We start from the raw sequence: 57,671 nt of genomic DNA, 5'->3' as shown, positions 1-57,671 counted from the left end.
AAATAATTCTCAATTACCTGTTAGGCGCGGTCCTTTTTAGCTGGTTAGCCTATTCCATCTACTCCCAGGTAAAACATCAACCCGATCTGGCCCTTTCTTTACAGCACATGTGGTTTACCCTCCGGCAAAAGGGAGGGGTGGCACTAACGTTAGTGTTTATACTAATGCTTTTTAACTGGGGCCTGGAGGCGCGCAAGTGGCAGCTGCTGGTACGCTCCCTGGAGGAGGTATCGTTCCTGCGGGCCTTTAGCGCAGTGCTGTCGGGGGTATCACTGTCTATCAACACCCCAAACCGTATAGGCGAATACGGTGGCCGTATGCTGTATATGAGTAACCAGAACAAGCTGAAATCTATTGCCGCCACCATGATCGGCGGCCTCAGTCAGCTCATTGTTACTATTATCTTTGGGTTAACAGGGCTCATCTACTATATCAATAACTTCCCGCTGATCAAGGCTAACGCCTATTTTTCCCCTAACTTCTGGGAAAAAATTTTGCTGGGGGTGCTTATGCTTATTGGAGCCTTGACCATTATATTATATTTTCGGTTACAGATTGTAATAGCGATCTTTGAAAAGATACCGGTACTAAGAAAGGCCAAAGTATTTATACAGATCATCACCCGCTATACCAGTGGGGATCTGCAATACCTGCTGCTGCTTTCTGCCTGCCGGTACGTGATCTTCTCGGCACAGTATTTGATTTTGCTGGATACCTTTGGCGTGGAAATGCTGTGGTGGCAAGGGTTTCTGCTGAATGCAGTGATCTACCTGGTAATGGCTTTAGTGCCCACCATTGCCGTAGTTGAGCTGGGGCTGAGAGGTAAGGTAAGCATCTATTTCCTGGGCCTGTTAAGCAATAATACCGCGGCCATCATCGCTGCTACTGTGGGCATTTGGCTGGTGAACCTGCTTTTGCCTGCTGTTCTGGGAAGTATCCTGTTATTAGGAGTAAAGATTTTTAAGGATAAATAGCATCCATCCATGAGGTATTTTATACTCATATTCTTACTTACAGGTCTGTTCCATAGTTATCCCGTTAAAGCCCAGAGTGAATTTTGTGGTATTACCAATGGCAGTTTTAAACCCGGAGAAAATATAACCCTGAAAGTATATTACCGCCTGAGCGGCGTGTATGTAGGCGCCGGAGAGGCCACCTTTAGCTGCCTGCTGGAAAAGCTGGGCGGTAAAGATGTATACCATATTATAGGCGAAGGCAAAACCTACCGTGCCTACGACTGGTTCTTTAAAGTGCGCGATAAATACGAAAGTTATATTGATACCGCCAGCATGCGGCCCCTGAAGTTTGTACGGAATGTAAATGAAGGCGGCTATAAGATCTATAATAACGTAACCTTTGATCAAACCCAGCACATAGCCACCAGCACCAATGGTACCTTTAAAGTGCCGGAGTGCGTGCAGGACGTGGTTAGCGCCGTATTTTATGCCCGTAACATTAACTTTGACAAGTACAAGGTGAATGATAAGATACCTTTCAATATGTTCCTGGACGACCAGGTGTACAATATCTATATCCGTTACCTGGGTAAGGAAGTAATAGATACCCGCTATGGCAAGTTCAGGGCCATCCGTTTTAAGCCACTGCTGATCAAAGGCACCATGTTCCAGGGTGGAGAGCAGATGGATGTTTGGGTGAGCGATGATCCTAATAAAGTACCTCTGCGCATTCAAAGCGCCATTTCCGTAGGCAGCATTGTAGTGGACATGATCGATTATAAGAACCTGCGGTATCCCTTTACTTCGTTGGTAGGTAAACGTTAGTGCACCGTTGTAGGCGGTACGGTCCATGGACCATAGCCGATAGTCCATAGCCTTTTTCGCCAACACCGGTTTTTCCCGGTATGTAGCAGGATGGATTATAGTGAATAGTTACAGCCATCTCCTACTTGCACAATATTTATTATATGAAATATGCAATGGACTATGGACCATCGACCATGGACTATTTTAACAATTTAGCAAGACCTCTTGCTGTATAAAATTCTATATTTGTTCAAACTAATAACCCATAAGTATTATGGAAGAGCGTAAACCAAACATATTGCTGGCAGAAGATGATACCAACCTGGGTATGGTACTCAAGAACTACCTGGAATTAAATGACTATGAAGTGGAATTGTGCCGGGACGGCATACTGGCCCTGGCGGCCTTTCGCCGGGAAAAATTTGACCTGTGCCTGCTGGATATTATGATGCCCAATATGGATGGCTTTAAGCTGGCGGAAGAGATCCGCGACGTAGACCCCGACATTCCCCTGTTCTTCCTTTCCGCTAAAACAATGAAGGAAGACATTATCCAGGGCTACAAGCTGGGCGCCGACGATTACATTGTAAAACCATTTGACAGCGAGCTGCTGCTGCTGAAGATAAAGGCTATCCTGAAACGTAACCAGGAGCTGAGCAATAAGGAAGAAGAGCAGCACGAATTTACCATTGGCCGCTACCAGTTCAACGCCCGCCTGCGTACACTTGTGCACGACGGTGAATCACATACGCTTTCCCCGAAAGAAAATGAGCTGCTGCGCATGCTGTGTGAGCATAAGAACGACCTGTTGCCGCGTGAGCTGGCGCTGAAGAAGATCTGGGGCAGCGACACTTATTTTAATGGCCGCAGTATGGATGTATACATTGCCAAGCTGCGCAAATACCTGAAAGACGATCCGGATATTGAGATCGTGAATATTCACGGGAACGGCTTCAGGCTGGTGGTGAAGGAGTAGTTACGAATTATTTAATTACGAATTACGAATTGGGTAGTATGTAAAGCTAATAACTATAAGTCATAAAAGCCCTGCATGTTAATCATGCAGGGCTTTTCTTATAAAAATGATTTAAAGTTCTGATTAAAATGGCTGCTACACCATTCAGCTATTTCATTCGTAATTATTCATATCATAATTACTTTCAATGGCATTCCCCGCTTGGCAGGGCAGGCTATGCACCGCTTTGGGCGGGGTCGTAATTAAATAATTCGTAATTAAAACAGCAGGCTTCCTCCTCCTTTGTTCGGTATCTTACCCAAATGCGTGTAGGCTTTTTCCGTTACTTCGCGGCCGCGGGGCGTGCGTTTAATAAAGCCTTCCTGTATCAGGAAGGGCTCATATACTTCTTCCAGGGTGCCGGGTTCTTCCCCCACTGCGGTGGCAATAGTGGTAATACCTACCGGTCCGCCTTTAAAGTTTTCAATGATCACGTTCAGGATGCGGTTATCCATATCATCCAGGCCATATTCATCCACATTCAGCGCTTTTAAACTAAACTCGGAAATGGCCAGGTCAATAGTGCCGTTACCCATTACCTGCGCAAAATCACGCACACGGCGCAGCAGCCCATTGGCAATACGCGGGGTGCCGCGGGAGCGCCGGGCTATTTCCATGGCCGCATCGGAAGTGATCTTGGTTTGCAGCAGGCCGGCAGCCCGCCAGATGATCTTTTGCAGGGTAGCGGCATTGTAGTATTCCAGCCGTGATTTAATACCAAAGCGGGAAAGCAGGGGCGCCGTAAGCAAACCACTGCGGGTGGTAGCCCCTATCAGCGTAAAAGGATGCAGGTTTATTTGTATGGAGCGGGCGCTGGGACCGCTGTCTATCATAATATCTATGCGGTAATCTTCCATGGCGGAGTACAGGTATTCCTCCACCACGGTGCTTAAGCGGTGTATTTCATCAATGAACAGCACATCTCGTTCTTCTAAATTCGTGAGCAGGCCGGCCAGGTCGCCAGGCTTTTCTATTACCGGGCCGGAAGTTTCCCTGATATTTACCCCCATTTCATTGGACACAATACGCGAGAGCGTAGTTTTTCCCAGTCCCGGAGGGCCATGGAACAGGATGTGGTCCAACGCTTCCCCCCGCATTTTAGCGGCTTTAATAAACACTTTCAGGTTGTCAATGATCTGGTCCTGCCCGGAGAAATCAACGATATCCCTGGGCCGTATACTATTCTCAAACTCTTTTTCCGCTGCACTGAGGCGGTTTTCTTCTGGTCTTAAATGCGGATTAGACATAATGTACTGAAAGTGTTCAAAAATACGTAATTATGGCGTATGGGTTTGCTTGTTTATGCAGATATTAGTTTATTTGTGTTATAATAAGCATTTCTATGTACAGAATCTGGTTAACCACCACCGTCATATTAGCAGCCTTTAGCCTAAATGCCCGTTCACAGGATAGTATCAGCAGCTCAGAAGTTAAACGTATCATCAGCACACTGGCGGCGGATGATATGCAGGGACGCAAAACATTCTCACCCGGTATAGATAAAGCTGCTACATTTATTGAGCAGGAGTTTCAAAAGGCCGGCCTGCAGCCCTGGCAGAATGCCAAAGGCTACCGCCAGACCTTTTACATGTACCGCGTAAAACCGGTAAGCGTGAACCTGACCATCAATGGCGAAAAGCGTGTATCCGAAAACGTTATTGTAAAAAGTACAGCCGGCCAGCTGAACTGGAACCAGGAAGGCCAGGTGGCAGAACAGCATATTAAATCCGGCGATAACTTTTTTGACCGGGTACGGGCCCTACGTTCGCAGAAAGGCAATACCATTGTATGGGTAGATGCCGCGCAAAGCGAAAGCTTCCGCCAGTACGGCGAGTACCTGCAGCAGAACTACCAGATGGCTGACAGCGGCAACCTGGTGCTGGTATTGCAGGAACCCACTGATACGGCTATACGCAGTGTGAACCTGGATGTGCGCCAGCAGGTAACACCCCTGCCATTGTTTAACGTGGTAGGTATGATACCCGGCAGCAGCCGTCCGGATGAATACGTGATCTTCTCCGCCCATTACGATCATATTGGGATCTTAAAACCCGTGGAGCAGGATAGTATTGCCAACGGGGCCGATGATGATGCCAGCGGCTCTACCGCGGTAATGATGCTGGCCAATTATTACAAGAACCACAAACCTGCCCGCACCCTGATCTTTGCCACCTTTACCGGCGAAGAGATGGGCAGCTATGGCGCCCGGTTCTTTTCCCAGCTTATGCAGCCGGAGAAAGTAGTGGCTATGTTTAATATTGAAATGATCGGTAAGGAATCCAAGTTTGGCAAGAACAGCGCTTTTATTACCGGCTTTGAAAGATCAGACTTCGGGCAGATCCTGCAGCGTAACCTGGAAGGCTCCATCTTCCATTTTTACCCGGATCCTTATCCGGACCAACAGCTGTTTTACCGCTCGGATAACGCTACCCTGGCCCGTTTAGGCGTACCGGCACATACTATATCTACCGACCAGATAGATACCGATAGTTTGTACCACTCCGTAAATGATGAAGTAGAAACCTTAGATATACAGAACATTACCAGCACCATACAGGCTATTGCCGTTAGCGCCGTTTCTATTGTAGATGGGAAGGATACGCCTTCGCGGGTAGCTACAGAAGGCTTAAAACCTTAAGATTGGGATTTTAGATTTACGATTTTAGATTTGGTCAACGTATTTTACCAATCAATCTAAAATCGTAGATCTAAATCTAAAATTGCATCCGGTTAACATTTTATCTCGCCATTAAAGGTTATATTCACTGCGGTTTCACAATTCCCCAACTTTAAACCATATCGAACAATGCAACCTAAATTCCACCATGTCTGCGGAGGGCTGGCCCTGGCGTCAGTACTTTTCTTTTCCGCATGCTCGAAACAAGAATCTTCAAAGCCACAGAATGCAAATGCCGACGGACAGATCAGTTATGAAATGTCTGCAGAGAATGCGGCCACTACCATTGGCGGGGATGCAGCCGGTATAGAAAAGCTGGCCGCTATCACCAACAAGCCATCCATGGCTAAAACCAGCGGTCTGTTTGATTTTACCTGGACAGAAATTATGCTACGGGTACGGGAAGTTAAATTCAGCGCCAAGAAAGGCAACGATGAAGTTAACTTCAGCGTCAAAGGCGACCGGCAGGTGGATGTATTAAAAGCCATCGGTTTCCTGGGGGTGATAGACATTCCCAAAGGCACTTACAAGTACGTAAAAGTATATGTAAAGGCTGAAGGTGATGAACCTAAACCCGCTGCCGTGCTTGCAGGTAAAATTACCTGGCAGGGAGACGACATACCGTTCACCATTCGCCTGTCCGGCTCCATGACCCTGAAGGCAGATGCCCGGGATGTAGTGGTAGGGGACAGCACCCTTTCTATGAAAGGTAAGCTGAAGCTGGATCTGAAGATCATTGCAGCCAAGCTGCAGATCGGGGATTTCACCGGCTCATTCAGCGGCGGTCACCTGGTGATCAATGTGAATATGGATACAGGTACCGGTAAGAAATGCCGTAGCGGCTTTGAAAGCTGTATGCATGCCGACCACGGGCATGATTGATTGATCAGTGAAGTAAGAAATTAAAACAGGAACAGGAAAGAACAACCGCTTGCCAGGTTACTTTCCGTTCCTGTTTTTTTATGTGTGCAATTTAAAATGGGGCTGACTAAGTTTGTACCTGGAATTGTGGCATTCTACTTTACTCCACAATCAATTTACAGAACACAGCAAAGTGATCAGAAGAAAATCTTCCCTGCCAGGTGGGCGACAGCGTAGCATGCTGCAGCACCTTGAATTTACCTTTCAGGAAAATATGATCAATGGGTTTGTCTGATAGCTCTGCTTTCTTAAACCCGTTGAAAGTGCCGGTGGGCCCATAATGCGGCGTTTGGCTAATGGCCTTGCTGTCGGTTAAATGCAATGGGTCCTGGTTATTTACAATTACCTGTATAGGTTCATCATCCGGGGTGGCATTAAAGTCGCCGGTAATAATAGCCGGTGTGGCGCCAGCAATGTCATGCACCTGCTTTAACAGCAGGTGAGCGCTTTCCCGGCGCGCAACCTCACCTTTATGATCAAAGTGGGTATTGAAATGGAAGAATACTTTCTTCGTCTTTTTATCACGGAACTTGCCCCAGGTTACAATGCGGGTAATGGCCGCATCCCAGCCCTTGCTGCCCGGTACTGTTGGTGTGGTGGATAGCCAGAAGGTTTCGCCCTGCAGCAGCTGCAGCCGCGTGGTATCATAGAAAATAGCGGAGAACTCGTCTGCTGTTTTGCCATCGCCCCGGCCTACGCCAATGTATTTATATTGGGGCAGGCGCTGCTGCAGATCGGTCATTTGCACATACAAAGCTTCCTGAACACCTAACAGATCTGCTTCATGAAAAAGCACTTCACTGGCTACTTTGTCCTTGCGGTAAGGCCATGCATTCAGGCTGTCGGCCGGCGTATTCATGCGGATGTTGAAGGTGATCACCTTTAACGGTGTTTGCGCCATTGCGCTGCTGCCGGTAAGCAAAAGCAGCAACCATAATAATCTTTTACTCATAAGGATGGTATTAAGCCCATAAAAGTATTACGGGTTTTTTTAAGAAAGGTAAAGGGCATATTAATTTTTTGTAAGCACCGGTAACGGGTAAGCTTGTAAAAGGTTACAGGCATTTAAGTTTTAAATCAGCCATGCATAGCTTAAATTTATAAGGTACAACTCCGTTACCTATGCAACATTCCCCTGTTAAAACCCGCGTCCGTTTTGCCTTTTGGGTAATGATAGCCTTAATAGCCTTTGTGGTGCTGCAGGTGTTTACCTTTTGTTCACGTACCATCAGCTGCCCGGCCTTTAGCGACGCAGCCTTTGACGCCTGGCTCCCTTACCGGCAGGACCAGCGGCTGTTTTTTATGAACAGCCGGCAGCAGAAAGACAGTATCCTGATCGAAGTGGTAGAGCGTTCAGCGGCAGCGGAGATTAAAACAGGGTTTAATGGACCCCGGTGCCATATTTATGCGTATGTACGCGGTAAGGGTAATTTATTATTGAACATAGATAACCAGGAGGCAAAGGCTGTAAGCCTGGCCCTGAATGATTTTCATTTTTTCGGCGGCGCCATGGGCGATTCAGGCATACGGTATGTACCGGAAGCGGGTCAGTACAAAACGGTTTATTATAACAGCCATCTACTGGAAGGACAAACTTTTAATAATGTGGAGCTGCTGGAAAAAGATACCACCGGCGTGAAAGGGGGAGATGAACATATTTACCGCGTGTATCTGAGCCGGGAAAATGGTATTATTGCCTATGAAAGATACCCTTCACATGATCTGTGGATAAAACAATAAAGCGTGCACTTTCCGGTTTACGTATCACTTTTTTCCCTGAAGCTGCCATTACATGCTGTAATGGAAACCCTGGGCATGTTCCTGGGCTTTCGCTATTTTTTGTACCTGCGCAAAAAGCAGGGCGATGGCCTGCCGGACAGTAACCGCCTGTGGGTGATTGCGGGCGCTATATTCGGGGCTGTGCTGGGCAGCCGTTTGCTGGGCGCCCTGGAAAACCCGCCGGCACTGTTGCACAGTGAAAACCCGCTGTTATACATTTACCAGAATAAAACGATCGTAGGAGGCTTGCTGGGCGGCCTTATCGGGGTGGAAAGCATTAAAAAGGTAATAGGGGAGCGCCAGTCATCCGGCGACCTTTTCGTATACCCGTTAATACTGGCCATGATCATTGGGCGCATAGGCTGTTTCAGCATGGGTGTGTATGAGGAAACCTATGGAGTGGCCACCAGCCTGCCCTGGGGCATGGAGCTGGGTGATGGTGTTATCCGCCATCCTGTAAGCCTGTACGAAATTATTTACCTGCTGTTGCTGGCCGGTATGCTGTATTGGATCCAAAAGAAATATACATTGGTAAGCGGTGCCCGGTTTAAGCTGTTCATGATTGGTTACCTGCTGTTCCGTTTTATGCTTGATCTTATTAAACCAGGCTACCGGTATGCCTTTGGCCTGGGCAGCATACAGCTGGCCTGCCTGGCCGGCTTATTATATTACGCACCGTCAATCATTTTTCCATCCCGTTTAATCGAGAAGCAATATGCCTGAAAAAGATTATACCTATTATGACTTTACCATAAGTCTTTGCAGTACCTGTTTACGCCGTATAGACGCCAAGGTTATTTTCGAGAATGATAAGGTGTTTATGGTCAAACACTGCCCTGAACATGGGCGGGAGAAAGTGCTGATAGCTACGGATATTGCCTATTATAAGAACACACGTAATTATAATAAACCATCGGAAGCGCCGCTAAAAACCAATACCCATACCCATTACGGCTGTCCCTATGATTGTGGCCTGTGCCAGGATCATGAGCAGCATAGCTGTTTAACGGTAATAGAGGTAACGGACCGCTGTAACCTTACCTGCCCTACCTGTTACGCCATGTCATCGCCCCACTACGGGCGGCATAGAACGCTGGAAGAAATTGAGCGCATGCTGGATATAATTGTGGCCAATGAAGGACAGCCGGATGTGGTGCAGATCAGCGGTGGAGAGCCTACCATCCACCCCCAGTTCTTTGAGATCCTGGACATTGCCAAAAAGAAGCCCATCCGTCACCTGATGCTGAACACCAATGGCGTGCGTATTGCAAAGGATAAGGAGTTTGCAGCCAGGCTGGCCACCTATATGCCCGACTTTGAAGTGTATCTGCAGTTTGACTCCTTTAAGCCCGAAGCGCTGGAACAGCTGCGGGGCAAGGATCTTACAGACATACGGCGGCAGGCGCTGGAACACCTGAATGAGCTGGACCTGAGCACCACCCTGGTAGTTACTTTACAAAAGGGGTTGAATGATGATGAAATAGGTAAGATCATTGATTTTGCGCTGCAGCAGAAATGTGTGCGGGGCGTAACCCTGCAGCCCACACAAATTGCCGGCAGAACGGAGGGCTTTGATCCGGCTACCGACCGTATTACACTTACGGAAGTACGGCAGCAGATCCTGGCGCAAACCAATGTGTTTAATGAGCACGATCTTATACCTGTGCCCTGCAACCCTGATGCGTTAATGATGGGATACGCCCTGAAGCTGGGCGGGCAGGCTTTTCCGCTTACCCGCTTTGTAGATCCGGAGGTGCTGCTGAACAATTCAAAGAATACGATTGTATATGAACAGGATGAAACTTTGCACAAACATGTGCTGAAGATCTTTAGCACCGGTATTTCAACCGATGCTGCCGTGAATGATATGCAATCGCTGTTATGCTGCTTACCGCAGATCCAGGCCCCCGGCCTGAGCTATAATAATCTTTTCCGTGTTGTGATCATGCGGTTTATTGACGCCTATGATTTTGATGTGCGGGCTATCAAAAAATCGTGCGTGCACATTGTGCATAAAGACGGGCGCATTATTCCTTTTGAAACCATGAACCTGTTTTACAGGGATGAAAAAGAAGAATATTTACGTACTTTAATTGATGACTATACGCCTAAAATAGCTGCAAAATGAGTGAGGTATTTAAAAAGATCCTGGTTGTTTCGGTGATTGCCCTGCTAGTGATCATACTGGCATGCGCATCGGACATTGGCGCCGGTATGGCCAGTGTGCTCGTCATTCCTGTATTGCTGTTAATGGCAGGTTTAATATTATTAATCACCAAAGTGGAGCCGTGGGGAAAAGTATTTTTAATCTCTTCAGGGATTGTTTTATTGTTGGGGTTTTCCGTGTGCACGGCTGCTTTTATGATGGGGGGCGGACTTGGTAATATGCATTAATAAGTGTGCCACACCTTTAAGGCGTGGCACACATTGAATTATACAACTACGTTGATCATTCTTCCTTTTACGATCACTACTTTCTTCAGCGGTTTACCTTCCATCCAGCGCTGCACTACTTCATTCGCCAGCACTTCCTGTTCAATGGCGCCGTTATCGGCATCCAGCGCAAAGCCCATCTCTGTACGGGTTTTACCGTTTACAGCTATGGGATAAGTGAACGAGCTTTCCTTTACATACTGTTCGTCAAACACCGGATAAGCAGCTTCCAGTATGCTGGAGGTATTGCCCAGCAGCTGCCACAGCTCTGCAGTCACATGCGGGGCGTAAGGACAAAGCAATACCAGCAGGGGCTCCAGTATACTGCGTTTATTACACTTCAGGGACGACAGCTCGTTTAAGCAGATCATGAACTGGCTCACGGCAGTGTTGTAAGAGAAGTTGCTGGTATCTCCATCAATCTTCTGAATGGTCTTATGCAATACTTTCAGCTCCTCAGGTGTGGCCGGCGCATCTTTCACGATCAGGCCCTTGTTCTCATCCACATACAGGCGCCACAGCTTTTTCAAAAAGCGGTGCACCCCTTCAATACCCTTGGTTTCCCAGGGTTTGGACTGTTCAATAGGACCCAGGAACATTTCGTACATACGGTAGGTATCCGCACCGTATTTATCCACCACATCTTTGGGGTTAACGGTGTTGAATAAACGCTTACTCATTTTTTCCAGCAGGGAGCCGCAAATGTATTTGCCATCTTCCAGTATAAATTCTGCTTCGCGGTAATCCGGTTTCCACTGGCGGAAAGCATCAGTATCCAGCTCGGTGCCGTCTACAATATTTACATCCACATGCAGCGGATCTGTTTCATACTGGTCTTTCAGGCCATGGGATACAAAGGTGTTGGTACCGCGTACCCGGTACACCAGGCGGGAGCTGCCGCCTATCATACCCTGGTTAATGATCTTTTTATAAGGCTCATCAAACCCAATATAACCCAGGTCGTACAGGGCTTTGGTCCACATGCGGGAGTACAGCAGGTGGCCTACAGCATGTTCTGCACCGCCTACATAAACATCCACCTGGTTCCAGTAATCTACCGCTTTACGGTCAGCAAAAGCCGTGGTATTATGCGGGTCGGCATAGCGCAGAAAATACCAGCTGCTGCCGGCATAACCGGGCATGGTATTGGTTTCCCGCCGTATGCCGGGGGCCACGTTCACCCAATCCGTTACATTGGCCAGCGGGCCTTCGCCATCTTCGCCCTGTTTGTAATGTTCTACGTGGGGTAGCTCTACCGGCAGCTCATTTTCTGCTACGGGGTAGGCTATACCGTCTTTATAAACAATCGGGAATGGCTCGCCCCAGTAGCGCTGGCGGCTAAAACCGGCATCCCGCATTTTGTAATTGATCTGCCTTTTGCCAATGCCCATTTCCTCTATTTTGGCAGCAGCTGCATCCATAGCGGCTTTCATGACCATGCCATCCAGGAAATCACTGTTTTGCAAAACAGCATCCTTGGTGGGGTTGGCTTCCTGCCCGTTAAAGGCATCGCCAATAATATTGGTGATGTGGATGTTAAAGTGTTTGGCAAACAGGAAATCGCGCTGATCGCCGCAGGGCACCGCCATAATAGCGCCGGTGCCGTAACCGGCCAGCACGTATTCGGAGATCCATACGGGGATGGGCTGCCCGTTAAACGGGTTCAGCGCATAAGCGCCGGTAAAGCAGCCGGTGATTTGTTTCACTTCTGCCAGGCGCTCCCGCTCAGAGCGGCTTTGCACATAATCCAGGTATTTTTCTACCGCGGCTTTTTGATCTGGTGTGGTAATACGGTTCACCAGGTCATGCTCCGGCGCCAGCACCATAAAGTCCACGCCAAAAATGGTATCCGGGCGGGTGGTGTATACGGTAATTTGCTGATCGGTATCTTTTACATTAAAGCGGATCTCTGCACCCTGGCTCTTTCCTATCCAGTTACGCTGCATTTCCCGCAGCGCATCGCTGTAGTCTACCTGCTCCAGGCCTTCCAGTAAGCGGTTAGCATATTCTGTAATGCGCAGGAACCATTGCCGCATTTTCTTTTTGATCACGGGGTAGCCACCACGCTCACTTACGCCATTGACTACTTCATCATTCGCCAGTACGGTACCCAGGGCCGGGCACCAATTTACCTCTGCAAAGGCCAGGTAAGCCAGGCGGTAGTGCATTAAAATTTCCCGCTGGCGCACTTCATCAAAACTTTTCCATTCTGCCGCTGTAAAGCGTAGTGCGCGGTCGCCGGGGCATTCATGGGCTGCATTCCCTTCTTTTTCAAACAGGGCGGTAAGGGTGCTGATACGTTCTGCCTTTTGGGTAGCCCGGTTCAGCCAGCTGTCAAACAGCTGCAGGAAGATCCATTGCGTCCATTTATAATAACCCGGGTCGGAGGTACGGAACTCCCGGTCCCAGTCAAAACAAAAACCAATATGATCCAGCTGCTCCCGGAAAGCCTTAATATTCTGTTCGGTGGTAACGGCGGGGTGCTGCCCGGTTTCCAGCGCATACTGCTCAGCCGGCAGGCCAAAGGCATCGTAGCCCATGGGGTGCAGCACATTAAATCCTTTTAATCTTTTGTAACGGGCATAAATGTCAGATGCAATGTAACCCAGCGGGTGCCCAACGTGCAGCCCCACGCCGGAAGGGTAGGGGAACATATCCAGCACATAACATTTGGGTTTGGAGCTGTCATTACTTACCTGGTAAGCCTTGGTTTGCTTCCAGTGCTCCTGCCATTTTTTCTCTATATCCCTGTAGTTGTATTCCATATAAAAAAGCTATATAACAATAAAAGCGTATAACCAATGTGTTACTGCAAAATTGTTACATTGTTAAAATTGTCTTTTAAGATTGGCAAAATTAAACATAAGTCCCAATTTTTATTATTTTCGCCGTTAAACTCTAGGTTTAATGGCGCAACCGGGAAAATCATCAGCAAAGAGATCCAAACCTTCCTACTTATACTCCATTATTGGTGTAGCCCTGGTACTATTCCTGCTGGGGACGTTAGGACTGATCATTATTCACGCCAACCGGTTGAGTGCCTACTTTAAGGAAAGCATTGAGATCCAGGTGATCTTACGGGATAATGTCCGGGAAGACCAGGCCCAGGCCCTGCGCGATTCCATTGCTGCCCGGCCTTACGTAAAATCCATTGAGTATGTATCAAAGGATATGGCGGCCACCCGGTTCAAAAAAGAATTTGGCGAAGATTTCATTAACCTGCTGCAATATAACCCTTTGTATGCCAGCATTAATATTAAGGCTAATGCCCGCTATGTAAATGCAGACAGTTTGCGGATTATAGAAAAAAACCTTACCCAGCAGAGTGTGGTACGGGAAATATCTTACCAGCGCTTACTGGTAGACCGGTTGAATGAGAATGTACGTAAAATAGGCATTGTGGTGCTGGCTATCAGCGCATTACTGGCCCTGGTGGTGATTGTGCTGATCGATAATACCATCCGCCTGGCCATGTTCAGCAACCGCTTCCTGATCAAAACCATGCAAATGGTAGGCGCTACCCGCGGTTTTATTGCCAAGCCTTTTGATATACGCAGCATCATCAATGGCGCATTAAGCGCCGTATTGGCTATTATAGCCTTAATAGGGCTGCTGTATTTTGCAGACCAGTGGTTGCCGGAGCTCAGTGGCCTGCGGGATTATGTCATGATCGCAGTGTTGTTCCTGGGAATGATCCTGATCGGTATCTGTATCTCTTTAGTAAGTACGCACCGTTCTGTGATGAAGTATTTGCGCTTAAAGCTGGATGACCTGTACTAAAGGTTAACGGCACAACAGTTTATAATCAGATAATTCTAATTTACACGCTATATGGCTAAAGAAATTAAAACGGCGCCGGCAGAAAAAGTAATTGTTGAAAGCCGTCCGTTGTTTGCCAAAGACAACTTCAAGATTATGATTGCCGGCCTGGCCGTGATCGTAATAGGCTTTTTGCTGATGATGGGAGGCGCCAGCGGCGATCCCAACACCTTTAAGCCGGAGGAAGTATACAGCTTTCGCAGAATAACCCTGGCGCCTATTGTAATTGTACTGGGCCTGCTGGTAGAAGTATATGCTATTATGCGCAAACCCAAAGCCTGATTGTAGACCTACCAGCTATCGAGAATGACCACATTACAAGCTATTATTATAGCCATCGTAGAGGGATTAACGGAGTTTTTACCGGTTTCCTCTACCGGCCACATGATCATTACCAGCGCACTGCTGGGGATTAACAAAGACGAATTTACCAAGCTGTTTGAGGTATGCATTCAACTGGGCGCTATATTAGCCGTAGTGGTGCTGTACTGGAAAAAGTTCCTGGTGTTTGACAAGAACCGCCTGAACTTTTATGTGAAGCTGATCATAGCCGTAATACCGGCCCTGATCATAGGTTACCTGTTCAGCGATAAAATAGACGCCCTGCTGGAAAGCCCGCTGGTAGTAGGTATTACCCTGCTGCTGGGTGGTGTGGTGCTATTGTTTGTAGATAACTGGTTCCTGCATCCGGAGATAGATTCTGACGACAAGATGAATATTTTTAAGGCCCTGCGTATCGGTTTCTGGCAATGTATAGCTATGATACCGGGCGTAAGCCGCAGCGCAGCCACCATTATTGGCGGTATGCAGCAAAAGCTTACCCGCAATGTAGCTGCTGAATTTTCTTTCTTTTTAGCAGTGCCTACGATGGCTGCTGCTACCGGGTATAAGCTGCTGAAAGGCCGGGAGCTGATCATGGAGCACCCGGAAAACCTGAAGCTGCTGCTCATCGGCAACGTAGTAGCGTTCGTGGTAGCTATGCTGGCTATTAAATTCTTTATTGATTCCCTGAAGAAATACGGGTTTAAAATGTGGGGGTACTACCGTATCCTGGTAGGCATTGCCATCCTGATAGCCATCGCAATGGGGTATAAGCTAACGGTGTAATTAATGTGCTGATGTGCTAATGTATACTGATAAAAAGTAAAAAGCCCTGACAAGTTTGGATTTGTCAGGGCTTCTATATTTATGACAAAGTAAATCTTAATAAGGCCGTCAATAAAAACCAGCACATTCACATCACCCTTTCACGGCCAGCAGCAACTCCAGGTCCGTATATTTTAATTTGAATTTCTCGCTCAGATGATAATTGGTAAGCGCGCCTTTGTACAGGTAAATACCATTGCGCACACCCCGCTTTATCCATACCAGGTTCTCAAAACCGCCGTCGTCTGCAGCTTCCAGCAGTAAGGGCATCAGCACATTACTAATGGCTTCTGAAGCTGTGCGGGCAAACCCGGAGGGGATGTTGGGCACGCAGTAATGGATCACATCATACTTCTTAAACACTGGGTTTTCATGGCTGGTGATCTCGGAGGTTTCAAAACAGCCGCCGCGGTCTATGCTTACATCCACGATCACGGAACCGGCTTTCATATTACTTACCATCGCCTCGGAAACCACTATGGGGGTACGGCCGCTCTGGGAGGAGAGGGCGCCCACAGCTACATCTGCATTGCGCAGCTGCTCTGCCAGCACTTTCGGTTGTACCACAGAGGTAAATACCCGGACGCCTATATTATTCTGCAAGCGTTTCAGCTTATAGATATTATTGTCGAATACTTTTACGGAGGCGCCCAGCGCCATTGCGGTGCGGGCTGCAAATTCGCCCACAATGCCGGCGCCAATGATCACTACTTTGGTGGGGGGAATGCCGGTAACGCCGCCCAGCAAAATACCTTTGCCTTTATTGCCGTTGCTGAGGTACTGGCCGGCTATAAGCATTACTGCGCCGCCGGCTATTTCACTCATGGCCCGCACAATAGGGTAGGTGCCTGCATCGTCTTTCAGATTCTCAAAAGAAAGCAGGGTAATGCGTTTCTCCATCATCTTCTCTACCTGCGGGGCTTTGAGGGCAGCTAAGTGTATAGGCGATATTACGATCTGGTGCGGATGCAGCAGCTCAATTTCTTCATCGTTCAGCGGCGCAGATTTTACAATGATCTCCGCCTTATATACTTCTTTTTTATCGTACACAATTTCAGCGCCTGCTTCTGAGTAATCGGTATCGTAGTAATGCGATCCGTCGCCGGCTTTATGTTCCACCACTATATGGTGCCCATTGCTGGCCAGGATGCTTACTGCATCCGGCGTTAAGGCAATCCGGTTTTCCTGGAAAGATGTTTCTTTGGGAATACCAATGAATAAACGGGAATTTTTCTGCGGGATATCCAGCGTTTCCTCCATTGGTGAATAAGTAAAGCCAGCACTCACAACAGGTTTTTGCCTTTGCTCCATATTCGTGTCAAAATTGTTCGGTGAAATTACGTGATATTCAAAGATAAGCTATTTAAAGATTGCCCTTTCATAGTGTTATTGCGCTTTTAATAACACGGAAAGGCGGCGGCGCTGATCGGGCAATACTTCCAGCTGCAGGTGCACGCTATCCGGCGGCAGCAGGCGGGTTACAATGCCGGGCCATTCTACAAAGCACACGGCATCCGGCTGGTACAGCGTATCTTCTATGCCGGCGGCAATGGCTTCATCTTCATCCCGCAGGCGGTACAGGTCCAGGTGGTAAATAGTATGCGCCTGGTTTTGCCCGTTATGATATTCATATTGGTTAATGATGGCAAAGGTAGGACTGGCCGTAGCATCTTCCACGCCTTTGGCGGCGCAGAGCGCTTTGATAAAAGTGGTTTTGCCGGCGCCCATTTGCCCATTCAGGGTAAATACCCGCGGGCTGCTAAAATGCGCCCAAAAATCCCGGGCAGTATCCGGTAGCTGGGCTTCAGTGAAGATCCATTCCATAACCAAAATTAGCAAATGTGTAAATATGCGGATGTGCAAATATTCAAATCAGCCAGGTAACTCTATCCGCCCATTAGTTTTGCATTTCCGTTGCATTAATATTTTACCACCAAACCACCACAGTTTCTAATTTTGTTGAGAGCGGTTTATTTACCATTAACAGAACAACATGGAAACGATCAGTTGCAAGGTAAAAGGGATGAATTGTACCAGTTGTGCGCTAACAGTATCCAAATACCTTGAAAATAAAGGCATGCAGGATGTGCAGGTGAGCTTTGCCACCGAAGATGTAAGCTTTAATATGCCGGGCCAGGGCGATCCCAAAATAGTGCTGAAAGGCATTAATGACCTGGGTTACCAGGTAGTAATGCCGGATGAGCAGGCCCCTAAGAACGCTTTCTTTAAAACACTCCGGTTCAAATTCTTTACCTGCCTGGTATTCACCGCCCCTTTATTATTACACATGTGGGTAAGCTGGCCCTGGCTGCATAACCCGTGGGTGCAGCTGGTATTGGCCACCCCCGTATACCTTGTAGGCATGTTGCATTTTGGCCGCAGCGCCTGGCGCTCCCTTACCAATGGCATGGCTAATATGGATGTGCTGATAACCCTGGGCGCTACTGCTGCCTATGGCTACAGCCTTGTGGGTACCCTGCAGCACCTGGGGCCGGATTATATGTTCTATGAAACAGCTGCCGCCATTATTACCCTGGTATTCCTGGGTAATTTGCTGGAAGAAAGATCTGTAAAGCAAACCACCACCGCCATTACCGCCCTGGCAAAAATGCAGGTGACCATGGCCCGCCTGATAGATGATAGTCACGGGCATGAACATATCCGCGAAGTAGATAATCAAACCCTGCGCCCTGGCGACCGGGTGCTGGTGAACAGCGGTGATAAGATCCCCATGGATGGCACCATCTACTGGGGTGGCGGCACCATCAATGAATCTATGATCACCGGGGAAAGCACGCCGGTAAGCCGTAACGAAAAAGAAAAGGTAATTGGCGGTACCATCCTGGAAGATGGTACGCTGAAAATGTTTGTAACCGCCACGGGCAAGGATACGGTACTCTCTTATATTATTGAGCTGGTAAAGCAGGCACAGGGCACCAAGCCGCCCATGCAACGGCTGGCAGACCGTATCAGCGCCATCTTTGTGCCGCTGGTATTAGGTATTGCACTGTGCACTTTCCTGGGCTGGTGGCTGATAGGCTATACCACTGTTGTAAATGCCATGATGCGGAGTATAGCCGTACTGGTAATAGCGTGCCCCTGCGCCATGGGCCTGGCCACGCCCGCTGCAGTAATGGTAGGCCTGGGCCGCGCTGCTAAAAATGGCATACTCATTAAGGGCGCCCAAACACTGGAAGCTTTTCGCAGCATACGTTATGTGGTATTTGATAAAACCGGCACCCTTACTACCGGCAAGCTGCAGTTAAGAAGCTATCGTTTTTTTGATATGGAGGAAGAAGATTTTAAGAAAATAGTATATAGCCTGGAAAAGTATTCGTCCCATCCCATTGCCCGCTCTGTTACTGCACAATGGAAGGGCCTGGGTGAAGTACAATTGCAGCAGGTGCGCGAATATAAGGGCCGCGGCATGCAGGCGCAGGATAAGGAAGGTAACCAGTGGCAGCTGGGCTCTTTTATTATGGCGCAGCAAGCCACACAGGACGACAGTCATAACATTTACCTGCTCCGCAACGGGCAGCTGGCCGGCTGGATCGATTTTACCGATGAATTAAGACCTGATGCCGCCCGTGCCGTGCAGGCGCTTAAACAGGCAGGTTTACAACCCGTGCTGCTAAGCGGCGATACCACCCGCAAATGCCAGGAGCTGGCGCAGCAGGTGGGTATTGAAGAAGTGTATGCAGAACAAACCCCGGAACAAAAGCTGCAGAAAATAGACGCCTTTATGCAAACCGCGCCTGTAGCCATGGTGGGCGATGGTATTAATGATGCGCCGGCGCTGGCCCGCGCTACCATTGGCATTTCTCTGAGCGATGCTACGCATGTGGCCATGCAAAGCGCTAACGTGGTGCTGCTGAACGACAGCCTGGCCGCTTTACCGCTGGCACTGGGCCTGGGCCGGCATACTTATCTTACCATTAAGCAAAACCTTTTCTGGGCTTTTGCATATAATATAGTGGCCATACCGGTAGCGGCTTTAGGCATCCTGAACCCTATTGTAGGCGCAGGCGTAATGGCCGTATCGGATATAGTGCTGGCGGTAAATTCAGTAAGGTTGCGGTATAAGCGGGTCATGTAAGGTATTCCCCTTTTTTCTCTTTCTTTGCAACCGTGAGCACACCTGCTTCCATATTACAGCAATACTGGGGTTATGCCCAATTCCGTCCTTTACAGGAAGATATTATTCAATCCATATTAGCCGGGCAGGACACGCTGGCATTAATGCCTACGGGCGGTGGTAAATCCATCTGCTTCCAGGTGCCGGCCCTGTTGCAGGAAGGCGTGTGCCTGGTAATTACCCCGCTCATTGCCCTTATGCGCGACCAGGTGGCCAACCTGCAGCGCCGCGGTATTTCAGCGGTGGCTATTTATGCAGGACTTACCAATAAAGAAGTGGAGCAGGTGCTGGAAAATGCGCGGCGCGGGCAATATAAATTCCTGTATGTATCGCCGGAAAGGCTGCAGGGCCGCCGTTTCCTGGAGTATTGCGATGGTATGCCGGTGAACCTGCTGGCAGTGGATGAGGCGCATTGTATTTCCCAATGGGGATACGATTTTCGCCCGGCTTATTTACAGATAGCCACTATCCGCAGCTATTTCCCCAAAGTACCGGTGCTGGCGCTTACTGCTTCCGCCACGCCCAGGGTACAAACAGATATCTGTGATCAGCTGCTGATGCAGCAACCCAATGTATTTACCAAAAGCTTTGCGCGGGCTAATCTTTCTTATAGCGTGCTAGAAGAAGAAAGCCGGCAGCACAAGCTGAAACATATACTGGACAAAGTGCCCGGCTGCGCCATCGTGTACTGCCGTAACCGTAAGCGAACCCGCCAGCTGGCAGACCTGCTGCACTTACAGGGTATTTCTGCCGCGCACTATCATGCCGGTTTGCCGCCGGAAGAGCGTACGGCCCGGCAGGAAGCCTGGATCAAAAATGAAGTGCGTGTAATGGTTTGCACCAATGCTTTTGGAATGGGTATAGATAAACCTGATGTACGCCTGGTGATCCACTACGATATGCCGGACAGCCTGGAAGCATATTACCAGGAAGCTGGCCGTGCCGGCCGTGATGAGCAGAAAGCCTATGCAGTGCTGTTATATAATGAGCCGGAACTGGATGAGCTGCAGGAAAGGATTGCACAACAATATCCTACGCTGCCGGAAATAAAACACATTTACCAGTGTATTATGAACTACCTGCAGGTGCCCGTGGGCAGTGCAGAAGGCCTGTACTTTGATTTTGACATCAATGAATTTGTAAAACATTTCCAGTTAAATATTACCATTACCTACAGTGCTATGCGCATACTGGAGCAGGAAGGTATTTTGCAGCTGAGTGAAAGTGTGTACCTGCCTTCCCGGGCAATGTTCATCACCGATCGGGAAACGCTGTATGCTGTGGGAGAAACGCAACCCGCGCTGGACCCGCTTATAAAAGCCTTGTTGCGCACCTACGAAGGTATTTTTGATATTGAGGTACGGGTATTTGAAAAACAGCTGGCCCGCATTTTACGCCTGCAGGAAGCGCAGGTAACAGAAAAGCTGCAGCAGCTGCACCAGCGCGGTATTATCCTTTACCGGCCTAAAAAAGATGAGCCGCAGCTTTGCTTTTTGCAGGAGCGTTTGCAGGCGCAGTACCTGCGCATTAATATGGAGCGTGTAGAAGAACGTAAACGTACCTATACAGAAAGGCTGCACGCCATGTTCCGCTATGTGCGCAACCGGCAAACCTGCCGTACACAAGCGTTGGTAGCCTATTTTGGGGAAGAAGAAAATAAGGAGTGTGGTATTTGCGATATCTGCACCGCCCGTAAGCGCAAGCCCCTGAATGAAACGGAATTTGAGCGTATAGCCGCATTGGTTATGGAGCAGCTGCAGCTGCCTATGCACCTGCCTTTGTTGCTGGAACAGCTGCCCGGCATAGAAGAAGACCGGATTTTAGATGTGTTACAATTCCTGGTATCAGAAGAAAAAGTGACCCGCGACAAAGATGGGATATTGAAAATGAAATGATGTGCTGAGAAACTCCCAGCACATCAGCACACTATTAAAGATCTATTGCTTTTCTTTCTTTACTGCTCTGGAACGCCGCTTCAATAATTTTTATGATCCGCAAGCCGTCAGCCGCAGGAACCGGGTTTTTGCCGCCATTTACCAGTGCATCATACACATCCTGGTAATAGTTCAGGTAATTGCCGGTAGGAGAGGGCAGGAACTGTTTTACAACTTTCCCGTCTTTTTCCGTGTGCAGCAGGCCCCATTCATGGATCCCTTCTTCGCCCCAGCCCGGGCTGTTAGGCAGCAAACCTCTTTGCAGCTGCGCTTCCTGCACATCGGCCTTGGTTTTAATGAAAGATCCTAGACGGCCATGGAACTGATAGGAGGGCATGGGCTCCCTTACCAGGTAGCTGGTATGCAGCCTTACGCGCATGTTGTCATAATAGAACACCAGCTCAAAATAATCATCCACTACAGATTCTTTGCGGATAATGCGTATATCGGCCCACAAACTTTTAGGCATACCAAACAACAACAAAGCCTGGTCTATAATGTGTGCGCCCAGGTCGTATAATGCACCGGTACCGGGGTTAGCGGTTTCCTTATGTTTTTTATAGCTGAGCTCTTCCCGGAAACGGTCGTAATGAATTTCTGCTTCCTGTATATCGCCTAACACGCCGGATTGCACTACTTCAGTAATGATCTTATAATCGCTATCATAACGGCGATTATGAAATACGCTTAGGAACAATCCTTTGGATTTGGCCAGCTCCATCAGCTCCTGTCCTTCTGCAGAAGTAACAGTAAAAGGTTTTTCTACAATTACGTTCTTTCCTGCTTCCAGCGCAGCTTTGGTATATGGGTAATGGGTATAGTTAGGTGTATTCACAACAATCAGATCCAGTGCAGGATCCTTGATCATATCTTCCACACTCCTGTATACTTTTACGTTAGGATATTTTTCCTGGGCTAAATTCTTACTTCTTTCCACTACTGCTGCAAATTCAAATCCCGGGTGTACGTGTATAAACGGTACGTGGAATATTGTGCCAGACATGCCATAAGAGCAAACGCCTGTTTGAATGATCCTATCCATATGGTAGTTATTATTTAGCGATGGTTACCAAAATTGCTTTTCAGCTTTCGCTCCGTAAGATATAAAGGCAGGGCTGTAAAAACAAGTACCGGTAAAGCAGGCAGGCAACCTTAAAACCAGCTGCCCTTTTTCTTACTTCTGCCACCTAAGCCCAGGGCGCCTAACAGGCTACGGGTAATTACGCTGGCGGCTGTACGGCCTACCTGCCTGGCAACCGGGCTATCCAGCACGCTTTCCAGCACACTCTTTTCTTCTTTAGGCCGGCCGGCTTTAGGAGCAGGAGCAGCCGCGGTTTTTTCTGCTGCTTCTTCCAGCTTGGCGGTTAGTATTTCATAAGCGCTCTGGTTATCTATTTCCTGGTTGTATTTTTTAGCCAGCTTAGAGCCGCTTACAAGGCTGTCCATTTCTGTACCTGTTAATACATCCATCCGTGAGCGGGGCGAGATCAGCATAGTAGCAGCCAATGGCGTAGGGGTGCCTTTTTCATTCAGGCAGGTGATCAGCGCTTCACCAATACCGATCTGCGTAAGCAGCTCATCGGTTTTATAAAAGTCAGATAAAGGATAGTTCTCTGCGGTTTGTTTAATGGCCTTGCGGTCATTGGCGGTAAAGGCGCGCAGGGCATGCTGTACTTTCAGGCCTAATTGCCCCAGCACAGAAGGCGGTACATCCATCGGATTTTGCGTACAGAAAAAGATGCCTACCCCTTTGGAACGAATGAGCTTAATAATGGTTTCTATCTGCTGCAGCAGCGCGTCGCTGGCTTCCTGGAAAATGAGGTGCGCTTCATCAATGAACATTACCAGCTTGGGTTTATCCATATCACCTTCTTCCGGTAAGGTAGCATAGAGTTCTGCAAGCAGGCTAAGCATGAAGGTGGAGAAGAGTTTGGGCCGGTCTTGAATATCGGATACGCGTACAATGGAGATCATGCCGCGGCCATCATCGCTGATACGCAGCAGGTCATCCACCTCAAAAGATTTTTCGCCAAAGAATAAACCGGCGCCCTGTTGTTCCAGCTCAATTACTTTACGTAAAATGGTGCCGGTAGAGGTGGTGGATATTTTTCCGTAGTCTTTTTCCAGCTCGGCCTTTCCTTCTGCAGCTACATACTGCAGTACCTTTTTGAAATCTTTCAGGTCCAGCAGGGGCATTTTGCTGTCGTCACAGTATTTAAAGATCATGCCTACCAGGCCTGCCTGCGTATCATTCAGCTCCAGTATTTTGGATAATAATACGGGACCAAACTCACTAACGGTGGCGCGTAAACGGACGCCTTTCTCCTGGCTCAGGCTGAGTAGTTCTGCAGGGTATGCAGCCGGCGACCACTGGCCGCCTATTTTTTGATAGCGTTCTTCAATTTTAGGATTATCGGCGCCGGCGGCTGCAATGCCGCTCAGGTCACCTTTTATATCCATCAGCAGCACGGGCACGCTGGCATCACTTAAACCTTCTGCTATTATCTGCAGGGTTTTGGTTTTGCCGGTACCGGTAGCGCCGGCAATTAAACCGTGCCTGTTCAGTGTTTTCAGTGGAAGGTTCACATCTGCACCGCCTACTACTTCGCCATCCAGTATGGCGCAACCCAGTTTAAAATGTTCTCCCTTAAAGGTGTAGCCGTTTTTGATCGCTTCCAGGAAGGCTGCCTGATTTGCCATGGTGTATAAAATTTGGGTTGAAGATAGCTTAATTTTTTACAGTTAGTATAACTGGTTGACAGATAGTAGCGTTTATCCATAATCGGATATTGTTTATCGAAAAACGATAAAAATATTTTGCTAAATGATAAAAGGCTTTTATCTTCATTATGAAATCAGATCAACATAAAATTTAAAATATCTACTATGAAACACAGCCACGTAATAATGCTTCGCATGCTGTTCTGGGCGCTGAATATTGTTATTGCAGGTGTAATACTTTTATTTTTATATCCTGCATTCTTTATGTTCAACGCGCATCACGGCAACCCTGGTTCTTTGAAGATGGAATTGCTGATGCTTTTATTAAGATCCGTTTACTATGGAGGGCTGATCTACATACTGGTACTGCTTAATAAAACAATATTCCGGGTTTTAAAAGGGCACACGTATGACAATCTTAATCTGCATTACATACGCCGTATTGGCTATCTGTTATTGCTGACGCCTGTTCCCAGCCTGTTGTTTGCATCGTTGCTGATGGCTGGTAGCGGAACAAGGGCCGGCATGGGCGTTATGATGTTACTGGACGGATTACTGAATTACTGGCCTTATTGCCTGTCGGGTTTAGGGGTATTGATAGTAGCCGTGATCTACAAAAAAGGAATTGTTTATAGACAGGAGCAGGAGCTAACCATATAATTATGCCGATTGTTGTAAACCTGGATGTGATACTGGCTAAACGCAAAATGTCGCTCACTGCTTTGAGTGAACGTGTAGGCATTACCATTGCCAATTTAAGTGTGCTGAAAAGCGGTAAGGCAAAGGCCATCCGTTTTTCTACCCTGGAAGAGATCTGTAAAGTGTTACACTGCCAGCCGGCAGATATATTGGAATATGTGGGTGAGAAGGAGCTGGCGGAAAGAAAGCTGATTTAATGTGTTGATGTGCTGATATGCTAATGTGCTGATTAGATTAAAATTGAGATCTTTTCAATCATATATACCAGCACATTAGCATATCAGCACATTGATCAATTATAGGTCTTCCTCCCTTTCCAGCATCAGGATTGCGCTTTGCGGTACTATAAAGTATTTTTCGCCCTGATACACTACCTCAGTAGAGCCGCTGATCAGGAAAATAGCCAGGTCGCCTTCTTTGGCCTGTAAAGGAATATATTTTACTTTTTCCTCTTCCGGTTTCCAGGATTCCGTTTCCTCGGCAGGTACCGGAATGGCGTAACCCGGGCCGGTTTTGATCACGTAACCCTGCTGTACTTTTTCCCGTTCTCCAACGCCGGGCGGCAGGTATAACCCACTGTCTGTGCGTTCATTAGGTTGGGAAGGCTTAATCAGCACGCGGTCGCCTACCACGATCAGCTTCTTCAATTTATTATCGGGTGTGAGATGTATAGCCATTTGATTTGCTCTTTTGGACCAAAGGTATATCAAATTGCATGCAGGAGAGGAAGAGAGTGCCATTCTGGCACGAAAGAAGGCCGAATGCCTAACGCTAATTGTTTTTTGTTCTAAGTATAGCAGAGCGCCTTTAGCGTTAAGCGTCATGCGTTCAGCATTCAACTAGATCTCATTCAACGCAAACATGTTTTTCACCCTTATGCCTCGTTCTGTTTGCTGCAGCGTGCAGCACTCCACTTTCGGATCATGCTCAAAGAACAGGATGTACTTATTATCCAATGCTTCCTGTAAAAAGCTTTTCTTTTCCTGCAGGGTGGTCAGGGGAAACATGTCATACGCCATCACATAGGGAATAGGCAGGTGGCCTATGGAGGGCAGCAGGTCTGCCATGTAAAGGAGGGTCTGGTCTTTATAACGGATCTGCGGCAGCATCATGGCATCGGTATGGCCGTGTACAAAACGTACTGCTATATTTTCAGTGAACTTAATGCCATCCTGCTGATCAATAAATTGCAGCTGTCCGCTTTCCTGAATAGGTAGAATATTTTCTTTCAGGAAAGATGCTTTTTCCCGCTCATTGGGTTCAGTAGCCCATTTCCAGTGGTCAGGATTGCTCCAGTAAACGGCATTTTTAAAGGCGGGCACCAGCTTATCGCCTTCACGTATAATACTGCCGCCGCAATGGTCAAAGTGTAAATGCGTCAGGAATACATCGGTGATATCGTCTCGGTGAAAGCCATGTGCCGCCAGGGAGCTGTCCAGCGTGGCATTTCCATGCAGGTAATAGTAGCTGAAGAATTTTGCATCCTGTTTGTTGCCAATACCGGTGTCTACCAGTATCAGCCGGTTGCCTTCTTTAATAAGCAGGCAGCGCATGGCCCAGGTACACATGTTATTATCATCCGCGGGGTTCAGCTTGTGCCAGATGCTTTTAGGTACTACGCCAAACATGGCCCCGCCATCCAGTTTAAAGAATCCTGTATCTATTGTGTAAAGCTCCATGGGTAATTAATAATTAACAATTAATATCAGTACATCACTAATGAAGATACATTAATTGCAGTAATCTTATTTCACACAGCACACCAATATATTAATTCTTAATTCTTAATTCTTTCTGCTGCTTCAGCAGCGCAGATATGATCCAGCCTAAACCGATGGCAAAGAACACCATCAGCGCCAGCACAGAGTTACGCATGCTGCCGGTCAGCTCTTCAATATAGCCAAAGCTGAACATGCCTACTACAATGGCCAGTTTTTCCGTTACATCATAATAGCTGAAGAAGGAGGTTGTATCTTCTGTTTCGGGCATTAGCTTGGCGTAGGTTGAACGGCTCAGGGATTGTACGCCGCCCATTACAATACCTACCGCAACGGCCAGTATATAAAAATCAGTAGCGGTTTGCATGCGGTAACCGGCTACACAAATACCTAACCAGAACACTATAACGCCGATCAATACACGCAGGTTACCGAATTTGCCGGAGAGCCTGGCTATGCCCCAGGCGCCCAATACGGCCACCAGCTGTATCACCACTACTGCTATGATCAGGTTGGTGGAAGGCAGGTTCAGCTCTTTGCTGCCAAACAGCGTGGCAGCCAGCATTACAGTTTGCACGCCCATGCTGTAAAAGAAGAAACCGCGCAGGAAACGTTTTAACACCGGCATCAGCTTTACCTGTGCATACACTTTGCGCAGTTCTGAGAAACCTTCTTTAAAAGCGCCGCCATAATGTGTTTGTACGGTGGCTTTGGATGCAGGTAGGCGGCTCAGGCTAAACAATGCAAAACCTAACCACCAGATGCCTACTAACAGGAAGGTTACCCTTACCGGTGTTGCGCCCGTTAATCCAAAAGGATGTACGGCCACCAGCACAAATCCTATCAGCTGTAAGATCACGCTGCCGATATATCCCAATGCAAAACCCTTGGCGCTTACACGGTCGCGGTCGTCCGGGGCAGCTATTTCCGGTAAATAAGAATTATAGAACACCAGCCCGCCACAATACCCCACTGTGGCCAGTAAGAAGCAGATGGTACCGTACTCCACATTATCGCCATAAAACAGGAATAATGCACTGCAGGCTACGCTGCCAAGCAGTGTAAAGCTGAACAGGAAATTCTTTTTATTACCACGCGTATCTGCAATAGAGGACAGTATGGGCGATAGCAGCGCAATCAGCAAATAAGCTGCTGCAGATGCATAATCGTACAACGCAGAGTTTACGAACTTCATCCCGAAGAAAGGAATGATCTCGCTCTTAAAATGATCTTTGGTAACTTCTGTAAAGTAAATAGGGAAAAAAGTGGTGGTGATCACCAGGTTGTAAACAGAATTGGCCCAGTCATACATGGCCCATCCGTTGATCACTTTTTTACTGGCTGTCTGCATGGGTAATTACGAATTATGTAGTGCGTGAAGAATGTATCCTGGAAAAATTAAGAATTACCAATTACAAAAAGCATCTTCCTATGCGCACCACCCCATTCGTAATTGATAATCCGTAATTCACTACTTGTAGTCGACGATCTGTATCCGTTCCGGGCACATATAATATTCCTGTTCATCATTGGAGCTTACGATCAGCATGCGCTGCCCGCAGTATTGCTCAATTAAATGCTGATACAGCTGTACGCCGGCAACATCCAGGTTGGTGCAGGGCTCGTCCAGCAGCAGTACCGGCACATCGGAAAAAATGGCAAGGGCTAGCTTAATACGCTGTTTCATACCGGATGAAAAATAACGGAGCTGCTTGTCCATTGATTTTTCCAGGCCTACCATACCCGCTATTTCTTTTTCTGTGATATCCGGCAGCAGTGTTTTAAACTGCACATGGAATTGTATGATCTCTGCCAGGGTAAATTCTTCTATAAGCTCAAGATAGGGTGCTGCAATAGCACAATAGCGGAAAAACGCATCGTTCTCGATGGGCTTTTCCGCTATGCTATAAGTAACGGTACCTTCATTGTGATGCAGGTGACCGCTGATAACCTGTAATAAAGTAGATTTTCCTGATCCGTTAGGTCCCAGGATGGCATAACGCCCGCTATCCCTGAATGTAAAGGATATACGACGGAAGATCCAGTCGTAATTAAAGCGCTTGCCTGCCTGGTTAAGCGATATCGTCATTGTTACGGGTGGTATAACCTTTCATCACACCCCGGCCGGATTCGCGTATAAAGGAAAGGATCTCATCCCGTTCGTCCGTAGCCGGAAATTCAGCTTCTATGATGCTGATGGCTTTTGATATATTATAGCCTTTCACAAATATTACGCGGTAAATATCCAGGATGTGATTGATCTTTTCCAGGGAAAAACCGCGGCGTTTCAGGCCTATTGAGTTTACGCCCACGTAGGAGAGAGGCTCACGCGCTGCCTTTACATAAGGCGGTACATCCTTACGCACCAGTGAGCCACCGGTTACAAAAGCATGATCGCCTATCTGGCAAAACTGGTGCACGGCCACCATACCTGCCAGCACCACGTAATCACCTACGGTGATATGGCCTGCCAGGGTAGTATTATTAGAGAAGATACAGTTGTTGCCAACTTCACAGTCATGTGCAATATGGCAGTAAGCCATGATCAGGCAGTTTTTGCCAATGGTGGTTTTCCACCGGTCTTTGGTACCACGGTTAATGGTCACAAATTCGCGGATAGTAGTATTATCACCTATTTCTACTGTGGTGTCCTCCCCTGCAAATTTCAGATCCTGCGGAATGGCGGATATAACGGAGCCCGGGAATATGCGGCAGTTCTTGCCGATGCGGGCGCCTTCCATAATAGTAACGTTGGAACCTATCCAGGTGCCATCCCCGATCTCCACGTTCTTGTGAATAACGGTGAACGGATCAATTTTTACATTAGGCGCAACTTTGGCGTCCGGATGAATGTACGTAAGCGGGTGGATCATGCTTATTTGCCTTCTCTAGTTTTAATGATTTGTGCTACCAGGTCAGCCTCAGTGACAACCTTGTTACCGACAAATACGGTACCCCGCATTTCCACAATACCCCGCCTGATGGGGCTCAGCAGCTCCATTTTCAGGATCATGGTATCACCCGGCAATACTTTCTGTTTGAATTTACAGTTATCTATTTTCAGGAAGTAGGTATCATAGTTCTCCGGGTCCGGCACCGCGTTCAGCGCCAGTATACCACCGGCCTGTGCCAGCGCTTCTATCTGCAGTACACCGGGCATTACCGGGTTACCGGGAAAGTGGCCCTGGAAAAAATATTCATTGAACGTTACGTTCTTGATGCCCACTACCTGGGTATCCGTAAGGTCTATGATCTTATCCACCAACAGGAAAGGATAGCGGTGGGGTAGTGTTTTTTCTATGCGGCGCAGATCAAAAATGGCAGGCTGGTTGGGATCATAGGTAGGAATGTCCCGTACATGCTTGTTCTTTTTGATATACTGTTTGATCTTTTTTGCAAACTCCACGTTAGAGGCATGTCCCGGGCGGTTGGCAATGATATGCGCCTTAATAGGAAAACCTACCAGCGCCAGATCGCCCACCACATCCAGCAGCTTATGCCGGGCCGGTTCGTTGGGGAAACGCAGCTGTATATTATTCAAAATGCCTTCACGCTGTACAGAGATCTTTTCACGCTGAAAAGCCTTGGCAAGGCGCTGCAGCTCTTCTTCCGTTACCGGGCGATCAACCACCACGATGGCATTATTGATATCCCCGCCTTTGATCAGGTTCAGGGATAGCTGGTATTCCAGCTCATGCAGGAAGCAAAAGGTGCGGCAGGGCGCTATTTCCTTACTGAATTCCTGCAGGCCTTTTAAGTTGGCGTGCTGGGTGCCCAGTACAGGAGAGTTAAAATCTATAAGGCAGGTAATGCGGTAGTCAACAGCGGGCAGGGCCACCATTTCTACTTTCTTTACCTCGTCGTAATAAGAGATGTTGGTATCTAAAGAATAATAGATCTTTTTAGCATCCTGCTGGTGGGCGCCTACTTCATCTATCACTTCCACAAAAGGCTGGGCGCTGCCGTCCATAATGGGTATTTCTGGGCCATTCAGCTCTACCAGCACATTGTCTATACCGGTGCCGGCCAGGGCTGCCATAATATGCTCTATGGTGCTTACGCGTGCGCCGTTATGTTCTAAAGTGGTGCTGCGGGTGGTGTCTACTACATAGTCCACGTCCGCTTTTACTACAGGTTGTTCCGGGAGGTCTATACGCTGGAACTTAATGCCAAAGCCGGGAGGGGCCGGTTTCAGGGTCATATTTACTTGCGCTCCCGTATGTAAACCAACACCCGATATGGTTACAGGTCCTTTTAGTGTATGTTGGTTCTGCGGCTCTAAATTTTCCATCATGTTGTTTTACTGTTTACTTAATCCCTTCAAACTCCTTCCCGCTCGGAGAGAAGTTGTTTTACCATGTCTTCCAGCTCTTTTACCCTTTTTTCAAGGTCCGGCAAATTTCTAAAAATTGCCTGACTTTTCAGCGAACTTTTATAATCGAACGCCGGGGAGCCTGTCAGAGAGGTGTTTGGATTAGAGATGGATTTGGATAAGCCGCTTTGTGCATTTATTTTGGTATTGTCTGCTATATGTATGTGGCCTACCATGCCTACCTGTCCGCCTATTACGCAGTTCTGACCTATTTTGGTGCTGCCGGAAACCCCTGTCTGGGCGGCAATTACCGTATTGGTACCAATATCTACGTTATGGGCTACCTGTATCAGGTTATCCAGCTTTACGCCCTGGCGTATAACGGTAGAGCCCATGGTAGCACGGTCTATGGTGGTATTAGCGCCTATTTCCACATCGTCATGGATCACTACATTGCCAATTTGCGGTACTTTTTTGTAGGAACGGTCTTCCTGGGGGGCAAAGCCAAACCCGTCGCCGCCAATTACGCAGCCGGCGTGTAAGATCACCCGTTTGCCCAGCACACAGTTATCATACACCTTTACGCCGGGGTAAATAGTGGAATCGTCATTTACGATCACGTTATCACCCAGGTATACACCGGGGTAGATCTTCACATTATTACCCAGCACTACATTTTCGCCCAGGTACGCAAACGCACCTACGAAAACATTAGCGCCTAATTTAACAGAGCTTGGAATATAGGAAGGTTGCTGTATGCCGGTTTTGTTGCCCACCATTTGTTTATACTTTTCCAGCAGCAGGGCAAAGCTGCTATAAGCGTCCTTTACCCGTATGAGCGTGGGTTTCACGGTGCCTTCGATCACCAGGCTTTCATTCACGATCAGGATAGATGCCTGCGTGCTATATATAAATTCTTCGTATTTAGGATTGGCAATAAAGCTGAGCATTCCATTGCCGGCCTCTTCTATTTTGGCAATGTTGCTCACTTTAACGTCCGGGTTTCCCTCCAGCTTACCATCTAACATGGTAGCCAATTGTACTGCGCTAAACTGCATAGTTAAAAGTTATAAAAGTTACCCTCACCGGATTGTATAAAGTTATTCTTTAACATTTTAATTCCTTATAAAACGTTGCTTACCTACATTTTTGGATGACAAATGTAGAATTTTTTTACGGGTATAGCCAATGTATGGCTTACCAGCGCATTGTCTATGGAAGAAATATCTTTCACCGTTCCATCCTTGAAAAGAATGTTGATCTGTTCATCCTTGATATTATACGCTCTTAAGCTGGCAGTCCCGGAGAATACGAGGTAATTCAGCTCATTGCCTTCCAGCCCCCATTTCCGTTGTACCTGGTGCTGAAGCACGGCTATCGCATTATCCTCAAATGTCTCGTTACTCAATATACATTTCAACAAATTCCTGTTTATCAGCCAGTTGCACAAAAGCGACAGTACCTTGTCCTCATGCTGCGCCCATACTTTAATGGCGCCCATGATATCATAATCATCCAGCAAACAGAATTGTTGCAGACAGGCCGGTTCCTGCTCAAAATTACTGGCCGTAATGGTATGATACAGAAAGTATTGCAACGGAGGAGACGCAAATAATTCCACTCCCTTTAGCGCTAATTCCTTTGCCCGGACCAGGATCTTCACCAGCATATTCTCCGCGCTGAGCACCGTTTTGTGCAAATACACCTGCCAATACATCAAGCGCCGCGCCACAATGAACTTTTCTATCGAATAAATGCCTTTTTCTTCCACCATCAGCTCTCCGTTATGTACGGTCAGCATTTTAATGATCCGGTCATAGCCAATTACGCCTTCCGATACGCCGGTATAAAAGCTGTCCCGGTTCAGATAATCCATCCGGTCTACATCTAACTGGCTGGAAACCAATTGATGTAAGAACTTTTTGTGATAGCGGTCATTAAATATTTCCAGGGTCAGGCTCAGCGCTCCATTCATCTGCCTGTTCAGGTCCTCCATCAGCCAGCGGCCAATAGCTTCGTGCGATACCCCTTCTATTATCCCATGCTCCAGCGCGTGTGAATACGGTCCATGCCCTACATCATGCAGCAGAATGGCCATCCTGGCCGCTACTTCCTCTTCCTCCGTGATCGCTATTCCTTTACCTTTCAGCTCCTGCAGGGCGCAGCTCATCAGGTGATAAGCGCCCATACTATGGTGAAAGCGCGTATGCATGGCGCCCGGGTACACCAGGTGTGCCAGGGCCATTTGGTGTATACGCCGCAACCGCTGGTAGTACGGATGGGAGATGAGGTTAAAGATCAACGGATGATCTATTGTTATAAAACCATACACCGGGTCGTTTACAATCTTCCGCTTACGCTCCGTCATTGTATTATACGCTCTTTGCTTATATACAAAGCTACAGTTTCAATCGGTAACTTTTTCTAATGTATAGACGATTAATGAATAAATCACCCCTATATGTTACTGCGGCCAGATGGATTTTTTATAACAGGCCCCTGCTGAAGGCCTTTTATGGCCTGACCGGCCATTCTGAATAGAACGTTTAAAGTTCAGAAAGTTTATTGACCCGGGTTGGAATTTTACTATTTTAACAAAACTTTTAATATGTTGCGCGCCAATGAACGATGCCCGCCGGCAGTCCCGGTCATCCACCGGGTTACTGCCCTGCACAAGCCATAAGGCCTGCTGCTTCCTATAAAAGTGAACCTGCCTGGTAGTAATATCCAAACAGCTAAGAGCTTTGCTTAAATAAAGTCCTGTACAGGCAATCTTATGTTTTAACAATTCGTTGATAGTTCAGGGGAATGATTTTTGCCTGAAATAAGGTTAAATTGTTCCGGTTTGCGGTGCTTGCCAGCCGCAATTTTCCATTTCCTTACACTCTTTCAATAATTGTACATGAGCCAAATAAATATACTTTGGGTAGATGATGAAATAGAATCTTTGAAATCACAGATCATGTTCCTGGAAAATAAGGGCTACAAAGTATCTGCCCTTACCAACGGATACGATGCGCTGGAATTCCTGAAAGAGCAGGTAGTGGATGTGGTGCTGCTGGATGAGTCTATGCCCGGTATTACCGGCCTGGAAACGCTGGGAAAAATTAAGGAAATAGATCAGCAGATCCCCGTGGTAATGATCACCAAGAACGAGGCGGAGAATGTGATGGACGATGCCATTGGCAGCCAGATCACAGACTACCTTATAAAACCTGTGAACCCCAACCAGGTATTGCTTTCCCTGAAAAAGATCATAGACAATAAACGCCTGGTAGCAGAAAAAACAACCATTGCCTACCAGCAGGAGTTCCGCTCCCTGTTCATGGCGCTGAGCTCTAACCCCGACCAGCAGGAGTGGATGGATATTTACAAAAAGCTGGTGTACTGGGAAATAGAAATGAGTAAGGCTAACAGTCCGGAGATGCTGGAAGTGTTCAACACCCAAAAGGCCGAAGCCAATACGGAATTTGCCAAATTCATAAGCCGTAACTATGCGGATTGGGTGCAGCCTAAGGCTAAAGGTGCGCCTGTTATGTCGCACACCCTGTTCCGCGATAAGGTAGTGCCTAACCTGGATCCGGAAGTGTCTAACTTTTTTATACTGATAGATAACCTGCGCTATGACCAGTGGAAGGCTATCCTGCCCATTTTTCAGGAATCTTTCCGGTTGGTGGAAGAAGATAGTTTTTACAGCATACTGCCCACCTCCACCCAATACAGCCGGAACGCCATTTTTGCCGGTATGCTGCCGGTGGACATTGAAAGCAAATTTCCCGTGCAGTGGAAGAATGATGATGAGGAAGGAGGGAAGAACCTGTATGAGGAAGAATTTTTTGCCGCCCAGCTGGCGCGCTTGAAAATGGATGAGCGTTTTTCCTACACCAAGGTTATTAACCATAACGACGGGCAGCACCTGGTGAACAACGTGCATAATATGCTCAATTACCCGCTGAACGTGATCGTTTATAACTTTGTGGATATGATGAGCCATGCCCGTACGGAAATGGAAGTGCTGAAAGAGCTGGCCGGCGATGAAACCTCTTACCGCTCCATTACCACCAGCTGGTTTGAGCATTCGCCCCTGCACCAGGCCCTGAAACGCATTGCTGATAAGAAGATCAACCTTATTATAGCTACAGACCACGGCAGCGTACGGGTGAAAACGCCGGTTAAGGTGATAGGTGATAAACAAACTACTACTAACCTGCGCTACAAGCACGGGCGCAACCTGAACTACGATCCTAAAGAGGTGCTGGCCTTCCGCGACCCGCGGGAAGCGGGTTTACCCAAGCCGAATGTGAACTCATCGTATATATTTGCCCGTGCGGATGGTTACCTGTGCTATCCCAACAATTACAATTACTTTGTAAATTATTACCGCAATACCTTCCAGCACGGCGGCATTTCCCTGGAGGAGATGATTGTGCCGGTGGCGAGGCTGGTAAGCAAATAGGAATGTCCCGGTGTGCCGGTATGCGGATGTGCAAATAAGGTGGATTCATCAGCACAGGTGCATACCTGCATATTCGCACATTAAGTTTATTTTTGCAGGATGAACATTAAAATCACACCCAATAACCTTACCCGCCTGGAAAAGGTCTTTGATGAGGCCAAGTATGTGCTTCGTTTTGAGAAAGGTACCTTTACCTCCGGATATTGTTTGTTGGAGCATAAGAAGGTGGTGGTGATCAATAAGTTCCTGAACCTGGAAGGGCGTATCAATACTTTGCTGGACATATTGGGCACCCTGCAGCTGGATTCCACGATGCTTAGCCCGGAATCTGCCAAGTTGTACCAGCAGGTGCAGAACAATAAAAATATTGCCGATGCAGAAAACCCCGGCACGCCGGAACAGTTGCCACCTTCAGAAGAACAATCCGCAGAATGAAGATCACTTTTCTTGGAACAGGCACCTCACAGGGGGTACCGGTGATTGCCTGCAATTGCCGGGTATGCACCTCCCCCGACCAAAGAGATACCCGCCTGCGCAGTAGTATATTAGTTGAATCTGAGATAGGAAATATTGTAGTAGATACCACACCGGATTTCCGTTACCAGATGTTGCGGGCACAGGTAAAACACCTGGAAGCTGTGCTTATTACCCATTCTCATAAAGATCATATAGCCGGTATGGACGACATACGGGCCTTCAACTATTTTCAGCAAAAGCCCATTGATATTTACGCCACTGATTTTTCGCAGAACGCCATCATGCGGGAATTTGCCTATGCTTTTGCCGATTTTAAGTATCCCGGTATCCCGGAGCTGAACCTGCAAACCATTACAGATGAGGCTTTCAGCGTAAAAGGCTTTCCCATTATACCCATACAGGTTATGCACCACAAAATGCCGGTGCTGGGTTTCCGCTTTGGCGATTTTACCTACATTACGGACGCCAATTTTGTCGCCGATGAGGAAAAGGAAAAGATCATAGGCTCCAAAGTGCTGGTGCTGAACGCGCTGCGTAAGGAAAAACATATCTCCCACTTTACCCTGGATGAAGCCATAGCCCTGGCGCAGGAGCTGCAGGTGCCCCAGGTATATTTTACCCACATTAGCCACCAGCTGGGCCTTCACGAAGAAATAAATGCCGAGCTGCCGGCCGGTATGGCGCTGGCGTATGATGGGCTGGAGCTGGAGTAGAAGTCCATGGTCCATAGTCGATGGTCCATGGCGGGGTGCGCTTATGAAGTGCGTTAATGAAATGCCGTTGAGAACCGGCTCACGGCTTGTATACATCCCGTTTTGATCTACGCTATGGAATACATCCCTTTCGAATGAACTACAGCCTGAAACCGACGTGCAGCATGCATACACCCTGTTTGATCTACGCCATGGACTATGGAGCATCGACCATGGACTCTACCTTAACTCCGGATTAACTTCCCCCCATCCCCCCAACCCCTAACTTGGCATCTTTTTATGGAAAAAAGATCGCTGCGGGAATACTTTACCTTCACCAAAAGAGAGCGTACCGGTATTATTGTACTGCTGGTACTTATTGGACTATGCCGCTGTATACCGCTGGTATGGGAAACATATGCCCCGGTAACGGTGAATACAGACAGCAGCTTTCTTACAGAAGTAGCTGCATTTGAGCAGCAGCTAAAAGCAGCGGATACACCTGTACAACGCACTTTTTCATATAACCGTAACCGGTACCCCAGGAAATGGGACCGGCCGGCAAATGCCTACCAGCATAGCTTTCACAGGGATAGCCCGTATGTGCGCAAAACATTTACGCCTTTCCCGCCCGGGCCCGCCCGCAAGCCGGTAGTGGTAGATATTAATACGGCAGATTCCACTGCCTGGGAGGCCCTGCCGGGTGTTGGCCCGGTATTGGCAGCACGTATTATCCGCTTCCGGGACAAGCTGGGAGGTTTTTATACCATTGAGCAGGTGGCAGAAACCTATGGCTTGCCGGATAGCACGTTTAAAAAAATTCAACCGTCACTGCGTGCGGATAATGTTTCTCTAAAAAAAGTAGATATCAACAAGATGGATGAGCAATCTTTAGCGCAACATCCATACATACGCTATAAACTGGCCCGGCTGATAACCCGCTATCGCAGTATGCACGGGCCTTTTAGCCAACCGGAGGCGCTTAAGAACATTCCATTGGTAGATGATAGTATTTATCGTAAACTTGAGCCGTATATCAGCTATTAGCTTTTAGCCGTTAGCTGTTAGCAAAAAGCTAATAGCTAAGATCTAACAGCTAACAGCACCAAAACCTAAACCCCCTAATATGGATTTTCAGCTATCGGAAATGCAGCAACAGATTGCGAAAGTGATCCGCGATTTTGGAAAAACACATATACAACCCCATGTTATTGACTGGGATGAAGCCCAGGAGTTTCCACGGCCCCTGTTCACACAGCTGGGAGAGCTGGGCCTTATGTCCGTACTGGTGCCGGAAAAATACAGTGGCAGCGGTATGGGATACCCGGAATATGTAACCGTTGTTAGCGAAGTGGCTAAATTTTGCGGCGCCATTGGCTTAAGCGTGGCTGCGCATAACTCCCTTTGCACCGGGCATATTTTACAATTTGCCACAGAAGAGCAAAGGCAGCGTTACCTGCCCAAACTGGCCACTGCAGAGTGGATTGGCGCCTGGGGCTTAACGGAGCCCAACACCGGTTCCGATGCTATGAATATGAAGTGCGTAGCCAAACAGGATGGCGATCAATGGGTGTTGAACGGCACAAAAAGCTGGATCACGCATGGTAAAAGCTGCGATGTGGCCGTAGTAATAGCCCGCACCGGCGAAGTGCGCGACAGCCATGGCATGACGGCCTTTGTGGTAGAAAAAGGCACACCCGGTTTCAGTGGCGGTAAAAAGGAAAACAAGCTGGGTATGCGCGCTTCAGAAACCGCAGAAATGATCTTTGACAACTGCCGCGTTCCGGCATCCAACATATTGGGTGAGGTAGGAGAGGGCTTTATACAATCCATGAAAGTGCTGGATGGCGGCCGTATTTCCATTGCAGCCCTTTCCCTGGGCATTGCCAAGGGTGCGTATGAAGCGGCGTTAAAATATGCACAGGAGCGTCACCAGTTTGACCAGCCCATTGCCAACTTCCAGGGCATTGCATTCAAACTGGCCGATATGGCTACGCAGATAGAAGCAGCAGAAATGCTGACCATGCAGGCTGCTGATCTGAAACAGCGCGGGCAAAAATGTACCAAACAGGCGGCCATGGCTAAGTACTATGCCTCTGAAGTAGCGGTAAGAACGGCCAATGACGCCGTGCAGATCTTTGGCGGCTACGGTTATACCAAAGACTTTCCGGTAGAAAAATATTACCGCGATGCAAAGCTGTGCACCATTGGAGAGGGTACCTCGGAGATACAGAAAATTGTGATTGCACGCGAAGCCCTGAAGGGCTAATTAATAATGAAGAATGAATAATTAATAGGGTAGCAGTACAACTGCTGGAGATAGTTAAAACCTGAAAGGTCTTAGAGCCTTTCAGGTTTTTTTATTGAGTGATCAAATAAGGCATACTCCATCATCTTATTTATCAACATGCGCTAATCCCGCAGGGTAGCCACTTACAGCCCCCGCAGTACAATCTATTAATTATTCATTCTTCATTATTAATTATTTAACACGCCCCAACACCGCCAGGGCAGCCATTTACAGCCCTGCAATACAAACTATTAATTATAAATTATTCATTATTAATTATCTTGGTTGTAGCAATATAAGTTCCTATGAGTTTTGAAGAAAAATTACAACAGTATTTTCCAACTACGGAAAATGAAATACCGGCAGAATACCAGCTGCCGGCAGAGATCCATCAGCGGGAGTATTTGTCTGGTGGTGAAATGAAACAATGGAGTGGCGATGTACATACTGTAGTATCTCCACTGGGTATACGCACGGCCAATGGCCTGGAGCGTAAGGTAATAGGCTCCTATCCCTTATGCAGCGCCAAAGAAGCCATGGCTTCCTTAGATGATGCGCTGGCTGCATACGATGAAGGACGCGGCGAATGGCCTACCATGCCGGTGGCTGAAAGAATAGCCTGCGTTGAAAAATTCACCGGTAAAATGATTGAGCGTAAGGCCGAAGTTGTAAAGCTCATCATGTGGGAAATAGGTAAATCCTATACAGATTCCCTGAAGGAATTTGACCGCACGGTAGAATACATACATGCTACTATAGATGCGCTGAAAGACCTGGACCGCAACTCTTCCCGCTTTGAGATACAGCAGGGCATTATCGGGCAGATACGCCGTTCCCCCCTGGGCGTAGTATTGTGTATGGGACCCTTTAACTACCCGTTAAACGAAACATTTACTACGCTGATACCTGCGCTCATAATGGGGAATACCCTGCTTTTCAAACCTCCGAAGCACGGAACATTATTGCATTATCCACTGCTGGAAGCATTTCGTACCTGTTTCCCCAAAGGGGTGGTAAATACTATTTACGGCCGTGGTAATGTGATCGTGCAACCGTTAATGGAAACCGGTAAGATCAATGTACTAACGCTGATAGGTTCCAGCAAGGTGGCTAACCAGCTGAAGAAAATGCATCCCAAGGTAAACCGCCTTCGGGCCATACTTGGGTTGGATGCAAAGAACGCTGCCATTGTTACGGATAAGGCAGATATTGACCTGGCAGTAAAAGAATGCGTGTTAGGCTCTTTATCGTTTAATGGTCAGCGTTGTACTGCCATTAAGATCATATTTGTGCACCGCCGTATTGCAGACAGCTTCCTGAGCAAGCTGAGTGAAGCGGTAAGCAAGCTGAAAGTAGGCATGCCCTGGGAAAAAGATGTGTTCTTAACACCCCTGCCGGAGCCGCAAAAGCCCGCCTACCTGGAAAGCTGTATTGAAGATGCGGTAGCCAATGGCGCAAAGGTGATCAATGCCAATGGCGGCAAGGCTTATGAGTCGCTGGTGTTCCCGGCTATTGTGTACCCGGTGAATGAGCGTATGAAGCTGTATAGCGAGGAGCAGTTTGGTCCCGTAATACCGGTTTTACCATTTGATGACATTACAACGCCAATTGAGTACCTGATACATTCAGAACATGGGCAGCAGGTAAGCCTGTTCACCAACAATGCGGCGGAACTCGCATCCCTGATAGATCCGCTGGTGAACCAGGTAAGCCGGGTAAACATTAATTGCCAGTGCCAGCGCGGTCCGGATACCTTCCCCTTCACCGGCCGTAAAGACAGTGCAGAAGCTACTTTGAGTGTACCGGACGCATTGCGTGCATTCTCCATCCGTTCTATGGTAGCTACCAAACAAACCGATGAGAATAAAGCCCTTATCAACAAAATAGTAAGCGATCAGACATCCAACTTTTTGTCAACAAAGTATATATTTTAAAATACATAATGTAAAAGGTGCGACAATTCATAACCGTTCGCAGTTTTTGACAAAAAAATGAACAATAACCCTTAAGTGTTATGGAAGTATGAAAAAGGAATGTTAAATTTGGGTTAAGTCAATCACTCTTTACCTTTTATCAACCTAAACCCAAAACACAGACGATTGAAACACTTTTACGCAATCGAAAAAGCATCCTGACCAACAGGATGCTTTTTTACTGTGATACTTCTCTGATCTTCCAATAACATACACGCTATAACCCTCTTCCAGTAAGACTTTGGCTTTCCCGTTTATAAAAAATCCGTACTTCTACTGAGATACAGTTGAGCACCGCCCTGTAATTTTGCCTCCATAATTATAACCCCAAAAAATATGCGTAAGCTTCTGAAGTGGACCGGCATCAGTGTTGGCGCCCTTGTGGGCTTGCTGTTGATATTTTACCTGGTCACCTATCTTTCTACCAATCACCGTATTCACAAACAATATACTGTACAGGTAAAACCGCTGGATATTCCCGTGGATGCTGCCATGCTGGCCTATGGCAGCCATCTGTTTGTTGTAAAAGGTTGTTGCGCTTTATCTTTATCTGAGAAGCCTGTAGTATAAAAACAGAACATCCCGCCGTAAAAAGCGGGATGTTCCTATTATGAAAAAAGTGCTGTCGTCTGGGTTTATCCATCCAGGAAATCATCGGAGGCAGCGACATCTTTAGCCGGCTGTTGCGGGCTATCCATACCGGCAAACCATTTATCTACGGTATCGCCAATAAAGGGAGGCACTTTGCTTTTTACATAGTCGCGCATAACCGTAATAGCCTGCGTGGCCTGCTCTGCGCTAAGCCCTGCCTTTTCCTGTAGTTGTTGAATGAGATCCTGCATATAAAAAGTTAAAAGTAAAAAAGCAAAAGTTAAAAAAGGTTTACCGCTGATCTTACTTTTTGCTTTTTAAGTTTTTACTTGTTTAAGCGACTTTCAGTTTCACCAGCGGTGATTGCTCCAGTCTTTCCTGGGCATATGCCTTGGTGAGGATAAATGTTTTTTCGGTAGTGGAAGGCATATGGAACATGGCATCGCTCATCACCACTTCGCAGATAGAGCGAAGTCCGCGGGCACCCAGCTTAAATTCCATGGCTTTGTCCACGATATAATCCACGGCATCATCTTCTATAGTCAGATCGATGCCTTCTACCTTAAACAGTTTCTTGTATTGTTTGATCAGGGCGTTCCTGGGTTGGGTAAGAATGGCTTTCAGCGCATCCCGGTCCAGGGAGTTCAGGTAAGTTACTACGGGTAAGCGGCCCAGCAGCTCCGGTATCAGCCCAAAGGATTTCAGATCCTGTGAGTTTACGTAGCGCAGGATGTGCTTTTTAGTAGCTTCTTCCTTTTCCTTATCTACTGTAAAACCAATAGAGTGGGTTTGTACCCTTCTGCTGATGATCTTATCTACCCCATCAAAAGCACCACCACAAACGAACAGGATGTTCTGGGTGTTCACTTTGATCAGTTTTTGTTCCGGGTGTTTACGGCCGCCTTGCGGGGGCACCAGCACCTCAGTACCTTCCAGCAGCTTCAGCAAACCCTGCTGCACGCCTTCGCCGCTAACATCGCGGGTAATAGAAGGGTTATCGCTCTTACGGGCTATTTTATCAATTTCGTCAATGTACACAATGCCTCTTTCGGCTGCTTCCACGTCATAATTACATACCTGCAGCAGGCGGGTTAAAATGCTTTCCACATCTTCACCCACGTAACCGGCTTCGGTAAATACGGTAGCGTCCACAATAGTAAAGGGCACATTCAGCAGCTTGGCTATAGATTTGGCCAGCAGGGTTTTACCCGTACCGGTTTCGCCCACCATTATAATGTTGGACTTTTCTATCTCCACCTCATCGTCGCCTACCTGCTGATTCAGCCTTTTGTAGTGGTTATACACCGCTACGGCAAGGATCTTTTTGGCATCGTCCTGGCCAATCACATATTCATCCAGGAAGGTCTTGATCTCCACCGGCTTAGCCACTTTGGGTACAAAGTGGGAGGGCGCTTTCTTGTTGTGCTGGAACAGCTCCTGCTCAATGATCTCCTGGGCATTGGCCACACAGTTCTCACAAATATGACCTTCTGCACCGGCAATCAGTATCTGCACCTCGTCTTTGGAACGGTTACAGAAGGAACAACGTATTTTGGATTCTTTCATCCGTAATGATTTATTTGTTTTTTCGCAGCTAATGTAAGCCTACAAAGTTAGGCAAAATAGCAGGAACGGAAAAAAGGAAAGGAGAAACGGAGCAAGGCGCGCTTACCCCGTTTCTCCTTTATATTAGGTATACGCTTATTGCGGCGTATTTTCCTGTTTTTTCTTCGGGTTACGGTCCAGCACGTCGTCAATGATGCCATATTCTTTGGCTTCATCGGCGGTCATCCAGTAGTCGCGGTCAGAGTCTTTTTCCACCTTTTTGAACGGTTGGCCGCAATGGGTGGCAATGATCTCGTTCAGCTCCTTTTTCAGCTTCACAAACTCGCGGGCAGTGATCTCGATGTCAGAAGTCTGGCCTTCTGCGCCGCCATGCGGCTGGTGGATCATTACGCGGGCATGTTTCAGGGCTGTACGTTTACCTTTTACACCGGCTACCAGCAGTACAGCGCCAAAAGAGGCGGCCATACCGGTACAGATCGTTGCAACTTCCGGAGAAATGATCTGCATGGTATCATAAATGCCTAAACCGGCATATACGCTGCCACCGGGGCTGTTAATATACATCTGGATATCACGGTTACGGTCTGCTGATTCCAGGAACAGCAGCTGGGCCGTGATCACATTTGCTACATAGTCGTTGATCGGATCGCCCAGGAAAATGATGCGATCAGCCATCAGACGGGAGAACACGTCCATCTGCGTTACATTCAGCTGACGCTCCTCGATGATGTACGGGGTAAGCGAGTTCAACTGATGACGGGCATAGCTATCTACTACCAGGCTGCTGATTCCACGATGTTGGATCGCATATTTTCTAAATTCGTTATTCATGTTCATGATGGTGATGTTTATGAGGTAATTTAGCAAATTCTTCGGCTGTTATTTCCTCTTCTTTAAGATCCACCTTCGTTTCTGCCCAGTCAAATAATTTCTGGGTCACCATTTCGCGGTAAGTCTGGTCCACGAATTTTTCATCCTGCATCAGGCGGTCCAGGTAGCTATCCAGCCAGTCGGCCCCTTCTAAAGCAGCGCCGGCGCCATAATAGCCCAGCAGTTTTTGTTTGGCGCTCTCTTTCAGTTCTTCGAAAGATACGTCCAGTTTATTATCGCGGATCAGTTTATCGCTAATAAGCGTCCAACGCAGTTGATGGTCAAAGTTCGGATATTCTTTTTCGGCTTCTTCGGCAGTCTTTGGCTTTTCGCTACCGGTCTGCAGCCAGCGTTTCAGAAAGTCTTTGGGCAGCTCTATAGGCGTTTCATGCACCAGCACTTCGAACAGCTCGTTATGCAGGCGGTTACGGCTTTCGGACTCCCAGTATTTTTCTATTTCACTTTTCAGTTTTTCCCGGAAAGCGGCTTCGGTAGTGATCTCTTCATTCGGGTATACCTCTTTAAAGAACTCTTCGTTCAGCTCGCGCTTTTCGATCAGGCCCAGTTTGGTAAGGGTCAGCTTAAAATATTTCTGGGCAGCTTCTTTATCATGTTCATCAAAGCCCAGGTCTTTCAGGATCATGCCCAGTCTTTCTTCATCAAAAGAATTAGCCAGCTGGAACACAATGCTGTCGTCTTTTTTCTTGCCTTTCAGCTGTTCCTGGATGGCAGGAGAGAAGAATTTCAGCAGCAGGGAGTTATCTTTTTTGATACCGCCTTCTACTACATTGCCCTGTGCGTCGCTTTCTTCAAAAGTGATGCTCAGTACATTGTCTTCATTATCAATTACTTCCGGCTCATTCATTTTACCGCCTTTCAGCTGCAGGCGGCTTACTTCCTCATCTACCTCTTTTTCGGTGGCCTTGATCTTATATTTAGTAAGGGAGGTTTTGCCGGATTCCAGGGGAGATACTTCAAAAGCGGGTTTCAGGCCCACTTCAAAGTCAAATGCGTATTCGGAGGGTTGATTAAAGTCCAGGTTTTTGGCTTCCTTGTCCATAGAGATAGGCTGGGCAAAGATCTCCAGCTTTTCATTCTGCAGGTAGCCGGTCAATTCTTTTTCCACGGTTTTCAGCACTTCATCGGCAAACAGGGCCGGTCCGTGCATCTTCTTTACCATACCAGCAGGCACCATTCCTTTCCGGAAACCGGGGATATTGGCGGATTTGCTGAATTGTTTTACCGCTTTGTCAAAATTAGGAAGGTAATCTTCCTGGCTCACTTTCACAGTGATCTTATCATTCAATAAACCGATGTTTTCTCTGGTAACGGTTGCCATAATAATTATTAATAAAAATGTTCTTTATGAAGCAATAATGATTCCGTGATTATATTTCTGCCATGAAGTCACAAAGGCACGAAGGAATGGCAGCAAGGAAAGAGGTACTGAGTGACTTAGCGCCTTTATGGCAAAATATATATTAAAAAATGTGCAAATGTGCAGATATGCAAATGTGCAGATGATCGTAAATTATTTCATTTGCATATCCACACATTTGCATATCTGCACATCTAATATGTGCGGGTGATAGGACTCGAACCTACATGCCGTGAAGCACCAGATCCTAAGTCTGGCGTGTCTACCAATTTCACCACACCCGCGTCTTTTACGCTGCAAAACAGGAAAAGGACTGCAAAGGTATTATTTTTTAGGAATTAAAAAAATGGAAGATGAAGGTGCTGATAAGGGGCATTTATCCTTCCCTTCTCCCCCAGATCTTTCCCACCGCATCAGCGTACGCTGCGCCTATGCTGATAGAGGCCTGCTGGATGTACAGGTAGTTCCGGTCTATGCGCTCTACTTTACTGTTGGCCACAATAAAGAAGCGGTGCACCCGGGTAAACAGGGTGGTGGGCAGCAGGTCCAGCGCTTCCTGCATGGAAAGGCGGGAGATAACCTTACGGTCTTTCAGTACAAAATTCACGTAGTTGCCGGCGCTTTCCAGGTACAGGATCTCATCCAGCCGGATCTTGCATTGCTCATAGCCGCTTTTAATAAAAATGTAATCGGGTACATGGCCGGCGGCGTTGCTTTGCTGTTTCAGCTGCAGCAGGGTATGGGCTTTATTGCAGGCTTTCAGGAAGCGGGTCAGGGAAAAGGGCTTCAGCAGGTAATCAATGGCATCCAGCTCAAAACTCTGCACGGCATGTTCTGAGTAAGCGGTGGTAAAAACCACCATGGGCGGGTTGGTAAGGCTGGTCAGGAAATCAATGCCGGTGATGTCCGGCATTTTAATATCCAGGAAAAGCAGATCCGTACGCTCTTTATTCAGGTGTTCCATGGCTTCAAAGGCGTTGGTGAACAGGCCCTTTACCTCCAGGAACGGCACTTTGGCCGCATGCGAGCGGATCACGGACAGCGCTACCGGCTCATCGTCTATGGCAATAGCAGTCAGCTTCATACCACGTTGTTTTTCCGGTAGCCAAGATACACATTATTATAGTCCACCAGTTTATCATATTCGCCTTTAGGCATCAGCAGCTTACTAAGCAGAGGCATTACTTCTATCAGGGTTATGATCAGTACTATGAGGCGGTACCGCTGCCGCAGGGGGGTGTGTTCCGTGGTCAGCTCTTCCAGGGCTTCTGTTTGCGCCAGGAATCCGTCTGTTAAAGAGGCTACATACACTTTTTCCTTGGCCTGGTTCTCTTTCCACTGGTCGGCCAGCTGGGTTTGGCGCTCCTGCAGCTGTGGCGCCAGCTGGCGGCGCAGGTCCGTCAGCTCCTGCTCTGCTTTCAGGTATTCTGTTTTCTTTACTTTGGCAATGGCAGACTCCCCGATCTTGCCGGAGCCGCCCGTACCGTCTGTTTCCTTAATGTAATCATCCTTATAGCCTTTTACCTGTGCTTCTTTTTGCTGTAATTGCTGCTGCCATTGCTGCAGGTCTTTTTCCAGGCCGGTAGTATGTTCTGCATTCAGGGTAGCCAGCTCATTACGGAATTTTTCCAGCTTGCCCTGCCGGTTCAGCACCATCTGGGCCTGAATGTCTTTCCGGAACAGCAGCAATATCACCGGCTGGGAAATGAACAGGCCAATGGTAAAGGCCAGGCATAAACGAAAGGCCACCGGTAGGAACTTCCGGCGGCCTGAGCCCGACATGGCCGTTATCAGGCTTCGGTCAATACTAAGGATGGCGAAACCAAAGAAAAATGCCAATCCAGCAATGACCATTTCATCTTCTAGCACAGTTGAAAAAAAGTATCCCCAGGCCAGGGTGGCAAACAGCCAGGTAACGAGTACGGATATACCAATAATGCGGTACCGCTCCTGGTCTGCCCTGCAATCTTTTAATATCGTAATATCTGCGGCAGCTAACCACCAGAGGAATTTGCTGATGCCATCTGCAGCAGGCGTGTTATTAACGGGTGTTTGTTCCATTGGAAGCGTATCAGGATACATGAATGGTCAGGTGCACAAAATATTCAGTAGCTGTTTGGCGTATGTTCAGCTCATGCCGTTGCGGGTACAATAAGCTCAGGCGGTCACGCACATTATTCAGGCCAATGCCGGGACCTCTTTCTATGTCATTATCCGGGCGGGCATGCGTGGTGTTGTACACATCAAAGTAGATCCGCTCTTTATCGCAGGAAAGGGAAATGGCGATCTTGGAGCGGTTGCGCAAGCTGATGCCGTGTTTAAAAGCATTCTCCACAAAAGGGATCAACAGCATGGGCGCAATGGCATGCTCGCAATGGTCCTCGTTAATATTCACATCGATCTGTATATCCGGCGATGCCTGTGTGCGCAGGCGCTGCAGGGCAATGTAGTTGTGCAGGTAAGCTACTTCTTTACGCAGGGCTATTTTTTCCAGGTGGTTCTCATCCAGCATAAAACGCATCATATCCCCCAGCTTCTGAATGCCTTCGCTGGTATTCAATGCATTTTCCTGTAAAGCCGTACCGTATAAGGTGTTCAGGGCATTGAACAGGAAATGCGGATTGATCTGCGAGCGCAGGAAATCCAGGTCGGCTGCGGAACGGCCCAGGGCTTTCTGCAGGTTCAGCATAGTAGCCACGCGGTTTTCACGGGCTACATACAGCCACCAGGTAATGGGTAGCAGCACCAGCAATTGTACTGCAAATAAGCCTAACATCAGCGCTAAGGTTTCTGCCGGGCGTTCCTGGCGTATGGCCAATGTAAGCAGCAGTATGGAAAAACCGGCTATAAAGGAGGTCAGGAAAACATCGCGGGCCAGGATCCATTTACGCAGGTGTACTTTTTCATACCGCGGAAATATTTTCGTATACCAGACATAGCCTACTGCTGCATAATACGGCCCGCCGCAGGCTACCAGTATAAATAAGATCCGGGAGTGTATCCCAACGGCAAATACCAGCAGGGCTATCCATGCAGCTACTGCTACAAAAGGCTCGTTCATAAGGAGCTTGCGCCCGCGTACATATTGAAAATACAGATGCTTGCCGGCATAGTACACCACGTATATGATGGTATAGAACATGGTAGTGCTAAAAGCCGATTTGGCAAAGTACATATGCGCCCCTCTTATAGAACTATATACCCCCAGCAGGTAACCATAGTAATAAGAATAAGCTACCATAATACCCGTGAACAGTATCAGCACAGTGGCGGCTAGCAGCAGCAAGCCCGGTAACCAGCGCTGCCGTTCCAGGAATATGGGTACTACTACCATATTGGTGAAAAGAAAGGCCGCGTATACCAAGGTGATATGCGCCAGGGAAGGCAGCAGGTAATGAATGTAATAGTCAAATACCTGGTGGTATTGGTGAAATTTATAACCATAGGAATGCTGCATCTCAAATACGTTATCAGTAACGCTCCGGAATAACAGCGGGAATATCAGCAGCAGGAAAATAGCTGTTACTGCACCGAACTCTAATTTCTTAAAAGAGATCATGGGTAGAAACTTTCAGCAATGATAGTCATCTCTGCAAAGTGCTTTCCTGAAATGGGATGAAAAGCCGGGAAAATGGGATGAAAACAGGAAAGACGCAGGGCTGCGCTGCAGCTTTTACGGTAGTGCTGCGGCTTTTCCGGTATGGTTAACAAGCGGTTAGCCAAACGGTAAAAAGAAAGTTGATCCCTGGAGATATTTTAAATAAATGAATACGAAAAACAGCGAAATTTGTCGTAACTTTTTTATACCCAAACCAGACCTATATGAAACCCATAACTCTACTAAAACTTTTTCTTTTTAGTTGTCTATTAACATGTTTTACTGCGCAGGCGCAGCATAAAAGTGCTGCATATGCCATTACTGCCGACTCCATAGGTGGGCTGAACTGGAATGTAATGCGCGTAATAGATATTAATAGCGGCTCCGCTATTAACCAACTGGGCAAAGCGCCTGCCGCACCGGCAGCTGCCCTGCAGGCTAAAGTGAATGCCAATGCAGGCCGCGTTGCCGCCTGCGCATTTGATAAAGCCACGCACCGCCTGTTCTTTGCTACTATGCAAACCAACCAGCTGTATGCTGTGAACCTGAACACTGCCGGCAGCACGCCCGTTAAAGTGGCAGACCTGAGCTTTAATGATCCCTTTGTAAGCCACCCGGAAGAGAACAATATTACCCGCATGGTGATAGGTGCGGATGGTAATGGTTATGCGCTTACCAACGATGCAGATCACCTGTTTGTATTTGCCACTACGGGCCAGCAGGTACGTTTCCGCGATCTGGGCAGTCTGAAAGATGCTGCTGCAAATGGCACCAACTCCATTCACGCATTCTGCACCGGCTGGGGCGGGGATCTGGTGGCGGATAAATATGGCTTCCTGTACCTCATTAACATTTACAACAGGGTGTTTAAGATTGATGTAAGTAAAATGGAAGCTACCTACACCGGTACTATCCAGGGCCTGCCCGCCGGGTTTTATACCAATGGCGCTGCGGTGAATGATGACGGACAGATCATGCTTGGCTGCTCTACAGCCAGCAAAAGTTATTACCAGTTCGACATTGCTTCCATGACGGCAACGGCTTTACCCAACCAGCATAATGATGTGTACAACGCATCTGACCTGGCCAGCGCTAACCTGCTGTTCCAGGATAATGCCAGGGATATTGTTTCTGTTTCGCCGGATAAAATGGATATCAACGGTGATGATATTTCCATTTGGCCGAACCCCGTACCGGTACAGGGTAACACCTTTAATGTAGCTTTTAACACGCTGGATAAAGGTGATTATATTGTTCAGCTGGTGGATATGGATGGAAAAGTAGTAGCCAGCAAACCCGTGAAATTAGGCTCAAAACGCCAAACGATCGCCATTAACTATGGTGGCGGCATTTCCGGTGGTTTGTATGTGGTACAGGTGCTGAACAGCAGCAATGTTACTAAAACAGCCCGGAAGATATTTGTGCTGTAGAACTACCGAAATATAATTGGATAATGCTATTGTAAATAGAAAAGTCCTGCATTTTTAAATGCAGGACTTTTTTTATGAAGTGCTCAATTCGTAATTCGTAATTGACTAATTCGTAATTAACTATGCTGCTGCCTTGGAAACCGCCACATTCCCCTTCACGAAAAGCTTGCTCACAAAGCGTTTGCCCAGGGTAATGAAGGGCTTTTCTATGAACAGGAAAAGCAGGTAGGATATGATGAGATTAGCCACCAGGAAAACACTAACTGCCAGCAGCGCATTGGCTACTTTACCCAATGGTGAATAGGTAATAACCATGCGGATAATACCCGGCATTAATATCATGTGTATCAGGTACAGGGAGTAAGATACATCTGCGCCAAAAGCGGCTACCTTACCGGATAACAGCTGTTTTATCTTCTCTACCACAAAGCTGATAGCCGGATGAGCATACATTTTTATTTGGTCGGAGAAAAGCAGAATAACAATACTTAGTATAGTCACCACCGTTAGTGGCCCAAGGAAAGGTAATACGATCAATGCCCAAACTGCCAGGTGAAACCGGTTTACCCGCTTAAAATTATAGGCAGCCAGTAACATACCCAGTAAAAAATAATGTAGTGAATAAGGCAACAGGGAAGGAGCCTGGAAGTCCATTAATTTACCCGGCCCGGCCCAGGTACCCAGCAACTTTTGCACAGCTAATGCGGCCAGCAGTGACAGCACAATAAACTGCACCATCCTGTTCTTAATAATGCGCTCACTTTTAAAGAATAATAAGTACAGGAAAGGGAACAATACATAGTATTGCATTTCCAGCGAAAGGCTCCAGGCCGGACCTAATATACTGGTATTGGCGCCTGGCAGCAAACCATGTAAAAAGGTTAAATGTAACAGCAGGTCAGTTATGCCGGGATAAGTGGCCGGATTATAGGTGGTAGAAAAGTGCGCATCTTTACCCGTAAAATAATGGTAGTTAAAATATACGCTTTCAAAGTTGTAGTGAAACAGGTAATACGCCACTATTAACGCTACAAAATATAAAGGATATAAGCGGAAAAGGCGGCGTACCCAGAATTTCCCAAAGGTGGCCTTTTCAGCAGGTGGTTCTTCCTGTTCTCTTTTAATGTAATGGTACATCATTAAAAAACCGGTGATCACCATAAAGCCATCTACAGCTGGGCCGTTCGTCATAATTATATTACCAATAACAGGGATCTTTATGAATGACGGTCCGCCTATATATTTGTAAAAATGTCCCAAAGCTACCCATAGGGCCAGTATAAACCGTAGCCCATTGAGGAATGTGGTGTTAAAACTCTGCATTTATACGGGTTTAAAGCAAATTTCGTAAAAGCATCTGCCCTGCTGTAATGATACTCAAATCCCTTGAAATAGGCAACTTCAGGGCTGTATACTACTTGTAATGCTTATACCGGCTCTGCCATATTCATGCCAATCTTACTTATTCAAATAGTGCTATAGCCACCCTGCTGCGTACATTATAGCTTCCCCGCCACCAATTTTTCCCGTTCCGTTATAAGAATTCCCCCAAAAAGCCCTTGTTTTGCAATATGCCTGTACGCCGCAAAACAGAGATACCCATTCACCGCCTGGACAAGGAAAATCCCGTTGGCCTGAAAATACACGCAATAGATTCAACGAAACCTTATGCGGATGCCCGGGCTTATGGCGCCCACCGGGATGATCACTATGTTTTTATCCTGTTCATTAAAGGCACCTGCTGTATGAGGATCGATACCCAATTACACCACGCAGCTGCGCCGGCGCTGCTGTCTATTTTACCCGGGCAGGTACACCAATACCTGACTTCATCAGACGATGCTGGGGTTTGGTTTATGGCAGCCGACAGCCTGCTGGTAGGAGAGCCTTTTCAGTCCCTGTTGAATGAGGTTGCACATATAGGGCCGGTACCGCTTACCCCCGGCCAGTTTGCATCAATGGAGGGCATGTGCAATGTGTTATCCCGACAGTTTGAAGCAGCGGATACTGTTCCGTATTACAAGCCGGTGATCCATTCCCTGGTAACTGCGTTTACCGGTATGGTGGCCGGGGTATTTAAGGAATACATGGGAAGCGATAAACAGGTCCAGCGTGGCGCCGCCATAACCAGCACTTTCCGGCAACTGCTGGCTGCTCATTATAAAACCATGAAAAGCCCGGCAGATTATGCCGCTAGGCTAAACCTGTCCCTCTCTTACCTGAATGAGACCGTAAAGATCCATACAGGCTTTCCCGTTAGCTACTGGATCCAGCAGGAAACTATGATGGAAGCCCGGCGCCTGCTGTATTACAGCCAGTTAAGCATTAAGGAGGTAGCCTATGAACTGGGGTACGATGATCCCACCTACTTTTCCCGTTTATTCAAAAAGGTAGTAGACCTTACCCCGGGCGAGTACCGCAAAAACCACCGCGAATAGTCCAATCTTTGCCATGTATCGTCTCTTGCTGTCCGCTATATGATTTGTTGCTTTGCATATCATTTGAACAAACCATTAGTGACTTATGGAAAGCACCATACAATTGATCAAGCGGAAAGCTATCTCCCTGATAGCGCAAACACTTTCTAAAACGGGTACTGTGCTGGCAGTTCGGGCCTGGGAACCGGCTACCGTAATAGAAGCGGACCTGCACCTGCCGGGTGTGGATATGCAGAAATGGACCACCCCACAACATATTAAGCTTGCAGTGGCTGAAGGCGTGTACCGGGATTATACCCCCCTGGGCTGGGATGCCGGTACTGCTACCTGCACCCTTATTATCAATGCCAGCCACAATGGCGCCGGTGCGCGTTGGGCGCAGGCTTTGCAGCCGGGTGATATTGTAAGCTATGTAGGTATAGGCCCTACGCCGCCTAAACCTACTGCCAATGCACATGTAGTATTCCTTGGGGATGAAAGTGCCCTGGGGCATTTTTATGCGGTGCAGCAGCTTGCACAAAACCCCTTATCCATCCGGGGCGCTATAGCCTTGGAGGATGAACAGCACCGCGAAAATTTTCGCGCCTGCTGCTCAGATTTTAAAGCCCTGGAACCGGTTAGTAAAACAGGCCGCAACCATGCAGACGGACTGCTGCAATGGGCCGCTGCACAGCGTTTTACCCCCGACACTGTTTTTTATACAGCAGGTTATATCCCCGCTGTAGTGCAGGTGCGGCAGAGGCTGAAGAGCTTAGGCATCAGCAGCGCACAAATAAAAGCACAGGGATTCTGGAAGTGAATTGGGGAATAGTCCATGGTCCATAGACGATGGTCCATGGCCGTGTTCATGAATGAGATAGCTCATGATCCTGCAATATTCTATACCGGTATAATTAAAAAGTTCATGGCCCACCGCTCATGATCTATAGCATAGATGCGTATCAATATTACGCTTACATGCTGTAGATTATGAACCATGAACCACGAACTAATTTATGGTGTGTAGCAAAGCCCTCCTAGAACACGCGGACAAATAGCCATTCTATATAAGCAGAACCAACCATACCGTTGTAGCTATGGACCATCGTCTATGGACCATCGGCTATCTACTATAACTTCCTGTAACCTGCAACACCCAGTGGGGAACCGGCTTTCGGCAGGTAGTAATTAGTGATATCTACCAGCGCAGCAGTTACCGTAGCAATTTTAACGTTAGCCAAAGTGCCGGTACCTTCTTTATAAGTACCACCGCCTTCTGTATAGATGTAGGCATTGGGATAAATACCGCCACCGGCCATTCTTGGCTGTATCAGCGCATTGGCATTAATGATCTGCGGTTTGATCATCTGGTTGTTATAACCATTAATGCGTATGCTGTTACCGCCGGTTCTGGCAATGGTGTTGTTGGAAATAGTGATCACTGCATTCTGGATACCGCGCAGGCTTACACCGTCATGGCCGGCCTGGTTATCGCGGAACAGGTTGTTGTGAATAACATGCGTAGCGCCATTCTCACCGGAGCCATAGAACTGCAGCAGCTCACCCCAGCCATCATGCACATAGTTATCGTGGGTATTGGTATTGGTGGTACGTCCGCCAATTAAGATACCGCCTTCATGAGAAGGATTGTGCTGTAAGGCCCAGTTCTTCACTTCATTGCCATATATTTCCAGATGGTCAATGGCAGAGGTCTGGATGCCATCTGCACCACCATCATGCACGTAGTTGTTATAGATTTTCACATTGTACCACTTAATGGGCTGTACGTATTGGTCGCCGCTCGTAAAGCTGGAGGGAGAGCCATAGTAAGATAAACCAGATGTCAGATCCCAGTAGGTAGCGGTATGGCCAATGTACATAGCCTCATTGAATGTGCCGCTGATCTCTGTGTTGTGGATAGACAGGTTTTTCATCTGCGAATTCGGATACCAGGTGCTGGCATCATTCTTTACCGGGTCTGTTTTAGCCCAGATGCCGGTACCACCATTGGTAATGGTGATGTTGCGGATCTCAAAGTTGTCGGTATGGGCTCTGAGTGTAATGTCAAAGTACGCCTCCCGTGCAGTGCCCTGTGTAGAGCCTTTGATCAGGAATTGTGTTTTAGAAGTTTCACCGCCAAATTTAATGTAGTGGCAGTTGGAGAACTGGATTGCCTCTGCATAAGAACCGCCTGCCCAGCTAGGGTTACCAATAGTGGTAACAGTACCGGTAGGGTTCTTGATGGTAATGGGCGCAGTGGCAGAACCGGTCAGGTTCATAATGTACACAGCCTTGAAAGTGCCTTTCAGATTAATTACATCGCCCGGCTTGTAATAATTGTTACTGTTGTTGATGGTTAAATGCCCGTAGGCGTCGGCCGTCAGAGTAAATTGGCGTGCAGTGGTCTCTGTGACGGCAGTTGCCTCTGTAGGGTTCATTTTCTCGACCTCGTCTTTTTTACAACCGGTAATAGCCAGGGATGCGGCGGCAGCAATAGTTGCAAAAAGCTTTAATGCTTGTTGGTGTTTGGATACGTTCATGGTTTTTCTTTTGTTATGGTTTTATAGATCAAAAGCAAATTCGGTTGGTGCATGCATAGCAATGCCTGATCATGTACACATGATATGATATGGTTTTTTAAATTGGAAATGCAGTTAGAATAAGTGTAAAAGTGCCCCCAATAAATTTTAACGACAGCAAAAAAACGGAAGAAAAATCACATTATTATATCCTTTCATTTTTCACATAGGCGTAACCGTGCTAAAACAGGCTGGTTGTGCTTATCCAATGAACGTGGTAAATGAGTTTGTAAAAAAAGGAATGCTAGAAAGTAGTAGATATACTTTTATAATAATTTATAAAAATTATAATATGAAAAATTTTTTGAGAAATTTTTTCTGACAGAAAAATTGCAGCTGCGTTTATTCTGTTTTTCCTTTTTTCCGGTAACCGCAATCTGCTACCGGGGAGCTGCTGTTAGGCAGGTAAAAATTTTCTTTGTCTACATCCGCTGCTGCTACCGTAGCAAATTTTGCATTTGCATTACTGCCGGTACCTTCTTCAACAACAGCTCCGCCTTCCGTATATATATAAGCGTTGGGGTATAGCGGCGTGCCGCCGGTGCGGGGTTGTATAAGGGCATTGTTGTTGGCAATTTGCGTACCCTTCATACCCCGATAGCCGCTCAGGCGTATGCTGTTACCGCCGGTTCGGGCAATGGTGTTGTTGGAGATGATTACAATAGCATTGTCGGTACCACGTATGCTTACCCCGTCATTCCCTTCCATATTATCGCGGAACAGGTTATTGCGTATAACATGTTTGGCGCCGTTCTCGCCGGAGCCATAAAACTGCAGCAGCTCGCCCCAGCCATTATGCACATAGTTATCATGCGTATTGGTATTGGTAGTGCGGCCGCCCAGTAAAATGCCGCCGTTGTGGGCGGAGTTGTGCTGCAAAGCCCAATTGGTTACTTCGTTGTTATATATTTCCAGCTGGTCAATGGCAGAGGTTTGGATCCCATCTGCCCCAATATCATGCACGTAATTGTTATAAATTTTTACGTTGTGCCATTTAATAGGCTGCACATAATCATGCCCCGGTTTAAACTTGGAAGGCGGATCATAAAAGGAAAGGCCGGCCGTTAAGTCCCAGTAGGTAGCGGTATGGCCAATGTACATCGCCTCATTATGTGTACCGCTGATCTCTACATCGTGTATAGAGAGGTTCTCCATTTGCGAATTGGGGTGCCAGGTGCTACGGTCTGCCCTTACCGGGTCTGTTTTGGCCCAAATGCCGGTACCACCATTCGTAATAGTCAGGTTGCGGATTTCAATATTGTCCGTATGCCCCCGTAATATCAGGTCAAAATAAGCAGGCCTGCCTGCCTGTGTAGAGCCTTTGATAAGAAAGTTCGCCTTATTTTTATCGCTGCCAATTTTCAGGTAATGGCAGTTGGTAAAGCTGAACGCCTCTGCCCAGGAACCCCCGTTCCAGTTAGGGTTACCAATGGTGGTAACGGCGCCGGGCGGGTTTTTGATGGTAATGGGAGCGGAAGCAGAACCATTCAGGTTGGTAAAATAAATGGCGGAAAAATTGCCTTTTAAAATGAGCACATCCCCTGGTTTATAATATCTGTTAATGTCATTCACATTTAACCGCCCGTTCCCATCCGGCGTAAGGGTATACGTTTTTCCCTGCGGGGCCGGCGCCGGAGCTGGAGCCACTTGCGGATGGGGTGTGCTTTGGGGTGCCTGGCCGTTATTACAGTTTGTAAATAAAAGGGCAATGGCTGCAATAAGTAGCATATTCAGTAGCTTAATGTGATGTTGCTTTGTTAGTAATGACATAGCCATAGGCGTAACATGGGATTAGCACAAATAATGCCCTTTTTAGGACCAGGGTAAAAATACGCAGGAATGCGCAAATAATATTATATTTTTCTGTTATGTTTTTTATACTCCTGCCAGGGGCGGGGCTTCCCGGTTATATGTAACGCACAATCAAGGGAATAAGTTCAATGAATTTCGGGGTACATGCAGGGGGCTCCGGGTATCACATGCGGATTTTACTGCACAGTAGGCCACAGGCAGCCCTATACGAAATAGAAAAGCCGCTACAATTGTAACGGCTTTAAATCTTTTGGTGGAGGATATCGGACTCGAACCGATCACCTCAAACATGCCATGCTTGCGCTCTACCAGATGAGCTAATCCCCCGGGTTTAGTTGGCAGTTGCCAGTTTGCAGTAATTGCCGTAAACTTAAACTGCTTTCTGCTTTCTGCTTTCTGCTTTCTGCTTTCTGCTTTCTGCTTTCTGCTTTCTGCTTTCTGCTTTCTGCTTTCTGCTTTCTGCTTTCTGC

At 47.4% G+C, this 57,671-nt stretch carries 51 protein-coding genes and 2 tRNA genes; 26 read left to right on the top strand and 27 right to left on the bottom strand.

Annotated features, from left to right (window positions below; translation table 11 throughout):
• Positions 1-107: 107 nt before the first annotated feature.
• The 3 genes from BMZ54_RS29460 to BMZ54_RS29450 all read left to right on the top strand — a co-directional run bounded on the left by BMZ54_RS29460 (position 108) and on the right by BMZ54_RS29450 (position 2,739).
• Positions 108-974, top strand: a complete 867-nt coding sequence (locus BMZ54_RS29460; protein ID WP_394332727.1) for a lysylphosphatidylglycerol synthase domain-containing protein — start codon at positions 108-110, stop codon at positions 972-974.
• 9 nt (positions 975-983) lie between these two features.
• Positions 984-1,781, top strand: a complete 798-nt coding sequence (locus tag BMZ54_RS29455) for a DUF3108 domain-containing protein (RefSeq protein ID WP_089920311.1) — start codon at positions 984-986, stop codon at positions 1,779-1,781.
• A gap of 256 nt (positions 1,782-2,037) precedes the next feature.
• The gene (locus tag BMZ54_RS29450; protein WP_089920309.1) at positions 2,038-2,739 is read left to right on the top strand and encodes a response regulator transcription factor; all 702 of its coding nucleotides are present in this window, start codon (positions 2,038-2,040) and stop codon (positions 2,737-2,739) included.
• Between the two features lie 257 nt (positions 2,740-2,996).
• Here the strand turns inward: BMZ54_RS29450 and ruvB are convergent, their stop codons facing one another.
• Positions 2,997-4,025: a Holliday junction branch migration DNA helicase RuvB gene (ruvB, locus tag BMZ54_RS29445; RefSeq protein WP_089920308.1), complete on the bottom strand. Its 1,029-nt coding sequence runs from the start codon at positions 4,023-4,025 to the stop codon at positions 2,997-2,999.
• A 95-nt stretch (positions 4,026-4,120) separates the two neighbouring features.
• On the opposite strand from ruvB, the gene BMZ54_RS29440 reads away from it, so the two are divergent.
• Both BMZ54_RS29440 and BMZ54_RS29435 read left to right on the top strand, forming a co-directional pair.
• Entirely contained in the window at positions 4,121-5,416 is a 1,296-nt protein-coding gene (locus tag BMZ54_RS29440) for a M28 family peptidase (RefSeq protein WP_089920306.1), read from the top strand.
• Between the two features lie 168 nt (positions 5,417-5,584).
• Positions 5,585-6,337: a hypothetical protein gene (locus BMZ54_RS29435; protein WP_143081180.1), complete on the top strand. Its 753-nt coding sequence runs from the start codon at positions 5,585-5,587 to the stop codon at positions 6,335-6,337.
• A 139-nt stretch (positions 6,338-6,476) separates the two neighbouring features.
• Here the strand turns inward: BMZ54_RS29435 and BMZ54_RS29430 are convergent, their stop codons facing one another.
• Positions 6,477-7,328, bottom strand: a complete 852-nt coding sequence (locus tag BMZ54_RS29430) for an endonuclease/exonuclease/phosphatase family protein (RefSeq protein WP_089920303.1) — start codon at positions 7,326-7,328, stop codon at positions 6,477-6,479.
• A 170-nt stretch (positions 7,329-7,498) separates the two neighbouring features.
• Here BMZ54_RS29430 and BMZ54_RS29425 point away from each other — a divergent pair, with 170 nt between their 5' ends.
• The 4 genes from BMZ54_RS29425 to BMZ54_RS29410 are packed head-to-tail and all read left to right on the top strand — an operon-like array spanning position 7,499 to position 10,549.
• Positions 7,499-8,116: a hypothetical protein gene (locus BMZ54_RS29425; RefSeq protein WP_143081179.1), complete on the top strand. Its 618-nt coding sequence runs from the start codon at positions 7,499-7,501 to the stop codon at positions 8,114-8,116.
• Positions 8,117-8,119: 3 nt separating this feature from the next.
• The gene (locus tag BMZ54_RS29420; protein ID WP_089920300.1) at positions 8,120-8,878 is read left to right on the top strand and encodes a prolipoprotein diacylglyceryl transferase; all 759 of its coding nucleotides are present in this window, start codon (positions 8,120-8,122) and stop codon (positions 8,876-8,878) included.
• Complete coding sequence (locus BMZ54_RS29415; protein ID WP_089920298.1) at positions 8,871-10,283, top strand: radical SAM protein; 1,413 nt, start codon at positions 8,871-8,873, stop codon at positions 10,281-10,283. The genes BMZ54_RS29420 and BMZ54_RS29415 overlap by 8 nt, the downstream gene beginning before the upstream one ends.
• A complete protein-coding gene (locus tag BMZ54_RS29410; RefSeq protein ID WP_089920297.1) occupies positions 10,280-10,549 on the top strand; it encodes a hypothetical protein in 270 nt (89 codons plus the stop codon). The genes BMZ54_RS29415 and BMZ54_RS29410 overlap by 4 nt, the downstream gene beginning before the upstream one ends.
• A gap of 38 nt (positions 10,550-10,587) precedes the next feature.
• Here BMZ54_RS29410 and leuS read toward each other — a convergent pair whose 3' ends face one another.
• Positions 10,588-13,353, bottom strand: a complete 2,766-nt coding sequence (gene leuS / locus BMZ54_RS29405; RefSeq protein WP_089920296.1) for a leucine--tRNA ligase — start codon at positions 13,351-13,353, stop codon at positions 10,588-10,590.
• A 142-nt stretch (positions 13,354-13,495) separates the two neighbouring features.
• On the opposite strand from leuS, the gene BMZ54_RS29400 reads away from it, so the two are divergent.
• The 3 genes from BMZ54_RS29400 to BMZ54_RS29390 are packed head-to-tail and all read left to right on the top strand — an operon-like array spanning position 13,496 to position 15,514.
• Positions 13,496-14,368, top strand: coding sequence for a cell division protein FtsX (locus tag BMZ54_RS29400; protein WP_089920294.1), 873 nt, complete (start codon positions 13,496-13,498; stop codon positions 14,366-14,368).
• A gap of 51 nt (positions 14,369-14,419) precedes the next feature.
• Positions 14,420-14,689, top strand: coding sequence for a DUF3098 domain-containing protein (locus BMZ54_RS29395; protein ID WP_089920292.1), 270 nt, complete (start codon positions 14,420-14,422; stop codon positions 14,687-14,689).
• A 24-nt stretch (positions 14,690-14,713) separates the two neighbouring features.
• Complete coding sequence (locus tag BMZ54_RS29390) at positions 14,714-15,514, top strand: undecaprenyl-diphosphate phosphatase (protein WP_089920290.1); 801 nt, start codon at positions 14,714-14,716, stop codon at positions 15,512-15,514.
• A 132-nt stretch (positions 15,515-15,646) separates the two neighbouring features.
• On the opposite strand, the gene BMZ54_RS29385 is transcribed toward BMZ54_RS29390, so the two are convergent.
• Together BMZ54_RS29385 and tsaE are read right to left on the bottom strand one after the other, a co-directional pair.
• Positions 15,647-16,864, bottom strand: a complete 1,218-nt coding sequence (locus BMZ54_RS29385; RefSeq protein ID WP_089920288.1) for an alanine dehydrogenase — start codon at positions 16,862-16,864, stop codon at positions 15,647-15,649.
• Between the two features lie 75 nt (positions 16,865-16,939).
• Entirely contained in the window at positions 16,940-17,377 is a 438-nt protein-coding gene (tsaE, locus tag BMZ54_RS29380; RefSeq protein WP_089920286.1) for a tRNA (adenosine(37)-N6)-threonylcarbamoyltransferase complex ATPase subunit type 1 TsaE, read from the bottom strand.
• Between the two features lie 169 nt (positions 17,378-17,546).
• Here tsaE and BMZ54_RS29375 point away from each other — a divergent pair, with 169 nt between their 5' ends.
• The gene (locus tag BMZ54_RS29375) at positions 17,547-19,649 is read left to right on the top strand and encodes a heavy metal translocating P-type ATPase (RefSeq protein ID WP_089920284.1); all 2,103 of its coding nucleotides are present in this window, start codon (positions 17,547-17,549) and stop codon (positions 19,647-19,649) included.
• 32 nt (positions 19,650-19,681) lie between these two features.
• On the top strand, positions 19,682-21,583 hold the full coding sequence (locus tag BMZ54_RS29370; protein ID WP_089920282.1) for a RecQ family ATP-dependent DNA helicase: 1,902 nt from the start codon (positions 19,682-19,684) through the stop codon (positions 21,581-21,583).
• Positions 21,584-21,617: 34 nt separating this feature from the next.
• On the opposite strand, the gene BMZ54_RS29365 is transcribed toward BMZ54_RS29370, so the two are convergent.
• Entirely contained in the window at positions 21,618-22,664 is a 1,047-nt protein-coding gene (locus tag BMZ54_RS29365) for a Gfo/Idh/MocA family oxidoreductase (RefSeq protein ID WP_089920281.1), read from the bottom strand.
• Positions 22,665-22,774: 110 nt separating this feature from the next.
• Positions 22,775-24,322: a helicase HerA-like domain-containing protein gene (locus BMZ54_RS29360; protein ID WP_089920279.1), complete on the bottom strand. Its 1,548-nt coding sequence runs from the start codon at positions 24,320-24,322 to the stop codon at positions 22,775-22,777.
• Between the two features lie 186 nt (positions 24,323-24,508).
• On the opposite strand from BMZ54_RS29360, the gene BMZ54_RS29355 reads away from it, so the two are divergent.
• Together BMZ54_RS29355 and BMZ54_RS29350 are read left to right on the top strand one after the other, a co-directional pair.
• Positions 24,509-25,003: a DUF2975 domain-containing protein gene (locus tag BMZ54_RS29355; RefSeq protein WP_089920277.1), complete on the top strand. Its 495-nt coding sequence runs from the start codon at positions 24,509-24,511 to the stop codon at positions 25,001-25,003.
• Positions 25,004-25,005: 2 nt separating this feature from the next.
• Positions 25,006-25,239, top strand: coding sequence for a helix-turn-helix domain-containing protein (locus tag BMZ54_RS29350; RefSeq protein WP_089920275.1), 234 nt, complete (start codon positions 25,006-25,008; stop codon positions 25,237-25,239).
• A gap of 99 nt (positions 25,240-25,338) precedes the next feature.
• Here BMZ54_RS29350 and BMZ54_RS29345 read toward each other — a convergent pair whose 3' ends face one another.
• From BMZ54_RS29345 to BMZ54_RS29310, 8 genes are all read right to left on the bottom strand, one after another.
• Complete coding sequence (locus BMZ54_RS29345) at positions 25,339-25,719, bottom strand: co-chaperone GroES (protein WP_238386721.1); 381 nt, start codon at positions 25,717-25,719, stop codon at positions 25,339-25,341.
• A 162-nt stretch (positions 25,720-25,881) separates the two neighbouring features.
• Entirely contained in the window at positions 25,882-26,721 is an 840-nt protein-coding gene (locus BMZ54_RS29340; protein WP_089920273.1) for an MBL fold metallo-hydrolase, read from the bottom strand.
• A 91-nt stretch (positions 26,722-26,812) separates the two neighbouring features.
• Positions 26,813-28,111, bottom strand: a complete 1,299-nt coding sequence (locus tag BMZ54_RS29335) for an MFS transporter (RefSeq protein ID WP_089920271.1) — start codon at positions 28,109-28,111, stop codon at positions 26,813-26,815.
• A gap of 120 nt (positions 28,112-28,231) precedes the next feature.
• Positions 28,232-28,849 carry an ABC transporter ATP-binding protein gene (locus BMZ54_RS29330; protein WP_089920269.1) on the bottom strand — a complete coding sequence of 206 codons (618 nt, stop codon included), beginning with the start codon at positions 28,847-28,849 and terminating at the stop codon, positions 28,232-28,234.
• Positions 28,833-29,633, bottom strand: coding sequence for an acyl-ACP--UDP-N-acetylglucosamine O-acyltransferase (gene lpxA, locus BMZ54_RS29325; protein ID WP_089920267.1), 801 nt, complete (start codon positions 29,631-29,633; stop codon positions 28,833-28,835). The genes BMZ54_RS29330 and lpxA overlap by 17 nt, the downstream gene beginning before the upstream one ends.
• Before the next feature lie 2 nt (positions 29,634-29,635).
• Entirely contained in the window at positions 29,636-31,054 is a 1,419-nt protein-coding gene (locus BMZ54_RS29320; protein ID WP_238386720.1) for a bifunctional UDP-3-O-[3-hydroxymyristoyl] N-acetylglucosamine deacetylase/3-hydroxyacyl-ACP dehydratase, read from the bottom strand.
• A gap of 26 nt (positions 31,055-31,080) precedes the next feature.
• Positions 31,081-32,130, bottom strand: coding sequence for a UDP-3-O-(3-hydroxymyristoyl)glucosamine N-acyltransferase (gene lpxD, locus BMZ54_RS29315; protein WP_089920265.1), 1,050 nt, complete (start codon positions 32,128-32,130; stop codon positions 31,081-31,083).
• 83 nt (positions 32,131-32,213) lie between these two features.
• Complete coding sequence (locus tag BMZ54_RS29310; RefSeq protein ID WP_089920264.1) at positions 32,214-33,440, bottom strand: HD domain-containing protein; 1,227 nt, start codon at positions 33,438-33,440, stop codon at positions 32,214-32,216.
• A gap of 534 nt (positions 33,441-33,974) precedes the next feature.
• Here BMZ54_RS29310 and porX point away from each other — a divergent pair.
• The 7 genes from porX (at position 33,975) to BMZ54_RS29270 (ending at position 41,530) form a co-directional block, all read left to right on the top strand.
• Positions 33,975-35,528, top strand: a complete 1,554-nt coding sequence (porX, locus tag BMZ54_RS29300) for a T9SS response regulator signal transducer PorX (protein WP_089920261.1) — start codon at positions 33,975-33,977, stop codon at positions 35,526-35,528.
• A gap of 99 nt (positions 35,529-35,627) precedes the next feature.
• Positions 35,628-35,963: a hypothetical protein gene (locus BMZ54_RS29295; RefSeq protein WP_089920259.1), complete on the top strand. Its 336-nt coding sequence runs from the start codon at positions 35,628-35,630 to the stop codon at positions 35,961-35,963.
• Positions 35,960-36,718, top strand: a complete 759-nt coding sequence (locus tag BMZ54_RS29290; protein WP_089920258.1) for an MBL fold metallo-hydrolase — start codon at positions 35,960-35,962, stop codon at positions 36,716-36,718. The genes BMZ54_RS29295 and BMZ54_RS29290 overlap by 4 nt, the downstream gene beginning before the upstream one ends.
• A gap of 279 nt (positions 36,719-36,997) precedes the next feature.
• Complete coding sequence (locus BMZ54_RS29285; protein ID WP_089920256.1) at positions 36,998-37,744, top strand: ComEA family DNA-binding protein; 747 nt, start codon at positions 36,998-37,000, stop codon at positions 37,742-37,744.
• A gap of 79 nt (positions 37,745-37,823) precedes the next feature.
• On the top strand, positions 37,824-38,966 hold the full coding sequence (locus tag BMZ54_RS29280) for an acyl-CoA dehydrogenase family protein (protein WP_089920254.1): 1,143 nt from the start codon (positions 37,824-37,826) through the stop codon (positions 38,964-38,966).
• Positions 38,967-39,292: 326 nt separating this feature from the next.
• Positions 39,293-40,921 carry an NADP-dependent glyceraldehyde-3-phosphate dehydrogenase gene (locus BMZ54_RS29275; RefSeq protein WP_089920252.1) on the top strand — a complete coding sequence of 543 codons (1,629 nt, stop codon included), beginning with the start codon at positions 39,293-39,295 and terminating at the stop codon, positions 40,919-40,921.
• 375 nt (positions 40,922-41,296) lie between these two features.
• Entirely contained in the window at positions 41,297-41,530 is a 234-nt protein-coding gene (locus BMZ54_RS29270) for a hypothetical protein (protein WP_089920250.1), read from the top strand.
• 65 nt (positions 41,531-41,595) lie between these two features.
• On the opposite strand, the gene BMZ54_RS29265 is transcribed toward BMZ54_RS29270, so the two are convergent.
• The 8 genes from BMZ54_RS29265 to BMZ54_RS29230 all read right to left on the bottom strand — a co-directional run bounded on the left by BMZ54_RS29265 (position 41,596) and on the right by BMZ54_RS29230 (position 48,924).
• Positions 41,596-41,802 (bottom strand): hypothetical protein, encoded by a 207-nt coding sequence (locus BMZ54_RS29265; RefSeq protein ID WP_089920248.1) that lies wholly within the window; start codon positions 41,800-41,802, stop codon positions 41,596-41,598.
• Positions 41,803-41,884: 82 nt separating this feature from the next.
• A complete protein-coding gene (gene clpX / locus BMZ54_RS29260; RefSeq protein WP_089920246.1) occupies positions 41,885-43,117 on the bottom strand; it encodes an ATP-dependent Clp protease ATP-binding subunit ClpX in 1,233 nt (410 codons plus the stop codon).
• Positions 43,118-43,252: 135 nt separating this feature from the next.
• The gene (gene clpP, locus BMZ54_RS29255; RefSeq protein WP_449384820.1) at positions 43,253-43,948 is read right to left on the bottom strand and encodes an ATP-dependent Clp endopeptidase proteolytic subunit ClpP; all 696 of its coding nucleotides are present in this window, start codon (positions 43,946-43,948) and stop codon (positions 43,253-43,255) included.
• Positions 43,941-45,326 carry a trigger factor gene (gene tig, locus BMZ54_RS29250; RefSeq protein ID WP_089920242.1) on the bottom strand — a complete coding sequence of 462 codons (1,386 nt, stop codon included), beginning with the start codon at positions 45,324-45,326 and terminating at the stop codon, positions 43,941-43,943. Before tig ends, clpP begins: the two co-directional genes overlap by 8 nt.
• A 241-nt stretch (positions 45,327-45,567) precedes the next feature.
• A tRNA-Leu gene (locus BMZ54_RS29245) sits at positions 45,568-45,649 on the bottom strand.
• 92 nt (positions 45,650-45,741) lie between these two features.
• Positions 45,742-46,449 carry a LytR/AlgR family response regulator transcription factor gene (locus tag BMZ54_RS29240; protein WP_089920241.1) on the bottom strand — a complete coding sequence of 236 codons (708 nt, stop codon included), beginning with the start codon at positions 46,447-46,449 and terminating at the stop codon, positions 45,742-45,744.
• The gene (locus BMZ54_RS29235) at positions 46,446-47,426 is read right to left on the bottom strand and encodes a DUF4407 domain-containing protein (RefSeq protein ID WP_162277699.1); all 981 of its coding nucleotides are present in this window, start codon (positions 47,424-47,426) and stop codon (positions 46,446-46,448) included. The genes BMZ54_RS29240 and BMZ54_RS29235 overlap by 4 nt, the downstream gene beginning before the upstream one ends.
• A 10-nt stretch (positions 47,427-47,436) precedes the next feature.
• Positions 47,437-48,924 carry a sensor histidine kinase gene (locus tag BMZ54_RS29230; protein WP_089920237.1) on the bottom strand — a complete coding sequence of 496 codons (1,488 nt, stop codon included), beginning with the start codon at positions 48,922-48,924 and terminating at the stop codon, positions 47,437-47,439.
• A gap of 263 nt (positions 48,925-49,187) precedes the next feature.
• On the opposite strand from BMZ54_RS29230, the gene BMZ54_RS29225 reads away from it, so the two are divergent.
• Positions 49,188-50,393 (top strand): T9SS type A sorting domain-containing protein, encoded by a 1,206-nt coding sequence (locus tag BMZ54_RS29225; RefSeq protein WP_089920235.1) that lies wholly within the window; start codon positions 49,188-49,190, stop codon positions 50,391-50,393.
• Between the two features lie 120 nt (positions 50,394-50,513).
• Here BMZ54_RS29225 and BMZ54_RS29220 read toward each other — a convergent pair whose 3' ends face one another.
• Positions 50,514-51,716, bottom strand: a complete 1,203-nt coding sequence (locus BMZ54_RS29220) for an acyltransferase family protein (RefSeq protein WP_089920233.1) — start codon at positions 51,714-51,716, stop codon at positions 50,514-50,516.
• A gap of 248 nt (positions 51,717-51,964) precedes the next feature.
• Between BMZ54_RS29220 and BMZ54_RS29215 the strand changes: the two genes are divergently transcribed.
• Complete coding sequence (locus BMZ54_RS29215; protein ID WP_089920231.1) at positions 51,965-52,831, top strand: helix-turn-helix domain-containing protein; 867 nt, start codon at positions 51,965-51,967, stop codon at positions 52,829-52,831.
• Positions 52,832-52,916: 85 nt separating this feature from the next.
• Positions 52,917-53,630 carry a siderophore-interacting protein gene (locus BMZ54_RS29210; RefSeq protein ID WP_089920229.1) on the top strand — a complete coding sequence of 238 codons (714 nt, stop codon included), beginning with the start codon at positions 52,917-52,919 and terminating at the stop codon, positions 53,628-53,630.
• A 310-nt stretch (positions 53,631-53,940) separates the two neighbouring features.
• Here BMZ54_RS29210 and BMZ54_RS29205 read toward each other — a convergent pair whose 3' ends face one another.
• The 3 genes from BMZ54_RS29205 to BMZ54_RS29195 all read right to left on the bottom strand — a co-directional run bounded on the left by BMZ54_RS29205 (position 53,941) and on the right by BMZ54_RS29195 (position 57,528).
• The gene (locus BMZ54_RS29205) at positions 53,941-55,350 is read right to left on the bottom strand and encodes a right-handed parallel beta-helix repeat-containing protein (protein WP_089920227.1); all 1,410 of its coding nucleotides are present in this window, start codon (positions 55,348-55,350) and stop codon (positions 53,941-53,943) included.
• Positions 55,351-55,731: 381 nt separating this feature from the next.
• The gene (locus BMZ54_RS29200; protein WP_089920225.1) at positions 55,732-57,117 is read right to left on the bottom strand and encodes a right-handed parallel beta-helix repeat-containing protein; all 1,386 of its coding nucleotides are present in this window, start codon (positions 57,115-57,117) and stop codon (positions 55,732-55,734) included.
• 335 nt (positions 57,118-57,452) lie between these two features.
• Positions 57,453-57,528, bottom strand: a tRNA-Ala gene (locus BMZ54_RS29195).
• Positions 57,529-57,671: the final 143 nt, after the last annotated feature.

Origin of the sequence: Chitinophaga rupis (assembly GCF_900109685.1) — a bacterium.
Lineage (GTDB): Bacteria > Bacteroidota > Bacteroidia > Chitinophagales > Chitinophagaceae > Chitinophaga > Chitinophaga rupis.
The sequence above is the reverse complement of the archived record's forward strand: the minus strand, read 5'-3'. Positions and strand labels throughout refer to the sequence as shown.

What these genes read in the sequence shown, in the direction of transcription:
- BMZ54_RS29435 (WP_143081180.1), top strand. Translation starts at nt 5,585, where the DNA reads ATGCAACCTAAATTCCACCATGTCTGCGGAGGGCTGGCCCTGGCGTCA.
- BMZ54_RS29265 (WP_089920248.1), bottom strand. Translation starts at nt 41,802, where the DNA reads ATGCAGGATCTCATTCAACAACTACAGGAAAAGGCAGGGCTTAGCGCA.
- BMZ54_RS29285 (WP_089920256.1), top strand. Translation starts at nt 36,998, where the DNA reads ATGGAAAAAAGATCGCTGCGGGAATACTTTACCTTCACCAAAAGAGAG.
- BMZ54_RS29290 (WP_089920258.1), top strand. Translation starts at nt 35,960, where the DNA reads ATGAAGATCACTTTTCTTGGAACAGGCACCTCACAGGGGGTACCGGTG.
- BMZ54_RS29395 (WP_089920292.1), top strand. Translation starts at nt 14,420, where the DNA reads ATGGCTAAAGAAATTAAAACGGCGCCGGCAGAAAAAGTAATTGTTGAA.
- clpP (WP_449384820.1), bottom strand. Translation starts at nt 43,948, where the DNA reads ATGAATAACGAATTTAGAAAATATGCGATCCAACATCGTGGAATCAGC.
- leuS (WP_089920296.1), bottom strand. Translation starts at nt 13,353, where the DNA reads ATGGAATACAACTACAGGGATATAGAGAAAAAATGGCAGGAGCACTGG.
- BMZ54_RS29275 (WP_089920252.1), top strand. Translation starts at nt 39,293, where the DNA reads ATGAGTTTTGAAGAAAAATTACAACAGTATTTTCCAACTACGGAAAAT.
- BMZ54_RS29410 (WP_089920297.1), top strand. Translation starts at nt 10,280, where the DNA reads ATGAGTGAGGTATTTAAAAAGATCCTGGTTGTTTCGGTGATTGCCCTG.
- BMZ54_RS29320 (WP_238386720.1), bottom strand. Translation starts at nt 31,054, where the DNA reads ATGATGGAAAATTTAGAGCCGCAGAACCAACATACACTAAAAGGACCT.
- BMZ54_RS29225 (WP_089920235.1), top strand. Translation starts at nt 49,188, where the DNA reads ATGAAACCCATAACTCTACTAAAACTTTTTCTTTTTAGTTGTCTATTA.
- tsaE (WP_089920286.1), bottom strand. Translation starts at nt 17,377, where the DNA reads ATGGAATGGATCTTCACTGAAGCCCAGCTACCGGATACTGCCCGGGAT.
- BMZ54_RS29450 (WP_089920309.1), top strand. Translation starts at nt 2,038, where the DNA reads ATGGAAGAGCGTAAACCAAACATATTGCTGGCAGAAGATGATACCAAC.
- BMZ54_RS29430 (WP_089920303.1), bottom strand. Translation starts at nt 7,328, where the DNA reads ATGAGTAAAAGATTATTATGGTTGCTGCTTTTGCTTACCGGCAGCAGC.
- lpxD (WP_089920265.1), bottom strand. Translation starts at nt 32,130, where the DNA reads ATGCAGTTTAGCGCAGTACAATTGGCTACCATGTTAGATGGTAAGCTG.
- BMZ54_RS29280 (WP_089920254.1), top strand. Translation starts at nt 37,824, where the DNA reads ATGGATTTTCAGCTATCGGAAATGCAGCAACAGATTGCGAAAGTGATC.
- BMZ54_RS29295 (WP_089920259.1), top strand. Translation starts at nt 35,628, where the DNA reads ATGAACATTAAAATCACACCCAATAACCTTACCCGCCTGGAAAAGGTC.
- BMZ54_RS29205 (WP_089920227.1), bottom strand. Translation starts at nt 55,350, where the DNA reads ATGAACGTATCCAAACACCAACAAGCATTAAAGCTTTTTGCAACTATT.
- BMZ54_RS29240 (WP_089920241.1), bottom strand. Translation starts at nt 46,449, where the DNA reads ATGAAGCTGACTGCTATTGCCATAGACGATGAGCCGGTAGCGCTGTCC.
- BMZ54_RS29400 (WP_089920294.1), top strand. Translation starts at nt 13,496, where the DNA reads ATGGCGCAACCGGGAAAATCATCAGCAAAGAGATCCAAACCTTCCTAC.
- lpxA (WP_089920267.1), bottom strand. Translation starts at nt 29,633, where the DNA reads ATGATCCACCCGCTTACGTACATTCATCCGGACGCCAAAGTTGCGCCT.
- BMZ54_RS29215 (WP_089920231.1), top strand. Translation starts at nt 51,965, where the DNA reads ATGCCTGTACGCCGCAAAACAGAGATACCCATTCACCGCCTGGACAAG.
- BMZ54_RS29210 (WP_089920229.1), top strand. Translation starts at nt 52,917, where the DNA reads ATGGAAAGCACCATACAATTGATCAAGCGGAAAGCTATCTCCCTGATA.
- BMZ54_RS29365 (WP_089920281.1), bottom strand. Translation starts at nt 22,664, where the DNA reads ATGGATAGGATCATTCAAACAGGCGTTTGCTCTTATGGCATGTCTGGC.
- BMZ54_RS29360 (WP_089920279.1), bottom strand. Translation starts at nt 24,322, where the DNA reads ATGGCAAATCAGGCAGCCTTCCTGGAAGCGATCAAAAACGGCTACACC.
- BMZ54_RS29460 (WP_394332727.1), top strand. Translation starts at nt 108, where the DNA reads ATGTGGTTTACCCTCCGGCAAAAGGGAGGGGTGGCACTAACGTTAGTG.
- BMZ54_RS29385 (WP_089920288.1), bottom strand. Translation starts at nt 16,864, where the DNA reads ATGGAGCAAAGGCAAAAACCTGTTGTGAGTGCTGGCTTTACTTATTCA.
- BMZ54_RS29345 (WP_238386721.1), bottom strand. Translation starts at nt 25,719, where the DNA reads ATGGCTATACATCTCACACCCGATAATAAATTGAAGAAGCTGATCGTG.
- BMZ54_RS29200 (WP_089920225.1), bottom strand. Translation starts at nt 57,117, where the DNA reads ATGCTACTTATTGCAGCCATTGCCCTTTTATTTACAAACTGTAATAAC.
- BMZ54_RS29310 (WP_089920264.1), bottom strand. Translation starts at nt 33,440, where the DNA reads ATGACGGAGCGTAAGCGGAAGATTGTAAACGACCCGGTGTATGGTTTT.
- tig (WP_089920242.1), bottom strand. Translation starts at nt 45,326, where the DNA reads ATGGCAACCGTTACCAGAGAAAACATCGGTTTATTGAATGATAAGATC.
- ruvB (WP_089920308.1), bottom strand. Translation starts at nt 4,025, where the DNA reads ATGTCTAATCCGCATTTAAGACCAGAAGAAAACCGCCTCAGTGCAGCG.
- BMZ54_RS29235 (WP_162277699.1), bottom strand. Translation starts at nt 47,426, where the DNA reads ATGGAACAAACACCCGTTAATAACACGCCTGCTGCAGATGGCATCAGC.
- BMZ54_RS29440 (WP_089920306.1), top strand. Translation starts at nt 4,121, where the DNA reads ATGTACAGAATCTGGTTAACCACCACCGTCATATTAGCAGCCTTTAGC.
- BMZ54_RS29390 (WP_089920290.1), top strand. Translation starts at nt 14,714, where the DNA reads ATGACCACATTACAAGCTATTATTATAGCCATCGTAGAGGGATTAACG.
- BMZ54_RS29425 (WP_143081179.1), top strand. Translation starts at nt 7,499, where the DNA reads ATGCAACATTCCCCTGTTAAAACCCGCGTCCGTTTTGCCTTTTGGGTA.
- BMZ54_RS29330 (WP_089920269.1), bottom strand. Translation starts at nt 28,849, where the DNA reads ATGACGATATCGCTTAACCAGGCAGGCAAGCGCTTTAATTACGACTGG.
- BMZ54_RS29355 (WP_089920277.1), top strand. Translation starts at nt 24,509, where the DNA reads ATGAAACACAGCCACGTAATAATGCTTCGCATGCTGTTCTGGGCGCTG.
- BMZ54_RS29350 (WP_089920275.1), top strand. Translation starts at nt 25,006, where the DNA reads ATGCCGATTGTTGTAAACCTGGATGTGATACTGGCTAAACGCAAAATG.
- porX (WP_089920261.1), top strand. Translation starts at nt 33,975, where the DNA reads ATGAGCCAAATAAATATACTTTGGGTAGATGATGAAATAGAATCTTTG.
- clpX (WP_089920246.1), bottom strand. Translation starts at nt 43,117, where the DNA reads ATGAAAGAATCCAAAATACGTTGTTCCTTCTGTAACCGTTCCAAAGAC.
- BMZ54_RS29335 (WP_089920271.1), bottom strand. Translation starts at nt 28,111, where the DNA reads ATGCAGACAGCCAGTAAAAAAGTGATCAACGGATGGGCCATGTATGAC.
- BMZ54_RS29415 (WP_089920298.1), top strand. Translation starts at nt 8,871, where the DNA reads ATGCCTGAAAAAGATTATACCTATTATGACTTTACCATAAGTCTTTGC.
- BMZ54_RS29230 (WP_089920237.1), bottom strand. Translation starts at nt 48,924, where the DNA reads ATGATCTCTTTTAAGAAATTAGAGTTCGGTGCAGTAACAGCTATTTTC.
- BMZ54_RS29270 (WP_089920250.1), top strand. Translation starts at nt 41,297, where the DNA reads ATGCGTAAGCTTCTGAAGTGGACCGGCATCAGTGTTGGCGCCCTTGTG.
- BMZ54_RS29375 (WP_089920284.1), top strand. Translation starts at nt 17,547, where the DNA reads ATGGAAACGATCAGTTGCAAGGTAAAAGGGATGAATTGTACCAGTTGT.
- BMZ54_RS29340 (WP_089920273.1), bottom strand. Translation starts at nt 26,721, where the DNA reads ATGGAGCTTTACACAATAGATACAGGATTCTTTAAACTGGATGGCGGG.
- BMZ54_RS29455 (WP_089920311.1), top strand. Translation starts at nt 984, where the DNA reads ATGAGGTATTTTATACTCATATTCTTACTTACAGGTCTGTTCCATAGT.
- BMZ54_RS29220 (WP_089920233.1), bottom strand. Translation starts at nt 51,716, where the DNA reads ATGCAGAGTTTTAACACCACATTCCTCAATGGGCTACGGTTTATACTG.